The organism is Novosphingobium sp. (genome assembly GCF_036820275.1).
In the GTDB taxonomy this organism is placed as follows: Bacteria; Pseudomonadota; Alphaproteobacteria; order Sphingomonadales; family Sphingomonadaceae; genus Novosphingobium.
Genome location: NZ_DAISLT010000001.1, coordinates 214,197 through 271,867 on the forward strand (window position 1 = coordinate 214,197; position 57,671 = coordinate 271,867).

A 57,671-nucleotide genomic window follows, 5' to 3' on the forward strand; every position below is an offset into this window, starting at 1 on the left:
GCCGCCCGCATCTTGCGCGCGCTGGGGCTATGCGAAGCCCCGAAGTTGGAGTGCGAGAGCAGTGCCGCACGGGGACGCAGCCCGAACTGCTTGATCTGCCTCGCACCGAGCTGCGCCATTTCGGCAATCTGCTCAGGCGTCGGATCGGGTACCATGTGCGTATCGGTGATGAACAGCGCACCGGCATCGAGGATGAGGCCCGAAAGCGCATAGACGCGGCTGATATCCGGCGCGCGGTCGATCACGCGCAGAACGTGTTCGATCTGGCCCCAGTATTCCGAGCGACCACCCACCAGTGCCGCCTCGGCGCGGCCGGTGCGCAGCATCAATGCCGCCGTGACAGTCGGACGGCGATAGACGTGACGCAGGATTTCGTCCGCCGGGACGCCCTTGCGCGAGGCGATCGAGCGGTAGGCCTCGACCAGATCGGCCATGACCTCGTGATCGGTTTCCGGATCGATCACTTCGACGTCGCGGCCCAGTTCGAAGCTGAGGCCCAGGTCCGGCAGTTTCGGCTCCAGAATGCGGCGGCGCGCGATGATCGTCGGGCGTGCAATCCCTTCGTCGAGCACGTCCTGGATCGCACGCAGCACGCGCTCGTCTTCGCCTTCGCCATAGACGATCTTACGTCCGGAACCGCGCGCGGCTTCAAAAACGGGAAGCATGAGCTGGCCGGAGCGGGTGTTCTGGCGGGTCAGCTTGCGCTTGTATTCGTCGAGGTCGATGGTCTTGCGGGCGACGCCGCTTTCCATCGCCGCGCGGGCGACGGCCGTGGCGATCTCGCCGATCAGACGCGGATCGAACGGCGTCGGGATGATGTATTCCGGCCCGAACACCAGCTTTCGGCCGCCATAGGCCTGCGCCACGCTGTCATGCGCAGGCAGCCGCGCGAGCGCCGCGATGGCTTCGGCCGCAGCCGCCTTCATTTCCTCGTTGATAGCCGTCGCGCCCACGTCCAGCGCACCGCGGAAGATGTAGGGGAAGCACAGGACGTTGTTGACCTGATTCGGATAGTCCGAACGGCCGGTGGCGATGATCGCATCGGGGCGAACGTCGCGGGCCAGCTCCGGGCGGATTTCCGGCTCGGGATTGGCGAGCGCGAAGATCAGCGGATTGGGCGCCATCAGCGGCAGCCACTCCTGCTTGAGCACGCCCGGCGCGGAAAGGCCGAGGAACAGGTTGGCGCCGGGCAGCACTTCGGGAAGCGAGCGCGCGTCGGTCTGGCGGGCGTAGCGGGCCATGTTGGGCAGCATGCCCTCGCGGCCCGAATGGATCACACCGTCCTTGTCGGTAAGTGTGACGTTCTCGACCGGAAGGCCCATCGATACCAGCAAATCGACGCAGGCCAGTGCCGCGGCGCCTGCGCCCGAGGTGACGAGCCTGGCTTCCGCCAGGGTCTTGCCCTGAAGCACCAGCGCGTTGCGCACGGCGGCAGCAACGACGATGGCGGTGCCGTGCTGGTCGTCATGGAACACCGGAATGTTCATGCGCTTCTTCAGCTCGGCCTCGATATGGAAGCACTCGGGCGCCTTGATGTCTTCCAGGTTGATGCCGCCGAACGTCGGTTCGAGCAGGGCGACGGCTTCGATGAACTTCTCGGGATCGGTGGTGTCCACCTCGATGTCGAACACGTCGATATCGGCAAACTTCTTGAAGAGGACGGCCTTGCCTTCCATCACCGGCTTCGAGGCCAGCGCGCCGATCGCGCCGAGGCCGAGCACGGCGGTACCATTGGAGATGACCGCCACGAGATTGCCGCGCGCGGTATAATCCATCGCCTTGTCGGGGTCTGCCGCGATCTCCTCGCAGGGTGCGGCGACCCCGGGCGAATAGGCCAGCGCGAGATCGCGCTGGTTTACCATGCGCTTGGTCGGCTCGATGCGGAGCTTACCCGGCTGCGGATGGAGGTGATAATCGAGGGCGGCGCGGCGTAGATTGTCGTCCATGGCGCCCTCCATAGGCAAAGGATTCGCGCTTGCCTATGCCTTCCTGACCAGCATCTTTTCCTCTGGTTGCAGAAGCATCTTTTTACAATCGGACGGGTGCCTGCGGCCTTCTCTGCATTTCCCACCGGCCTTCCCGAGCTTTTGCCGATTTTATCCACAGTCGATTTTCAATCCTTCGAAAGCCTTTCTGTACCTTCGAAAAATGCCGAAAACGCCCGTGATCCGGGGCGCAAGGGCCGTCCCCTCGCTTTACCAGCTCCCAATTCTGACTGTCATCAGAATGACTTGTTCACTTCGGTGCAAGGCCCGGCCGTCCAATCGGTGGCTGCCCGGTGAGGGCCGGGGAAGAAAGTACTGGAGTTAGAATATGCGTATTGCACTTGTTTCGCTCGCCGCTGTTGCCGCCGTCGCTGCCGCCTCGCCCGCTTTTGCCAACGAGACCCGCGTCGAAGCCCGCACCGGCGTGATCTGGGACGGTAGCGACAGCGATGCCGTGGCCGGTGCCGCCATCGGCTACGACTACGACCTCAATGACAAGTTCTTCGTGGGCGTCGAAGGTTCGGCCGACAAGGTGCTGACCGACAATACCCGCGTCTCGTGGGGCGTCGGCGGCCGCGCCGGTGTGAAGCTCACCCCCGCCACCAAGCTCTATGCCGCCTCCACCTGGCAGTCGAAGTTCACCAAGTACGGCAACAGCGCCGTCGGCGTGGGCGGCGGCGTCCAGCAGGACCTCGGCAACAAGTTCTACGGCAAGGTCGAGTACAAGCACCTGATCGTCGGCGACAACACGCCGGACGCGGACCTCGGTCTGGTCGGCGTCGGCATGAAGTTCTGATCTGACGGCTTCGCTCCGGCTGTCTTCACGGCCAGCCACCGGGAAAGCCGGAGAAAAGACACGGAAAAAGGGCGGCTCGCGAGGGCCGCCCTTATCTGTTTCACGCCGATGCCGGGAAATTTCCCGCAGCCCATTTCGCTAGTGTTCGTTTTTCGATATCGCTCGCCTTCTCGGGTGGGATCGAGATCACCAATCGGGAACAAGAACAATGACCGAATTTGCGTTGGGACTGGCGATCCTCGCCGCCGCGAGCCTGCCTGCCGTGACGGAAAACGAGGAACTGGAAGCACTGACCGGCCGCGCGGCGGTGGAGAAGCTGGCTGGCAATACGCTGGAAGAAGACGATTCCGCCGTGTCCGGCACCCATATCATCTTCCTCAAGTCCAACGGCATTGCCCGGATGCGCGAACACGGAAAGCAGGGCAAGAGCCAGCCGGTCATGAAGCAACGCTGGACGATCAGCCCCGACGGCCTGCTCTGCGTATCCGAGGGCCGGGACCCGCGGGACCGCGAAACCGATTGCGCCAGCATCTCCATCAGCGGAGACCGCGTGGAAATGAGCGTGCCGGATCTCGACGAGCCGCTCACCGCCCGATTACTGCCGGGCAATCCCTACAAGCTCTGATTTTCCGAAACCTTCAGGCGGCGCGCAAGTCGAAGGCGCGCCGCGAGGCTTCCACTTCGCCAAGGTTCTCCAGCGTCCAGCGGTAGAGCGCCTTGAACGGCGCATGGAGCGAATGGCCCAGCGCGGTGATTTCGTATTCGACGCCGACCGGCGAGGTGGGGATCACCCGCCGGTGCAACAGGCCGTTGCGCTCCAACTTGCGCAGGCACTGGGTCAGCGCCTTCTGCGTGACACCTTCGAGATGACGCTTGATCGCATTGAAGCGCATCGGCCCGGGAACCAGCACGGTCAGCACCATCATCGACCACTTGTCCGCGATCTGGTCGAACAGCTGGCGACTGGGGCAATCGATGGTGAAATGCTGGCATTCGGGCAACGCGGTTTCCTCCAGTATACCTAGGCGATCAAAGGTGCCTCATTGACGCTAGGTTTCCAGTTTATACCTAGAGGCGACCTGTTTCAACGGAGACCTGCCTGCATGTCGGCATCTGATGCCGAAGTCCTGTTCCGCCCCTTCACCATCGGCTCGCTCCAGCTGCCGAACCGGATCGTGATGGCGCCGATGACGCGCGGCTTCGCCCCCGAAGGCATTCCCGGCGCCCCGCAGGCCGCCTATTACCAGCGCCGCGCCGAAGGCGGCGTCGGCCTGATCCTGTCGGAAGGCACCGTGATCGACCGCCCGGCCTCGCGCAACATGGGCGGCATTCCGCTGTTCCATGGCGACGAGGCTCTGGCCGGCTGGAAGACCGTGATCGGCGCGGTTCATGCCGCAGGCGGCAAGATGGGGCCGCAAATCTGGCACACCGGTTCGACGGTCGGCCCCGACGGCTGGGATCCGGGCGTTCCGGTTGAAAGCCCTTCCGGCCTGCTCGCGCCGGGCACGCCGCGCGGCCAGGCGATGAGCGAGGAAGACATTGCCGACGCCGTCTCCGCCTTCGCGCGCGCCGCCGCCGATGCCAAGCGCCTCGGCTTCGACACGGTCGAGATCCACGGCGCCCACGGCTATCTGATCGACCAGTTCTTCTGGTCCGGCACCAACGAACGCGCCGACCGCTACGGCGGCGCCACGATCCGCGAGCGCTCGCGGTTTGCCGGCGAAGTCGTCTCCGCCGTGCGCGAGGCGGTCGGCAGCGATTATCCGATCATCCTGCGCCTCAGCCAGTGGAAGCAGCAGGACTACCTCGCCCGTCTGGCCGAAACGCCCGACCTGATGGCGGACTGGCTGCAACCGCTCGTCGATGCCGGCGTGGACGTGCTCCACTGCTCGCAGCGCCGCTTCTGGGAGCCGGAATTCGCTGAGATCGACGGCGAGAAGGGCCTCAACTTCGCGGGCTGGGCCAAGAAGCTGACCGGCGCGGCGACGATCAGCGTCGGCTCGGTTGGCCTCTCCGGCGAGTTCCTCGCGGCCTTCGGCGGCGAAAGCTCGACCTCCACCAAGCTGGACGATCTGGTCGAACGCATGGAGCGCGACGAATTCGACCTGATCGCGGTCGGCCGCGCGCTGATTGCCGATCCGGACTGGGTCTCGAAGGTTCGCGACGGTGACGCCGCGAAGCTCAAGGGGTTCAACGCTTCCGCTCTCGGCGAACTCGTCTGACACATGATCGCGGAGCGCCGACCCGGCGCTCCGCGATATCTTTTCACGCCTTGGCCCATTCCCCCAGGGTCACGTAGTCGATCTTGCCCGTGCCCAGCACCGGCAGGGCCTCCACCCGGCGAATGTCACGCGGCACCATGAGTTCGGTCACGCCATTGGCCCGCGCCCACTCCTGAAGCGCTTTCGCATCGGGCGCTTCGGCGGACGTAAACAGCACGAGTTGCTCACCCTTCTTCGGATCGGGCCGCGTGACGACGGCATGTTCCGCGACCGGCCAGACCGCCGCCGCGTAGCCCTCCACCGCCGGAAGCGAGACCATCTCGCCGCCGATCTTGGCGAAGCGCTTGGCACGCCCGCGAATGGTGACGAACCCTGCCTCGTCGATGGTGACGATATCGCCGGTGTCGTGCCAGCCCTCCTGCGGTGGCTGCAACAGGCCCGGAGCGCTGGCCAGAAGATAGCCCGCCATCACGTTCGGCCCGCGAATGGAGAGGCGGCCGCCCTCGGCGATGCCCGGCACTTCTTCCAGCCTCGCCTCGATCCTCGGAAGCAGGCGGCCGACCGTCCCGGCCTTGAAGTGCATCGGCGTATTGACCGCGATCACCGGGGCCGCTTCGGTCGCGCCGTAGCCTTCCAGGATGCGCAGACCGAATTTCTCCGCATAGACCTTGCGCGTCTCGTCGCGGACCTTCTCCGCGCCCGCGAAGATGTAGCGCAGCGAATAGAAGTCGTAGCCGTGCGCCATGCGAGCATAGCCGGAGAGGAACGTGTCGGTGCCGAACATTATCGTGGCATTGGCGTCATAGGCCAGCGCGGGCACGATCCGATAATGCAGCGGGCTGGGATAGAGCACCGTGCGGATGCCGTTGAGCAACGGCAGCAGGGTCCCGCCGGTCAGGCCGAAGCTGTGGAACACGGGCAGCGCGTTCAGCACCACATCGCTGGGGTTGAAGTCGATCCGGGCGGCCAGCTGCGCGCAGTTCGACAGCAGGTTGCGATGGGTGAGGACCACGCCCTTGGGCGTCCCTTCCGAGCCGCTGGTGAACAGGATCACGGCCGGGGCATCGGGCGAAATCGCGAGCTTGCGGTGACGGCGGGCGATGCCGCCCTTCCCCAGCGCCGCCCGGAGCTTGGCGCCGCCGCTGATCGTCCGGCCCACATCTTCCAGCCGGATCACCACGATTCCGTCCGCCTCCAGAGCCGCGACGACATCGTGGAGCTTGGCCTGCTCGACAAAAGCCTCGGCGGTGACGACGGTGCGGATTTGCGCCGTCGCGCAGGCCGAGCGCAGATTGGCGAGCCCGGCCGTGAAGTTCAGCATCGCGGGAACGCGGCCATAGGCTTGCAGCGCGAAGAAGGCGACGACCACGCCGTTCACGTTCGGCAGCAGCACACCGACATTCTCGCCCTGCGCCGTGCGCGCCGCGAGCTTGCCGCCCAATAGCTGCGAGGCGATCAGCAGCCGGTCGTAGCTCAGCGGTTCGCGCTTGACGTCCTCCACCACCCTGGCCTTGCCGCCGTGCAGGGCGCGGGCATCGCAGAGCGCCTTGAACAGGGTTTCCCGGGTGTCGGTGGTGTCGAAGATCATGCCGCTCATCTCATCGTAGAGACGGCGGCCCGCCACGGCGCGGCGCTCGCGCGCGCTCATCTCACCCTCGATGGAGAACCGGCGCTGCGGCAGGACGGTCAGCGTGATCTTCGGGAACCAGCGCCGATGGACTTTGCCCTTGAGATAGGAAAACGGCGTGCGCTGCGGTCCGTCGAGGCGGACCGGCACGATCGGCGCGTCGGCCTTGTCGGCAACCATGCCGGGGCCGTCGAAGACCTTCATGAGCGCGCCGGTGACGGTGATGCGTCCTTCGGGGAAGATCACCAAGGTGCGGCCCTCGCGCACGGCCTTGACCATGGCTTTCGCGGCCATCGGGTTGGTCGGGTCGACCGGGAAAGCCTCGAACAGCTTGAGGAACGGCTTCACCCACCAGGCCTGCGCGATCTGGGTGTTGATCGCGAAAGTCGGCTTGCCGGGCAGGAACGCGCCCAGCAGTACGCCGTCGAGCAGGCTGAGGTGATTGACCACCACGACCGCGCGCTCTCCGGGCTGCGGCATGTTCTCGCTGCCCTTCACCTCCACGCGGTAGAGCGCCTTGAGCACGCCCCGGATCACGCTCTTGAACAGGGTCTCGGGCAGGAGCCAGATGCTGACGAGCGCCACGAACAGCGAGGCGAAGCCCAGCGCGCCGATCAGGCCCGGCACATCGACGCCCAGCGAAAGCAGCCCGGTGATCGCCAGCACGACCAGTACCGTCACCGCCGCATTGACGATGTTGTTCGCCGCGATGATCCGCGAGCGCTCCTCGGGCAGGCTGTACATCTGCAGGATCGCGTAGAGCGGCACGATGAACATGCCCCCGGAGAAGGCGATCACCGCCAGATCGGCAAGGATGCGGAACGTGCCCGGCGTCGCCAGGAACTGCTGGAACGAGGCGCCCGCCGTGCGCACGGAAAAGCCGCTGGTCGAAAGCCAGAGGTCGATCAGGCCGAGCGCCAGACCCAGCGCCGAGATCGGCACATAGCGGGCGGACACTTCGCCCCTGAGCAGCTTGTTCACGGCCAGCGAGCCGAGCGCGATCGTCAACGAGAAGATCACCAGGAACACCGTCGCCACTTCCTGCCGCGCGGCGAGCGTACCGCTGACCAGCGGCGCGAATTCGGAGACGAGCACCGCGCCTGCCGCGAAGAACCAGCTGATGCCGAGGATCGAGAGCCAGACCCCGCGCCCGTGGCGTGCGGTCCTGAGGATGTGCATCGTACCGCGCCAGAGGTTCCAGTCGATCGGGTGCTCACCGCGAAGCGGCGGCGCGGCGGGAATGGCGAGTGCGGCGAGATAGCCGAGCACGGCAATGCCCATCGCCGCAAGCCCCGCCTCCCAGGCCGGGATCACCCCCGCCAGAAGCTGGCCGCCGAGGATCGCGAGGAAGGTTCCGGCCTCGATCAGTCCGGTTCCGCCCATGATTTCGTGGCGGCCGAGGTGCTGCGGCAGGATCGAATACTTGACCGGCCCGAACAGGGTGGAATGCAGCCCCATCAGGAACAGCGCGGTCATCAGTGCCGGGATCGACTGGAACCAGAACCCGGCCAGTCCGATCGACATGATCGCGACTTCCGCCAGCTTGATCCAGCGCACCAGCCGCGCCTTGTCGATCCGGTCGGCGAGTTGTCCGGCGAGTGCCGAGAACAGGAAATAGGGAGCGATAAACAGGCCGGTGGCGATAGCCGCCAGCATCTCGGCCTTTTCCGGCTCGCTTGCGAAAATGCTGAAGTTCGCCAGGAACAGCATCGCGAACTTCAGCAGGTTGTCATTGAACGCCCCCAGGAACTGGACGACGAACATCGGCGCGAAGCGGCGCTTGGCCAGCAATGAAAGGTCAGGTGCGGACATGACTGAAATCCCCCATTGAACCAGCCATATGCAGCGGGTTCTTCACGCCAGTTATCGATAAATACCGCGGCTCAGCCGCCGCAGCGCACAGCGTATTCGGCAACCGAAGGATCTTCGTTATCGCCAACCGTCGTTACTGCAAGGGCCGCTTCGGGGCGCTTGTAGTCGTAGGAGCAGAATGCGAAGCCCGTGCCTGAGCAACTCGCCACTTCCGTGACACCCATCGCGGCGAGATCGGCCTCACGCTCATCCTCGCGCCCGGCGGCATCGCCGTTGCCGACCGCGTCCCATCCCGACTTGGCGAGGAGCTTGCGGGCCTTGGTGATCGGCATGCCGTAGATGTTCGGAATGGGCGTGCCGCCGCCGCAGGCGAGTTCCTTCGCGGCGAGCTTCTGGATCGCCAGCCCCTTTCCGTCCACCACGCGAATATCCGCCACCGGCGCAGGCACGGCATCCCCGTCCCAGATGCGGAGCGAGTCCTCCTCGAACGGCAGGACATTGGCTATGGTCAGCTTGCCTGACGCGGGTGCATAGGCAATGGCTACGAGCGTCTCACCGTCGAAGATCGCGACATTGCCCTTGCCGATGTAGCACGACCCGCTCGTGGAAGGCTCGAAGGAACCGGCAAAGCTGACGGCGCGGTACTTGCCGATCCGCCCTTCCCCGGTCACGCCCCAACCGGCCTTCGCCACCAGGCGCGCGGCCGGCGACTGCGGCGCCTTGACGAAACCGTTGCACTCGGATTGGGTGGACGCACTAGCCGGCGCCTTGGGCAACTTGGCAACCGCATTGAACGAGACGCCGGCGACTTTGGACGTGAAGGCATCGCCCTCTTCCTCCGCCACTTCCCCGGTGGCAGTCGCTTCGGCGGCCTCGCTGGCCTCCGCCTTTTTCGCGTCGTCCTTGGAAGAGGAACAGGCCGACACCAGCGTCAGGGTGGCCAGCGCAACGGGCAATATCAGTTGCTTAATCGTGTCATTCTCCTTGGCGGACAATTGGGGCGGACCATCGGCCTCGCGAATCACCATGGTCGGAAATTGCCACGATAATGATCGGTGTTCAATATTATTTCGAACACTGCTCAATTACAAAGCCGGTCATGTTAGCCCGCCCTGGATCCCCACATCATTCAGGTGCAAGCGCGGCAAGTTCCCGCCGATATTCCTCGACCACACTCTCGGGCGCGGCGGAACCATAATCCTTTAGAAACGCCCTCAAGGCTGCGCGATATTCCGCTCTGAAATCAGGATTATCCGGACTCGCCCTGAGTTGGTTCCTGGCCTTCTCGACCGGTACCCGCGCCTCCTGCATCAGCAGTCGCTGCCCGAACGCGGATTCATCGCGCATGACCGCGATGTTCCGTTCGAAACCGGGAATGTACTTGATGACGAAACGCTCGCCGGTGGGCGGCACCTCGATTGCGTTGCGCGGCGGATAGAGGCTGATCGACATCGTATCGAAGCCCGTCTTGACGTCCCGCCCGTCGGCCGTCGTCATCACCGCGTCGTAGCGCCAGATGTTCTGGTCGTTGAGCTGAGAACTCGTTTCCTCGGCATTCGTGACCATTGCCGTGCCGTAAGTGCCAAAAGCGTTCAAGAAGAGCGCGTTGACCGACGAAGCCGCGAAGACGTTCACCATGCCGCCGACAAAACCGAGAATGCCCATGCCGTACCAGACCGGATTTCCCGTCATACGCGAAAGCAGGAAACCGATCCCCAGAAACAGCAGCACGATCAGCGGCATCGAGAGCAGCGAATGCTGGCTGAGGAAATAGAAAATCGAGGAAAGAGCGGCCACCAAGACTATGAAAACCCTTTCGCGATATGGTCTCGTTCGGGCACGAACATAAGCAGGTTTTCCCAGAAAGATCAAAGCACAGGGCGAATGCGCCGGATCGTGCGAGATTTTCGGCGCATCGAACTGTACTCTTCGTAACGAGGTCTGCCCATTATGCGAAATCTTGGATAGGAGGCTGTTATCGCTGGCGTTTCTTCCAAGACGCAGCCCGCCGCCTCCCCTGCGGCTGTCCGACTTTGCCGGACCGGACCTCAACATCGACGTACAGGTTGCCCAAGATGAAAACTGACTATGGCCTCCCCGACCCCGCGGGCGTGCTTCCCGACCGCCCGATTGCGATCAAACGGCACGGCTTCGCCGATCGCTTCCGAATGCTGTTCTTCGGCGTGACGTTGGGACTGGTCTCGATCGGCACGATGATCGTTGTCTGGCCGGGCCTCTATGCCGATTACCGTATCCTGCGCGACCCGGTCGAAGTGCCCGAAGCCTCGCTTGTCAGCAGCGAGTGCAAGACGAAGAAAATGAGCGTCAACTGCGAGGCGGGCATCGCCTATCCGCGCGACGGACAGACGCAGATCCGTTCGGTCGAATTCTCGTTCATGAGCCTCACCTCCGGAGACTACGAGACCACCATCGTCGCCGAAAAAGGCAATCCGGACAACATCACGCTGTCGCTCGCCATCGACGAGTTCTGGAACCGCTTTATCGGTTCGGCAGTGATCGTGTTCGGACTGGGCGCGGTCGCAATCCTCATGGTTCGCCGCTTCTTCCACCTTTCCGCCACACTGAAGGCACTCAAGGAACCCGCGCGCATTCAGGCGGTCTGGGCGCGCATTACCCTGAAGAGCACGAAGTGGGGCAAGACCCGGATTACCTATTACCCGATCGTCGGCCTCAGGAAGGGCATGGGCATCGTCAGCCTGTTCCCGAAGGACGAGACGCCGTGGATGCACTATGACCCGACGCAGAACGAGACGTTCGCGCTGGCCGTGCGCCATCCCGGCGCACTGCTTCCGGTCATGCTCGACGAGGAATTCGACCGCCTCGACCTGAGCCCGCAGGAAGTGGCCGAAGCCCGCGCCGCCAGGGACCGCCTCGCGCAGCAGATCCCCGGCTGAACAACCGGCGCAGGCCCGCGGCTTCAGGTCGCCGCCTGCGCCCCCACTTGCGCCGCTGCCAGGCTTTCCCGCACACGGGCGAGCGCCAGTTCCACCGGCTCGCGCTCGCCCATGAGCGCGAAACTGCCATTGATGTCGAACATGCAGTGACCATGGACCGTCGCCACCAGCGAGCGCGCCAGTCGCGGGGCCTGCGTGCGGCTATCGGCGGGCAGGACTTTCGCCACTTCCTCCACGACAAGATCGGTAAGCTGACCGCGCAAGGCGTCATGCTCTTCCGGCAGCCGGATGTCCGGCGGCAGATGATGGTCGTAGATCGCGATCCACGCATTGCGATTGGCGCGGGCGAAACCGAAGTAACCCTCCACCAAAGAGCGAATGCGGTCGTCTCCGGCACTGCCGAGAGCCTGGCGCATGTAGTCGGCCCACAACACGAACGTACGCGTGTTGATGGCAATGATAAGCTGGTCGTAGTTGCCCATCACGTTGTAGAGCGTACCGATCGAATACCCGATACGCTTGGCCACTTCGCGCGCGGAAAACCGCGAAAATCCGACGTCGGCCATGTGCTTGTGACCTTCGACGATGAGCATCTGCTCCAGCTCTTTGCGGCTGTGATCGGATCGTCTTCCCATATGCCGCCAATCCTAACGATCCCTGTTAAAAATGTACAGCGTCCAATTTTATATTGAACATCGATTAATTGTGGGATAGCCCTTTGGGGGTATCAGCAGGTAGAGGAATGCTCATGTCCGGTTCCCCCCACGAGACGTATCGCACGGTTCGCCGGTCGATCGCGGCCGGTGTTCTGGCGCTGTCGGCCACAATCGCCCCGCCGGCCATGGCAGCCCGGCCGGATGCGGCCGTTGCCGCACTCAGCCGCCTGTCTGCACCCCAGCTCGACACCGGCTCCGCACCGGGCAGCGCTTTCCTGAAGCAATTCTTCCCCCAGGGCTGCAGCGCACCGAGCGGTCCGCCCTCCCCGCAGTTCGAGGCTTTCTGCGCCTGGTCCTCGTCGGCCGAAGAGGCGGACTTCGACCTGCTCGTCGGCATGCAGGACCGCAAGGTCGTGAGCGTCGTGACCGAACCTTACGCGCTAGACAGCAAGGTGTGGGAATGCCGCCCGCTTTACGAAAAGAGCGATGAAGTGCCCTCGGACCTCCAGGTCTGCAGCGTACGCAGCGCCAGCACGGCGAACCGTGCGAACTGGGCGAAGTCGTGGAAGACCTTCCTGAGCGCGATCAACTGAGGGACATGGCAATGGCAAAGTGGATCCTGAGCGCCGCGTCTGCGGCATCGGTCTTCGCGATCGCGGCCCCGGCCATGGCGCAGGCGGGGAAAGAGCCGCCTCGACCGGACTACGACGAGTTGATGACTGCCATGTGCGAAACGCCCACCGAGGACCGTTCCTGCGTGCTCGAAGGCAAGCGCCTGACCTATTGGCTGAGCTTCGACAGCGCCGTCGGCGGCCGCAGGCTCTACACTGCCGTCGCCACCGCCCAGAACGAAGCCGAACCCGGCGAAGCGCAGGATTTCGGCCCCGGCATGAAGCTCTCGCTCGCACAGGTCACCTATGCGCTCGAAGGCGGGGACTGGAAGCTGCTCGCCCGCCAGATCGATTTCGGCGGCGTCTATTCCAGCGGCGCGGCCGGAAATCCCCCAATGGATGACGACGGCGTACCGCTGTTCCGGCAAGCCGTCGGCGACGGCGTGCTGATCGGCTATCCTACGCTGGCCATGGCGAACGAGGGCATCAGCGTCCATGCTTACAGTCTGTTCCGTTCCGCGCCGGACAAGTCCGGCCGCTGGATCTACGCGGGCGATATCGTGACCGGCTCCGACAACGGCGCGGGATGCGATCCCCAGGACCAACCGCGAAGCTGCTATTCCAGCATCGGCACGCTCAGCCTCACCGGACGCACCAAGGGCGGCTGGCCGGAAGTGAAAGTCGATCCGACCGGCAGCCTTTACGACCTCAAGAGCGGTAAGGTCCGCGGCGCGACGGCGGTGGATGCGAGCGTCTGGAACTTCGATCCTGCCCAATCGGCTTATGTCGATCCCAAGCGCCACTAAGGAGTGATGACGATGAAACACACGGTTTCCGCTCTGCTCATAGCCCCCTCGCTTGCCGCTGCCGCACCGGCGCTGGCTGCCTGTCCGGCAACGACGTTCGATGGCTTCCTGGCCGCCTTCTCCGAAAGCGCGGCGGTCCAGCGCCAGTACACGGCGAACCCACTGACCACCCATACGATCGATCCCGCCGCCGAGCCTGAACCCCGAATGGTCACGAACCGGCTCCCCCTGAACGCTGTCCGCATGCCGATCATGCCGGGCAAGGCCGAGCGCAAACGAGACGGTCTGCTCACTAAGACAGCCCCTCAGCAGGACGGCACGATGGGTGTAAAGCTCGCCAAAGCGGATACGGGCTATCAGCTTCTCTATCGGTTCCGCCGGGAGGGCACCTGCTGGCAGCTTATCGAATACACCGACGAATCCCTGTAAATCCAGCGGAGACCAGCATGATGAAACGCCTCCTCCCGGCCGCATGGCTGCTCGGCGCCGCACTGGCAGCGAGCGCTACCTCGGCGCCCGCTCTGGCCGCCCCTAAAACGGCGGCCAGCACGAAAACGGCTTCGTTCCAGACGTTCTTCACCCAATTCCGGCAAGCCGTTCTTGCCAATGACCGCAACCGCGTGGCGGATATGACAGTCCTGCCGTTCAAGGACTTCAGCGGCGGCGAAGTGGATCGCAGCGCTGCCACGAAGGCGCAGTTCCTCGCCCACTACGACCGGATATTCACGCCCGCCGTGATCGCCGGAATCCGGGCTGGGAAAGTCCGCGCCTTCAAGCCCGGCAGCGACGATGGCGAGGCGCCCGGCCCGATCTCGAAGGGCGAATATCTCCTCGATATTCCCGAGTATGCCGATCAGCTGATCTTCGCCCCCACGCAGTCCGGCTATCGCCTGAACCGCATTCCGTTCTATTCCTGACCGCAACCCGCGAGAGGACTTGCGATGGCCACCGAACATCCCGAAACCGTGCTGCCGCAAGACGAAACCGGCGAGTGGCCGCTGCGCGCCTGGGGGCTAGCCCTGCTCGGCGGCCTCACCGGCCTCGCGATCTACTGGATCGTCCGCCCCGACCACTATCGTCCCGATGGCGACGCTATGGCAGTCCGCCTGGCGCTCGGCACTTTTCTCGGCATCGGCGCGCTCGTCTTCGGCTTTCTTGTCGAGCGCACCCGCATCCACTGGAGCGCAGCCTGCGCGGCGATCGGCGGGGCCATCGTCGCCCTGACGATCTACTGGAACGGCCCTTTCGGCTTAAGGCATAGCGAGGAGCCGTGGCGGATCGTCTGCGCTGTACTCGCCATCGCCATCGCGGCACCGCTGTTCCAGGCCTGGCGCGACGCCCATCCGGCTGATGGCGAAAGACCGGCCGGAAAGTTCGCCATTCCCTACCCGGAAGCCCATAGCCACGCATGGACCAACGTCGTGCTCTGGTGCGCGGCCTGGGTCTTCGTCGGCGTGGTCTGGGCCATGGTCCTGCTGCTTTCCGAGCTGTTCCGCCTGATCGGCATCAACCTGCTCAAGCACCTGCTTGAACAGGATTGGGCGGCGCTCACCCTCACCGGCGCGGCGCTCGGCGCGGGCATCGGCCTGCTGCGCGACCGCGACGGCATCCTGCGTCTGCTCCAGCGCGTGGTGACGACGATCCTTTCGGTACTCGCGCCGGTGCTGGCGCTCGGCCTTGTCGTTTTCCTCGCCGCGATTCCCTTTACCGGCCTCACGCCCCTGTGGGACGCGACCCGTTCGACCAGCCCGATCCTGCTCGGCTGCGTGATCGGCGCGCTCTCGCTCGCCAATGCCGTGATTGGCGACCACGCCTCGCACGAGGCGCGCAGCCGGTTGCTGCGCGCCAGCGTCGCCGCGCTCGGCATCGCGATGCTGCCGCTCGGCGTGATCGCCGCAATCTCGACCGGCCTGCGCATCCAGCAATACGGTCTGACGCCGGACCGGCTCTGGGCCGTGGTCTTCACCGCGATCGCCTGCGCCTACGGCCTTGCCTACCTCGTCGTGCTGGCAAACCGGAGACTTGGTTCCGCCCCGCACCTGCGCATCGCCAACTTGCGCCTCGCGGGAGGCCTGTGCCTCGTCGCATTGCTGCTCTCGACGCCGCTGATCAACTTCGGCGCCCTGTCCACCCGCGACCAGCTCGCCCGGCTTGAAAGCGGCAGAACCCCGCTCGACAAGTTCGACTGGCGCGCGCTGCGCTTCGACTTCGGCCGCAGCGGGGAAGCAGCCACGCGCCGCCTCGCCGCAGCGGGTCGGACGCCGGAAATCCGCGCCGCTGCGAAAAAAGCCCGCGATGCGGAAAGCCGCTGGTCGCTCGATCCCGTCACGCTCGAACCCAAACGCCCGCCGTTCCCGTCCGAGCGCCTGCTCGTCCTGCCGCGCGGCACCCGGCTTCCCAAGGACCTTTACGATCAACTGAACGGCTATGCCGCCTGCGGCTACAGCGGGGCCTGCACAGTGCTCTACACCCCCGGCAGCGATGAGGCCGTGATCGTCACCGCCAGCGAAAGCAACCTCTGGAGGCGCGAAAGCGGCAAGTGGGGCAGCGTACCGGCGCGGTCCTTCCTATCCGGCAAGGACAAGCAAGACCGTCTGGAAGCCGCGCTTAAGGCCGGTAAAGTCGAAACGCGGAACGTGACCCGCCGCCAGGTCTTCGTCGATGGGCAGCCGGTCGGGCAGGACTTCGAATAGCCCGGACAAAGCGAAAGTCGCTCCGCCGTCATGCGGCGGAGCGACTTTCGTAATTCAGCCGTCTATGTAGTCTTCCCTGAATTTTTCCAACTGGTCGTTGCGCCAACGGTAGTGCTTGATTTTGCAATCCAGGCTGTCCAGCACGAAAATCGATCCAGAGCCAAAGGTGTTTTCTTTTACGAAGCAGTCATCTATCGCAAATTCTTCCCAATGCTTCTGAGCTTCGTCAAGATAGCGAGCCGCTGCCGCGTAATCGGTCGCATCCGGGCCTTTGCCCTTCAACACACCCTGGATCTGGGCGACCAGCCGCTCTTGGGCAGCCTTCAATCCGTAGAGATACTCGCCCATGCAGTTGGCCTTGGCCAAGCTTGAACCATCCCCTCCGCTGCACAGACCTTCATAGGCGTCGTCCTCCGTATTCTGCGCAAGGACGCTCTGAGGTGCGAGCGAAGTCAGCATGGCCAGAGCGAACAGAACGGGTAGCTTCACGTTTTTCATCGGAAGTTCCTTGTCTCGGAAATGGGGAAGTCTTGGAAACGGGAAAATTTCATTTCGCGCGGCGGAGCAGGACGATCCCGCCGATAATGAAGGCGGCCGCGATCAGCGTCATCGGGATTCCGAAGATCAGCACGAAGAAGAACAGCGCCGTGCCCTCGTCGCGGCCGAGACCGCCCGAGGATTCGATCAGAGCCGAACCCAGGCCGCCGAGGAACTGCGCGAGAACGGCCGCTCCCACGAAGATGCAGCCCCAGCCATTACGCCGCGAGGGTATGACGCGTCGTACAAGAAACCATGCGACGGCAATGGCAAGAGCAAGCGCGGGAACGAAAGCCAGCGGCATCGCCGCCGCAGTGAGGCCGGGAACGGCCATGAGGATCATCGCGAACAGCGGCTGTCCGAGCCAAGCCGCGATCAACCCGACCACGCCCGGCATGATCCATTCCGAAGCGGAAGACTTCATCGCTCCAGCCCGCAGGCAGGTGAAGAAACAACAAGTCCGAACTTCGACGATGCCATGGCACGGCCTCACTGCAAGGAATGTCCCTGCGATGAGGCCTATATCATAATTTACCGACGTTCAATATTTAATTGACCATCGATCAATTACCTCTGTTGCAGCCAGTTCCGCAGCAGGAAGTTGACCTGTTCAGGATGCTCGAGCGCTGCCATATGTCCGCACGAGCCGATCTCGTGATAGCTGGAGCCGGCAATGCGTTCGTGGATTTCGCGAGCATGATCAGGCGGCGTGATGCGATCGCCATCACCTACGACGATCATCGTCGGCACGCGGATCGCTTCGAGACCGCCGAGAGAATCGGGCCGCGTCATGATCGCCTGCTGCTGGCGGATAAAGGCATCGCCGCCCACGCGCGAGGCCATGCCGCGCATCTCATCGGCCACGAAGCCTTCGGTATGGTCGGCATGGACCAACTGCCCCAGCAGCTTGTGGGTGATCCCGACGAACTTGCCGCGCCGCAGCGATTCGATCCCGATCTTGCGCTGCAAGGTGCGCTCCGGGGTATCGCTGCGCGCGCTGGAATTGATGAGGGCGAGGCGCGAGACGCGCTCGGGCGCGCGGCGCATGATTTCCAGCGCGACATAGCCGCCCATCGACAGCCCTGCGAGCGAGAACCGGCGCGGCGCGGCGGCCAGGGTGCGCTCGGCCATCGCGCCGATGGTGTCGTCCAGCGTGAGATCGGCGACCATCGGCGCGGCGACATCGGCCAGCGCATGGATCTGGCGACGCCAGAGCGCCTGGTCGCAGAGCAGGCCCGGCAGGAACACGACCGGCTCCAACGCCATCCCCGCCACCGTCCCGGTCACAGGCGCACGCTCGGTGCCCCAGTTCCGGTCCGCCACATTGCCAATGCTCTCGATCGCCAAACTTGCCATTTCAAATCTCCTGAGGGCCAGATGGACTTGCGCTCTTCATCTGTCCAATTCATGATGATGGCGATCTCGATACATTTTAGGTATGACGTGGAACTTCGACACATCCGCTACTTTCTCGCCGTTGCCGACGAACGGCACTTCACGCGCGCAGCGCAGCGCCTTGGCATCGGGCAGCCGCCGCTCAGCCATCAGATCAAGGATCTTGAACGCGAGGTCGGCACGCCGCTGTTCCACCGCATCCCCCAAGGCGCGGAACTCACCGAGGCCGGGCGTGCCTTCGAGGCACGGGTGCGGCAGATCCCGGAGATCGTGGCCGATGCCGTCAGCGCGGCCCAGCGAGCGGCGGCGGGCGAAACCGGCCGTATCCGCGTCGGCTTCACCGGCTCCGCCGCGTTCAATCCCCGCGTGCCCCAGGCGATCCGTGTCTATCGCCGTCGCTTCCCGGACGTCGAACTGAGCCTTGCCGAGCACAATTCCAACGGCCTTGTCGAAGGACTGAAGAACGGCACGCTCGATGCGGCCTTCCTCCGCCCCGATGCCGTGGACAAACAAGGCCTGCGCCTGTTCCATCTTGCCGACGAACCGCTGATCGCCGCGCTCGCATCCGCCCGCATGCCCCACGGCGACCCGATCCGGCTGGAACAGCTCGCGCAGGACCCCTTCATCCTGACCCCGCGCGCGCTGGGCCCCACGCTGTTCGATGCCACGCTGGAAGCCTGCCGGCAGGCCGGTTTCGAACCCGTTCTCGGCCAGTCGGCTCCGCAAGTCGCCTCGGTCCTCGCGCTCGTCGCGGCGGAACTGGGCGTGGCGCTGGTTCCGGAATCGATGCGCGACGCCTCGTTCAAGGGGGTTACCTATCACGACCTCGAAGGCGATCCCCCGAAAGTCGCCCTCGCCCTCGCCGTCCGCAGCGACGAGCTTGCCGCCACGGTCGCCGCCTTCACGGCGGAGGCGCGCTTCCCCTCTGAACCCGAGCACGATTGAGCGGTTGCGTAACGGGGCAGCGCCGTTTACCCGGCGCTAACCATCCTCCAGTAGTCATACGCAATGTCCCGCAGCCCTTTCAGACGCGTCCGCCTGTCGCTGCGGGAAGCCGTTCTGACCGCCACTTCCTACTTCGTCTGCGCGGCCATCGCGCTGCAACTGACCCGCTTCGACGGCGGCATCGCCATCGTCTGGCTGGCCGGTCCCGTCCTGTTCGCACGCCTGAGCACGACGCCACGCTGGCGCTGGGGCGCGATCATCCTGGCCTGCATACCGACGGGTCTGTGCGCATCGGTTCTCTTCGGGTTTCACGGCTTGGTCGCGATCCCGCTGCCGCTGCTCTGCATTGCCGAGGCCTGGCTCGCCGCCTGGCTGATCCGCCGTCTCTATCCGCGCTTCGGGCGCTTCCAGTCCTTGCCGGAAGTGGGCTCGTTCCTTCTCGTGGCGGGGGTGATCGTCCCGGCGCTCACGGCATTCGGAGGCGCCCTGTGCGCGCATATTGCCCGCGACCTGCCCTTTTGGCCCGCATGGCGCGACTGGTATGCGGGCCACGCACTCGGCCTCGTCACCTTCGCACCGCCCCTGCTGCTCACGCTGCGGGGAGGAGCCCGCCAGTGGATCGCCTCCGACAAGTCGCGCATGGGAGAGGCGGCGCTGCTGCTGGGCCTTGTGGCCCTCGCCTCGCTGGCCACGTTCGGACAGGACAGAATTCCGCTGGTGATCCTGCCGTTCATTCCGACCATCGCGGCAACCCTGCGGCTCGGGCGTTTCGGTGCCGTGTCCGCGGTTGTCGTCCTGGTGACGATCGGCCTGTCCTTCTCGCTGGCGGGCCATGGTCCGACCACGCTGCTGCGCTTGCCGATGGGCCAGAAGTTGCAGGTTCTCCAGATCTACTTCGCCACGATCGTGCTTACCGTCCTGCCGCTGGCCGCGGAGTTGCGCTCGCGCCGTCGCCTGGTTGACCGGCTCCACGCCGCCGAAGCATTGCACCGGCTGGTGCTGGACCGGATGAGTGACATCGTCGTCAGGGTCAACGCCGAGGGTGTGGTGCGCTATGCCTCACCATCGGCCACACGGGTTTCCGGTTACGATCCCGGCGAACTGCTCGGGCAATCGATGTTCAGCCTGATTTTGCCGGAAGATCACGCCGCGCTGCTCGAAGCCCGGCAGAAGGCGCTGTCCCACCCCGAAGCTCCCGCGATCGTCGAGTATCGCGTGCGCCGCAAGGACGGGATCGTCGTCTGGGTCGAAAGTCACATGCGCGGGATCATCGACGAGCAGGGCAGAACGAACGGAACCGTGAGCATCATCCGCGAAATCACCCAGCGGAGACAGCTGGTCGAGGACCTGACGGCGCAGGCCATGACCGACCACCTGACGGGCGCCTGCAACCGCCGCGCGTTCGACGAAGCCCTGCTGGCGCTTCTCGCCGAGCAGCCCTCCCCGTCCGCGAATGCAGCGGAAGCGGGATGCCTGGCCGTCTTCGACCTCGACCATTTCAAGCACATCAACGACCGCTACGGCCACGCCGCAGGCGACGAGGTGCTGGTGCGCTTCGTCTCGATCCTGCGCGGCGCGGTTCGTGACGGCGATGTCGTCGCGCGTCTCGGCGGCGAGGAATTCGCGGTGCTGCTGAAGGGACTGACGATCGACCAGGCGCACCTCGTCTGCGAGCGCATCCGCACCCGCTTCGAGGAAGCCGACATTCAGGATTCGCTGGGCAACAGCGTCCAGGCCACTGTCAGCATCGGCATCGGGCCGCTTCTGACCGGCGGGGAAAGCCGGAAAATCCTGTCGCGCGCCGACGATGCGCTCTATCGCGCCAAGCGGGACGGCCGCAACCGCACGAGCCTGCCGTTCCCCGACACTTCCACGGAAAAGCGCAGCGCCTGATCGCTCCGTCCCGACATTTCCCGCGCGTTCTTGTCGAAACCCTCCCGAAACTCTTGCGTTTCCACGCTCCGCGCGTCACAATGCTGCAATGCAAAATCACGCGAATTCCACACCGGCCTGAAAACGAGCATGATCGATACCCGACTGTCCCTGATGGAAGCGATCTCGTTTCGTCGCACCGTCCATGCCCGCTATAACGGCGGCATCGTCAAGCTCGCCCCGCACCTTATGTTCGAGCGGCACGGCGATCTCTTCGTCAGCGCGCTGAACATGAGCAAAGCTTGGCGCTCGCCCGAGGAACAGCGCCTCGGCCAGTTCAAGCTCGCCGGGCTGGAAGTGACCGAACTGCTGGAGGAAGTCTTCGAGCCGCTCGCCACTTACGAAGCCGCCGCGCCGCGCAGCGACGACACCCTGCTCCTGGCGATCTGACCGGCACGGTTCGACCATCAGGGCCACGCGCTTTCGGTTTACACATGACGGATCTCTTTGCCGGTTCCGCGCCTCCGCAACGGATGCCGCTGGCCGCCTTGCTCCGTCCCGCCTCGCTGGACGAGGTGATCGGACAGGCCCATGTCGTCGGTGAAGGATCGATCCTGCGCCGACGCGTGAGGGCGGGCTCGCTCGGCAGCGTGATCCTCTACGGACCGCCCGGCATCGGCAAGACCTCGATCGCGCGGGCGGTGGGCGCCATGCTGGGCAAGACCTTCCGTCCGCTCAATGCAACGCGGGCCGGGGTCGCCGAAATCCGCAAGCTGGCGGACGAGGCACGCGTGCATCCGCTGCTGATCTTCGTCGACGAAGTGCAGCGCTTTTCCGCTACCCAGACCGACGATCTCCTGTCGATCTGCGAGGACGGCGTTGCCGACTTCATCGGCGCGACGACCGGCAATCCCTACCACGTCCTCACCCCGGCGCTGGTCTCGCGCTCGACCATTCTCAAGCTGGAACCGCTCGACATCGCCGACATGGAGAAAGTCGTGCGCCGAGGGATCGAGCATCTCCAGGCAAGCGGCATCACCCTCGGGATGACGCCCGAGCAGGTCCGCATGATCGCGGGCCGGTCCGGCGGCGATGCCCGCCGCGCGCTGACGACGCTGGAAAGCCTGGCGCTCGGCCACGAGGACGCCGCGTTCGAGGTGACCGACGCGATGCTGGAAGAGGCCTATGCCGCCGCGCCGGTCAATCACGACAGGTCCGGCGATGCCCATTACGACGTGGTTTCCGCCTTCGTGAAATCGATGCGCGGCTCCGATCCGGACGCCACGCTCTATTGGCTCGCGCGCCTGATCCACGGCGGCGAGGACCCGCGCTACATCGCCCGCCGGATCATGATCCATGCCTCCGAGGACGTCGGCCTCGCCGATAACACCGCCTTGCAGACAGCCGTGGCGGCGCTCCATGCAGTCGAGAAGATCGGCTATCCGGAGGCCCAGATCGTGCTCGCCCATGCCGCCCTTCACGTTGCGCGCGCGCCAAAGTCGGCCTCTTCCTCCCGCGGTATCTCGGCGGCACTCCAGTTCGTCGCGGCGCAGCCGCCGGCGCAAGTGCCGCTTCACTTGCGCGATGCCCATTACAAGGGCGCCGCGCAGCTCGGCCATGTCGGCTATCAATGGCCGCATGACGATCCGCGCGGCTGGGTCGACCAGGTCTATTCACCGATGCCCAAAGGCGCACTCTACCGCAGCGAAGCACGCGAGGCAGGCACGTTCGAGCGCCGCGCCGATGAGCACTGGCGCCGCGTGACTGGCACCGACCAGCCCCGCCGCGACGACAGTTGAGGCGGCGCTTCTCCCGGTCTCTCAGGCCACTTTGAACAAGGCGGTCCGGGCCGTGAGGCGATCGACCTCCTGCGTGAGACTGCGCGCGGCAGCCGAGGCCTGCTCGACCATGGCCGCGTTCTGCTGGGTCGCCAGGTTCATCGCACCGATGGCCGCGGTCACTTCGCTGACCGAACTGGACGAGGCCCGGTTGCCCTTCGCCATGCCGCCCAGCAGGAGGTGAACCTGCCCGACATCCCCGGCGATGTTCTCGAATGCCCCGTCGACGCGCTCCACGGCGCCCAGCGCGGAAACGATCTCGGCCTGGGTCACCGTCAGCTGCTCGCGGGCAGTGCGGGCCTCCGCCTCGGAGCGCATGGCCAGCGCCGAAACGAGATCGGCAACGACCGCGAAGCCGCGCCCTTCCTCTCCCGCCCGGCCGGCCTCGATAGCTGCGTTCATCGCCAATACGCGGGTCTGGAAGGCAATCTTGTCGAGACCTTCGATGACGCCGTCGATATTGGTCGCACTGTCGGACACCCGCCGCATCGCATCGACGGCCTCGGCCGCGATATCCCGCCCGTCGTTGACCGTCGCGATCGCCAGGTCCGCCCGGCCGACGGTCTCGATCGCGTCATTCGCGCCCGACCGCAAGTTGCCGTCGATCTCCAGCAGCGCCGCGGAACTCTGTTCGAGGCTCGCCGCGCTGGCCTCCGTGCGTCGCGCGAGATCCTCTGAGGCCTGGGCGATCTCGAAGGCGCCGCCGCGAATGGTTGCCGTGCTCGATCCGGCCGACGCGATCAGCCCCCGCAAGCCCGCCAGCGCGGAATTGTAGTTGCCGCGAAGCCCCTCATAGCTTTCGGGAAAGCGATCGACGATCTCCGCGGTGAGATCGCCGGAAGACAGCTGCGCGAGACCGCCTCCCAGCGCGGCAACCACCCCGCGCTGCTCCGTGTCGGCGGCTTCGCGTGCCGCCGCGGCATCGCGGAAAACCAGCAGCGCCCGCGCCATCTCTCCGATCTCGTCCGGGCGATCGAGGTTTTCGATCTCGATATCGTGATGATCCTCCGCAAGCCGCAACATCGTCCGGGTCGCGCCTTCCAGCGGGCGGAACAGGCGCATGGCTTCCCGCCTGCAAAGCGCCGCGGCGATCGCGGTGACGAGCAAGGCAACGATCAGCACCTGCCAGCTCACGCGATTGACCTGCGCATTGAAATCGCTCGCCGGGAAACCGACGAAAAGAATGCCGATCACTTTGCCGTCGGAATTGCGGATCGGATCGTAGCCTGCGAAATAGTCGGTGCCGAGGATATTGATCTGTCCCCGCCAGGACTTGCCCTCGACCAGAATGGCATCCCGCACCGGCCCGGCCTCAAAACGCGAACCGAGCGCGCGCGAACCGTCGTCGAGCATGACGTTGGTGGCCACCGGCAGATCTTCCATGAAGATCGTCGCCATGCCTCCGACCAGTTCCTTGATGCGATCCGCCGTCGCATTGTTGCCGCTGAGCACGGTATCCCCGGCGCGAAGCTGCCCTTCGTGCAGATTGAAGTTCAAGCCATTCGCCTGAAGCACCGACCATGCCACGCGCATGTTCGTATCGAGCCTTTCGGTTCCCTGCTCGCGCGCGCTTTCGACCATGAGCACGCGCGTGCCCGCAAACAGGATGGCCGAAAGCAGCATCAGGGCGGCTACGGTCATGAGTGTGACCCTGGCGGAAAGGGGCTGTCGGTTCAGGTATGCACGCAAGCGGATCATCTGGTTTTCTCTATTGGGGGGCAAAGCTGCGACCCGCCCCTATCGATTTGATCAAAATGGATAAAATCCAACGATAATACTCTTATGACACTCGGCGTCATTTTCCTGTCCGTGCGCCGGTCAATCGCGCGCGGAAGAACATGAAAATTTTGTAACCTCGCCTCCACGCCCGCTCCATGGCGGCAGGGCTAGAACGGTCGTGCGGCCCGGAAGCCGAATGTGACATTCGCACCCTCGTCATTGCCTCCGGTTTTCGGGCCGCACCTTCCGAAAGACCAATGAAACTCCGGGCGGCGTTCCCCCACGCCGCCCGGAACTTTTCGTGAGGCACGCCGTGGCTGCACCGATTTTCTTCGACCCCACCGGAAACCGGCGCGTCCGGGTTCGCCGCCTGTCGTTCATCGCCCTGCTGACGGCGATCGCGGCCTGCGTCATCTTCGCGACCACCGTAGCCAGCGTGCCCGCGCCGCCGCCGCTGCCGATCGCTTACGAGCACGCCTCGCCGCTGCCGTTCCGCGCACAGATCGGCCACCTGACGCGCCGTGCGCGCAAGTTCCTGTTCGGCAAGCCCGCCATTCCCGCCGCCACGCCCGGCGCCAGGCCGATCACCGTCGGCTTCTACACGCCCTGGAGCGACGACAGCGCCACCTCGCTGGAACGCCACATCGACCGGCTCGACTGGGTCGCCCCCGCCACTCTCTCGGTCGACAAGAGCGGCGCACTCAAGATCGACGACGACGCGCGGCTCGACCATCTGCTCGCCACCGCCCTCCATCGCCCGCTTGTCGTGCCGGTGCTCCAGAACACCATCGACGGCGACTGGCAGGGCGATGCCACGGCGGCGCAGCTTGCCAATCCGGCCCGCCGCCATGCGCTGGAAGCGCAAGTGGCCGCCTACCTCGACAAGACCGGCTATGCTGGCGTCATGGTCGACTTCGAGACCATGCCCAGCGGCAGCCTGCCGAACCTGCGCCTGTTCCTGAGCGAACTGCGCGCCCAGCTCGCGCCCAAGCATCGCATCGTCTCGGTCACCATGCCGATCGACAATCCGGAGTGGTCGACCCGCGCCTTCGCGAGCGTGGCGGACCGCCTGGTGCTGATGGCCTACGACGAGCACTGGCAGGGCGGCACCCCCGGTCCGATCGCCTCCAGCCCGTGGTTCGCGCAGAAGCTGTCCCACGCGCTGGCCGGGCTGCCGCAGGGCAAGGCGATCGTCGCGCTCGGCGAGTACGCCTACAACTGGCACGACGGCAAGGCTGACAGCATGACCGTTGAGGAAGCCTGGCTCGACGCCCATGACAGCGGCGCCGAGCCGCAATACGATGCCATGAGCGGCAATGCCGGCTATTCCTACGACGATGACGGCCATCGCCACGACGTCTGGATGCTCGACGCCGCCGCCACCTGGAACCAGATGCAGGTCCTCTCGCGCCTCGGCGTGGGCGACATCGCGCTCTGGCGCCTCGGCTCGGAGGAGCCCGGCTTCTGGAACACGGTCAAGGCATGGCGCACCGGAGCCCGTCCAAACCTGACGCACCTGACGCAGGCCGCCAATGTCGACGTGGAAGGCCAGGGCGAGATCCTCGACGTGACCGCCACGCCGCAGGACGGCAGCCGCGCGGTCTCGTTCGACAAGACCACCGGGATGGTCTCCGCAGAGAGCTATACCCGGCTGCCCACGCCCTATGTCGTGCACCGCACCGGCGCCCTGCCCAAGAAGCTCGCGCTGACCTTCGACGACGGCCCTGACCCGACCTGGACCCCGCGCATCCTCTCGATCCTGGAACAGTACCACGTTCCGGGCACGTTCTTCATGATCGGCGAGAATGCCCTTACCAACCGCGACCTCGTCAAGCGCATCGCCGACGATGGCGACGAGATCGGCAACCACAGCTACACCCACCCGAACATGGCCGAGGAAGCCGCGACCGGCATCGGCCTGGAAATGAACGCCACCCAGCGCCTGATCGAGGCCACCACCGGCCGTTCGATCCGCCTGTTTCGCGCGCCCTATTTCGGAGACGCCGAGCCGACCACGGCCGACGAACTCGTCCCCGCTGCCATCGCCCGTGCGCACGGCTATACCGTGGTCGGCCTCCACGTCGATCCGGACGACTGGCAGCGCCCCGGCGTCCAGCACATCATCGACAGCACGATCCAGCAGGTGGAATCGGCCAGTCCCGACCGCTCCGAAAACGTGATCCTGCTCCACGACGGCGGTGGCGACCGTTCGCAGACCGTGGCCGCGCTCCCCGTCATCATCGAGCGGTTGAAGCAGGACGGCTATACGTTCGTCCCCGTCTCGACCCTCGCAGGCCTCTCGCACGATGCGGTGATGCCCAAGGTAGACGGCGTGGACCTCGCCGCCGTGCGCGCGGACATCGCCCTGTTCGGGGCGCTCGCGGCGATCCTCGTCGGCCTGAACTGGACGTTCTTCTTCGCAATCTCGCTGGGCGTATTGCGCTCGGTCGGCCTCGCCTCGCTGGCCAGCCTGCTGCGCCGCCCGCAGCCGATGGAAGCCCCGGCAGACACCTGCGACCCGCTCGTGACCGTCATCATTCCCGCCTACAACGAGGAGCGCGTGATCGAAGCCTCGGTGCGGCGGGTGCTCGAAAGCGACTATCGTCAGCTCCAGATCATCGTCGCCGACGACGGTTCGAAGGATCGCACCAGCGCCATCGTTGCCGAGGCCTTCGCCAATAATGCCCATGTCGAACTGCTGACGCTCGTGAACGGCGGCAAGGCCGCCGCGCTCAACCGCGCACTCAAGCAGGCCCGCGGCAGCGTGATCGTGGCGCTCGATGCCGATACCCATTTCGAGGTCGAGACAATCTCCCGCCTCGTGCGCTGGTTCGCCGACCCCGCCATCGGCGCGGTGGCGGGCAATGCCAAGGTCGGCAACCGCGTGAACCTCGTCACCCGCTGGCAGGGCGTGGAATATGTCACCGCGCAGAACCTCGAACGCCGCGCACTGACCCGGCTCGACGCGATCATGGTCGTGCCCGGCGCGGTCGGCGCCTGGCGCCGCGAGGCGCTCGACGAGGTCGGCGGCTATCCGGAAGACACGCTGGCGGAGGACCAGGACCTCACCATCGCCATCCAGCGCAAGGGCTGGAAGATCGCCTACGACGAAGACGCCGTGGCCTGGACCGAAGCGCCGGAGAGCTTCAAGGCCCTGTCGAAGCAGCGCTTCCGCTGGTCCTTCGGCACGCTCCAGTGCCTGTGGAAGCACCGCGGCACTCTGGTGAAGGGGCGCCCTTCCGGCCTTGCCTTCATCGGCATGCCCCAGGCCTGGCTGTTCCAGATCGTCTTCGCGGTGATCTCGCCCGCCATCGATCTGGCCCTGGTGATCTCGATCGGCGGCACCGCCTTGCGCGTGTCGCAGCACGGCTGGGCGCAGACCCAGACCGACGTGCTGCGCATGGGCGCCTACTGGCTGGCCTTCACGCTGGTGGACCTTGCCTGCGGCTGGATCGCCTATCGCCTCGACACCCGCCGCGAGCGCTTCCGCCCGTTCCTGCTGCTGGCCCAGCGCTTCGTCTATCGCCAGCTCATGTACAGCGTGGTGATCCGCGCGGTGGGGGCCGCCTTCGCCGGCAAGGGCATCGGCTGGGGCAAGCTGGAGCGGACCGGGCGGGTCAACGCGGCGCCTGCAAACCAGACCGCCACCGCACCCGAACGCGATCTGGAAACGGCCTGAAGGATCAGAACCGGCCTGAAACTTCAGAATCGGGATGACGGGATGGTCAGCCTGATCTCCAGGCCGCCGCCCGTCGCTTCGTCCAGCGCGATTGCGCCGCCGTGCAGCTTCGCAACCGCCTCGACGAGGGCCAGCCCCAGCCCGGAACCGGCCACCCCGCGGCTGGGGTCTAACCGTCCGAACCGCTGCATCGCAGCCTCGCGCCGCTCGGGCGGAATGCCCGGACCATCGTCGCGCACGCCGAGCACGACCTGCTCGCCCTGCCTCCGGGCGAAGAGCGCGATCATGCTGCCGCCCTCTGCATACTTCACCGCGTTGTCGACCAGATTGCCGAGCGCCTGGCTCATCAGTTCCCGGTGAAGCGAAACCGAAAGGCCCCACGGCGCCTCTGCCCGCAGCTCGAAACCGGCATCCTCGGCATAAGGTTCGTACAAGGTCGCAAGATCGCCGAGAAAGTCTTCCAGCAAGGTCTCCTCGAAGCGCTCGCGCCCGATCCCGGCCTCGGCGCGGCCAATCTGGAGCGCCGTCGTGAGAATGCGGGTCAACGTATCAGCCTCGGTGAGCGCGCGTTGCATCGCTGCCTCGGCGGCGGGGTCGGTCACCTCCGAAGCGGCCTGCTCCAGCGCCGAGCGCAGCCGCGTCACGGGTGAGCGCAGATCGTGCGCCAGCCCCTCGGCCACGACCCGCAGTTCCCCCACCAGGGTCTCGATCCGCGCCAGCATCGCGTTGATTTCACCGGCAAGTTCATCGAAGGCGTCGCCCGAACCGTCGAGCGGCACGCGCGCCTCGAAAGCCCCGCTCCCCACCCGGTGCGCGGTCTGCGCCATGTCGTGGACCCGCTGGCCGACCAGCCGCGAGGTCAGTACCGCCACGAGCGTCGCCAGCGGCAGCGCCAGGAACAGCGCCGCCAGCAAGGCCTGCTCGAAACTGCGCTGGAGCTTGAGATCGCGGCCGATCTCGATCCCCGCAAGCAGGATCGAGCCGTCGGCAAGGCGCGTTTCGGAGAGCGCCATCGTCTGCGGCTGGGTGCTGTCGCTGCGATAGAGCATCGTTTCGAACAAGCTTCCGGCCTCCGGATCGGGCGGCGGCAGAGCCGAAAGGTTGCCCGCGATCGCCCGCCCGTCGCGGTCCGCCAGCAGCAGGACGGGGGCGCGGCGTCCCTCGTTGCCCAGGCGGCGTTCGATATTGAGTTTCAGCGCCGCCGCGCCGCCCTCCTGATAGGTATCGAGCAAGTCGTCGCGCAGTTCTTCGACCAGGGCATGCTGTTCGTCCCGCACGCTCTGCTGGCCGGCGATCCAGACGAAAGTCAGTACGCCGCCGGTCGCCACGAGTTGAAACAGCAGCACCGGAACGAAGAGACGGAACGTGGTCGAACGCAGAAATGCCCTGGCGCGCCTCCCTGCCCCCGGTGTCGCCGGCCCGATCTTCTCCGCCTCTGTCGTCAAGCGACGATCCCGAGACGATAGCCCGCGCCGCGCACGGTGTGCAGCAGCGGCGCCGCACCACCCTCGTCGAGCTTGCGGCGCAACCGGCTGACATGGACGTCGATGACATTGGTGCCGGGGTCGAAGTGATAGTCCCACACCGCTTCGAGCAGCATCGTGCGCGTCACCACTTCGTCGATATGGCGCAGGAAGTACTCGAGCAGGCGGAACTCGCGCGGCTGGAGATCGATCACGCGGCTGCCGCGCCGGACCTTGCGGGCGAGCAGGTCCATTTCCAGATCACCGCAGACGAGCCGCGTTTCCACCGCCGCCTGTCCGCCGCTGCGCTTCACCAGCAGGCGCACGCGGGCCAGCAGTTCGGCGAAGGCGAAAGGCTTGGTGAGGTAATCGTCCGCGCCGGAGGTCAGCCCGGTCACGCGGTCGTCGGTCGATCCCAGTGCCGAAAGCACGATCACCGGCGTCTCGATCCCCCCGGCGCGCAAGGCACCGAGCACCGACATCCCGTCCATCTGCGGGATCATGCGGTCGAGCACGATGGCATCGTACGTGCCGTCGCTCGCCAGAAACAGCGCATCGCGCCCGTTCGCCGCGCGATCGACCACGAAGCCTTCCTCAGTCATGCCCTTGGCGATGTAGGTGGCGGTGGCGTCGTCATCCTCGACGACCAACAACTTGTGCCCCATGTCTTCGCCCGGCCCCTTCACGTCGTATTACGGAGCCATCAGCTCCGGTTCACGGGCGAGATCGATCGTGCGAACCGCGCCCTGATGCATCACTGTCAGGTGGATAGGCCTTTGTCCGCGCACAGACAACTCCTCTGCCAGGGCCTGAAGCGTCGGCGGCTCGTGGCCGTCCGCGCTTTCGATCCAGTCGCCCACGGCAAGCCCCGCCTTCTCGGCATGCCCACGCGAGCGGACGCTGGTGACGACGAGGCCAGGTTGCGGCCCCGGCACGGGATCGGCGGTAAAGTCCAGCACCTGCCGCCAGGCCTCGCCGGACGGGGTGCCCTGGGGGCGGGGCAGGGTATGGCCGATCAGGTTGAAATGCCGCTGCGCCCAGATATCGCCCCATGTCAGCGCCCCGGTCACCGCCAGCAATGCACCGAGCATCGGCAACAGTCCCAGCAGGCGGCTCTTGCGCTCGTTCATGTCGGTCATCGCCAAGCTGCTGCTCCCTCGGGTGGGAGCCGGCGGGCACGGGACGGGTCCGAACAGGCAGGAAGGAAGAAGGGCGAAACGAACATGGACCGGCAATATCCTCGGCGCCGGCATAAGACCGGCCGCAAGCTACACCCATGTCCGGCACTATCGCACCGCCCAGCGCGCAAGTCACATTAAGGAAAGTCCATGTTCGCTCCACCCCGCGGCAAGGTGGCGCGGCGCAAAGCGGCATGATGACAAAGATGCCCCTCCGCAGACCCCGGCGCCGGACCGCCATCGTGATCGCGACGATCCTCGCCATCGCGGCGCTGCTGGTCGGTGTGTTCGGGTGGCTGGGCGCCTGGAACGCCAGTCCCTTCGTGGACATGCCCGCGCGAGAAAACGGAAACCACCACTACGCCGCCGTACTGTTGTCCGGCGATATGGGGCTGCGCGCCGGGCTCGGCGGTGAACTGGCCAGTCGCCTTGCCGATCATGGCATCGCCACGGTCGGCGTCAACTCGCTCAACTACTTCAAGGTGCGTCGCACGCCAGAGGATGTCTCGACAATGCTGGCGGAAGCCATCCGCCGCGCCATGGCGCTTGGCCATACCGATCGCGTCATCGTGCTGGGGCAGTCGTTCGGTTCGGACATGGTCCATGTCGGACTGGAACACCTTCCCGCCGACTTGCGCCGCCATGTCTCGATGGTCGTTCTCACCGTTCCCACCCGCACCGTGTTCCTGCGCGTCTCGCCGCTCGAATGGCTGGACGAGACGCCGCCCGATGCCCCCGCGCTGGCCAGCGCCAGCAAGTTGGGCTGGGTTCCGGTCGTCTGCATCCACGGTCAGGACGAACCGGAAAGCCTCTGCCCGCTGCTCCACTTGCCCCGCCTGACGCAGATCGTCCTGCCCGGCGACCACTACCTCAACAAGGATGCCGACCGCCTGTTCGGCGCCATTCGCGGCGTTCTTGCCGCCCACACCCTTGCCGGTCCGGAGACCGCACGATGAAAACCATCCGCCATGCCGCCCGCCTTGCCCTGATCCTCCCGCTGCTGATCGGCGCCCTGACCGCGACTGCCCCCGCGCAGCCCGCCCATGCCGCCGATCCCTTCGGCCACTGGCTCAATCCGCGCGGTGATGTGGAAGTGGCGGTGGCGCCGTGCGGGGCGATGCTCTGCGGCACCGTGACCTGGGTCGGCGGCCAGGCCGTGGCGGACGCCTCCGATGCCGGGGTCGGCCACCTCGTCGGCACCCAGCTTTTGCGAGACTATCACCGCGAGGGCGATGGCGGCTGGCAGGGGCAGGTCTTCGTCCCCGACATGGGCGAGACCTTCTTCTCGCGCATCCACCAGCTCGACCCCGGCCATCTCAAGATCAGCGGCTGTATCCTGCATGGGCTGATCTGCAAGTCGCAGACCTGGACGCGGCGGCCGTGAACGCGATCACCGCCCCTTCCGTAAAAGGACTTGCAAGACGCCTTGCGCACCTGAAGCCCCTGGCCCGCAGGCTGGCGGTTCCGGCGCAACTGACGGTCGCGGCGCTGGTTCTGGTGCTGGCGGCGCTGTGCCTGCACCGGCTGGCGATGTCGCTGAACATCCATGCGCTGATGCGAACCGCGCGCGCGATTCCGGGCTGGCGCCTCGCCGTCGCCTTCGGCCTGACGACGGCCAGCTACCTGCTGCTGACGATCTATGACGTCATGGCCCTGCGCACGATCGGACGGCCGCAACCCTACCGCACCGCCGCGCTCGCTTCCTTCACAAGCTACACGCTCAGCCACAATCTCGGCTTCGGCATCCTGACCGGCGCCGCGGCGCGCCTGCGCATCTACGGCGCCAAGGGAATGGGCGCGGGCGAAGTCGCCCGGGTCACCGCCATCGCCGGGATCACCTTCTGGACCGGCGTCTTCGCCTCCGTCGCGCTGGCCCTGCTGGTCCATCATCGCCCGCTTGTCATAGCGCAGCACGTCCTTCCCCTCGGCGTCCAGCACACGGCAGGCGCCGTGCTGCTGGCGCTGCTGGGTGGCGGCGCCTTGCTGGCCAAACGCTGGCACTTGCCCGGACCGGACGCGATCGCACGCATGACATTCGTGGCGCTGGCCGATATCGCCGCGGCCTGCGGCACGCTCTACGTACTGCTGCCCCATGCCGGGATCGCGCTCTATCCGCCGCTGCTGCTCGCCTATGTCCTGGCCATCGTCGTCGCGCTGGTAAGCCACGTTCCCGGCGGCCTCGGCGTGTTCGAGGCGACGGTCATCGCGCTCTGCCCGCAGATCCCGGCGGGAGAACTCGTGGCCGCCCTGCTCGTCTACCGCATCGTCTACTACCTCCTGCCACTGGCCCTCGCGCTCGTCCTGCTGCTGCGCCACGAGCATGCCCGCTGGCGGCGCCCGGCCGTGCTCGCACTGAAGGCGGGCGAGAGCATGATGGTCAGCCTCGCCCCGCGCGCCATCGCCCTGCTGGTCTTCCTCGGCGGTGCGATCCTGCTGCTGTCGGGCGCGACCCCCGCCCTGCCGGAACGCATGGCCGACATTCGCGGCATCGTGCCGCTGCCTTTCGTCGAAGCCTCGCAGATCGCCGCCAGCCTGGTCGGCACGCTGCTGCTGCTGCTGGCCCCCGCGCTCTACCGCCGCCTCGACGCTGCCTTCCTGCTGACCCGCGCCCTGCTGCTGGCGGGCGCCGCGTTCTCGCTTGCCAAGGGCCTCGACTGGGAGGAAGCGCTGACCCTGCTCGCCGTCGCAGGCGTGTTGCAGATAGCGCGCAAGGGGTTCTGGCGCCGCACCGCGCTCACTGCCGACGTGATGAGCACCAACTGGATTCTGGCCATGGTCGCCACGATCGCGCTGGTCATCGTGATCGGCTATTTCGCCCAGACCTTCCCCGCCTATCGCAGCAGTCTCTGGTGGAAATTCGCCTGGTCGGGCGACGCCTCGCGCTACTTGCGCACGAGCTTCGCCGTCGCCGTGCTGATGAGCGCCTCCACCCTGCTCGCCTTCCTGCGCCCCTCCCGCAGCGCCGTGCTGCCCGACGAAGGCCCGCTCGACGTGGACGCCGCCCTTCACCATGCCACCCGCTCGGAATCGATGCTCGCGCTCACCGGCGACAAGCTGTTCCTGGCCGGTCCCGAGGGCCGCTCGATGCTGATGTACCAGGTCCAGGGCCATTCCTGGATCGTCATGGGCGATCCCGTGGGCGATCCCGCCGACTGGCCCGAATTGCTCTGGCGCCTGCGCGAGCGGGCCGACGCCAACCAGGGCCGCGTGCTGCTCTATCAGGTCACGCCCGATGTTCTGCCGATCGCCATCGACATGGGCCTGCAACTGATGAAGTACGGCGAGGAAGCGCGCGTGGATCTCTCCCGCTTCGGTCTCGAAGGCTCCGCCGCCCGTCCCTTGCGCCACGCCATGCGCCGCGCCGAGCGCGAAGGCGCCGAATTCGCCATCGTCCCCGCCGCCCGTGTGCCGTCCCTCATGGGCGAGTTGCGCGCCGTCTCGGACGAATGGCTGCACGCGAAAGGCCAGCGCGAGAAGGCCTTCAGCGTCGGCCGCTTCGACGAAACCTACATCGCCCGCTGCGACATCGCCGTGATCCGCTGCGAGGGCCGGATCGTCGCCTTCGCCAATCTCTGGAAGACGGCGGGCCGGGAGGAACTCTCGGTGGACCTCATGCGCCACCGCGCCGATGTGCCCTACGGCTGCATGGACTTCCTGTTCACCCGCCTGATGCTCTGGGGCCGACAGGAGGGCTACGCTTGGTTCAACCTCGGCCTGGCGCCGCTTTCCGGCATCGAGGCCCGTCGCCTCGCCCCCACCTGGGCTCGCGCGGCGGGGATGCTGTTCCGCCACGGAGAAGCCTTCTACGGCTTCGAGGGCCTGCGGAACTACAAGGAGAAGTTCGCCCCGGTGTGGGAGCCGCGCTACATCGCCTGCAACGGCGGCATGGCGACCGGCCGCGCCCTGCTGGACCTCCAGTCGCTGATCTCCGACGGCAAAGGCAGCGCGGCCCGCCAGCGCCATCAACAGCGTAACCGGCAGCACCGGCGCGAAATTCCCTGAGGAAGCCGTCCCCGAAAACATCCAGACAAAGCCGAAGCGTGGCTGTCCATGCCGTCCGCCCGGCGCTATCGTCCTGCCGAGACGACCAGAATCCGGAAAGCCCCCGTCCTCGATGACCGTCATTGCCGCCCGCCTCTATCGCCAGGGTCAGCCCGCCGAGCCGGTTTCGCTCGAAAGCTGCCCCCCGATTCCCGACCATGCGAAGGGAGAAGCCGAGGACTTCGTGTGGATCGGCCTGCACGAGCCGACCGAAGCGGAACTGCGCGCCGTGCAGAAGACCTACGGCCTCCACCCTCTCGCGGTGGAGGATGCGCTCAAGGCCCATCAGCTGCCAAAAGTCGACATCTACGGCGACCAGCTCTTCGTGGTGGCCCGCACCGCCCATCTCGAAGGCGACGAGATCGTCTATGGCGAAACCTCGGTCTTCGTCGGCAAGCACCATGTCATCTCGGTCCGCCACGGCTCCGCTCGCGCGCATACCGAATTGCGCGCCCAGCTGGAGGCTGCGCCGACGCTGCTGTCGAATGGTGTCGACTATGTGCTCCACGCCATTCTGGACTTCATCGTCGACGGCTACCTGCCGATCGTCGAGACCATCGAGGAAAACGTGCTGGAGATCGAGAAGCACGCGCTCGACGCGTTTCTCGACCGCGAGGACGTGATGCGCCTGTTCGGCCTGCGCCGCGAACTGATCCGCTTCCAGCGCGTTCTCGGCCCGATGGCGGAAGTGAGCAGCAAGCTCGTCCATCTGGACGTGCCCTATCTCGATGCGGCGGTGCGGCCCTATTTCAAGGACGTCTACGACCACGTCCGCCGCGTCGATTCCATGGTCGCCAGCCTGCGCGAGGTCCTGACCACGGTGTTCGAGGTCAGCCACCTGCTGGAATCGCAGCGCCAGGGCACGATCACCCGCCAACTGGCGGCCTGGGCGGCGATCCTCGCCGTCCCGACCGCCATCGCGGGCATCTACGGCATGAACTTCACGAACATGCCCGAACTGCACATGCGCTACGGCTATTTCGGCGTACTGGGGGTAATCGTCCTGCTCTGCTCCACCTTGTATGTCTGGTTCCGGCATACAAGGTGGTTATAGGCGCTCACCCTTAGAGCTGCATCCTGACCTGAAGGCCCAGCGCGAGTGCATTGGGCGTCGAGCGGAAGCCGAAGGCGCCGGGGTCGATGATGTACTGTACGTCGGGACGGATCACCAGCCAGCGGTTGGCCTGGAAACCGTAGCTCAGTTCCAGCGCGGTTTCGCCCGCGGGAAGCGAAGCGTAGCTGCCCGGGACCGGCGCGGTGTCGACATGGAAACGGCGCAGGCGCGGATCGACGACGGCATGGGTGAAGCCGAGGCCGATCGTATCGGCGTCGCGGCCCTTGAACGTGCCGATCTTGATGACGCCGCCCGCATACCAGCGACTGATCTGGCCCGAGACCTGCGGATTGGCGGTGAACTGGCCGAACAGGGAAACGCCCCGGCTGCTGTCACCTTCCCGGTAGATCATCTGATCGGCAAGGATGTAGAAGCCGCCGCGCCCCCGGACCGTGCCGCCACCGCCCTGCTTGGGCACGCGCGCGGTGTCGTAGTAGACGCCGACCTTGTAATGGCCGGGCAATACGCGGCTGCCGGGACGAGTGCCGGGATCGTATTCCACCTCGAAGGGCAGCAGCACGCCGATAGTCCCACCTGCGAAGGGGTTCCAGGCATTCTTCTCGTCGTTAAGACGTGGATTCACCTGGTATACGCCGGTGCGCAGCACCACGTCCGGACGCAGCTTGTAGCGCACCGCCACGCCCCAGCGGGCATTGGGATAGTTGTACCAGCCGCTGTCTCCCGACATCGAGAGCGGATGGGCGCAGAACGCCGCGTTCACGAAGTTGCAGCCGATCGGCTGTCCGCCCAGGTCGTTGCCCATGGCGAAGTAGCCGACGCGGAAATTGAGCTTGCCGCCCATCAGGTTTTGCTCGACGCTAGCCTCGGTCAGGCGCGCATAATAGCCGCCAGCGGCCTCCTGGATCGGCAGGCGATTGCCCACGAAGTCTGAGGAAATGCCAACGCCGCGCCGGTCGTTGAAGGTCACATGGACGATCCCGCCCTGCCATCCGGTGAGCTTTTCCATGTCGAAGTCCGCGCCGAGGCGAAGCTGATGGACATAAGTGGTCCCGCGGCGCTGTCCGCCGTCGACGGCGGAGAAGCTTTCCGAAACGTAGTCGCCGCGGATCGTCACCCCGTCCTGCTTGAGATCGCTGCGCAGCCCGCCCCAATTGCCGGTGAGCGTCTCGCGCGCGGCGGGCTTTTCGTTGCTCGCGGCAGGTGCCGGAGCAATGACGGAAGTTTGCACCGAGGTCGGAGCCGAAGCTTGCGCGGTAGTCTCTTCGCCGGCGTCCTCTTCCGCATAAGCCGTCGAGGCTGCGAAAGGGGTGGCGATCAGCAGGCCGCAGCCGGTCATCCGGGCGGCGATACGAACAAGGGGTCGTGTCATGATGTGAATGTGCAGGGCCAAAGCCCCCTCCTCTCCGCAATCGATTGAGACGCGGGATTTCCTTTATAGAATGGAATGCGTGGGGGCGGTGCCGATGCACCGCCCCCACTGGCCGTTACGGCAGGGTATAAGCGATCACGTAGTCCCCGCGGTCGGGCGACTGGCGCGCGCCGCCTGCGGTGATCACCACATACTGCTTGCCGGTCTTCGGCGACTTGTAGCTCATCGGGCCGCCCTGGCTGCCAACAGGCAGGCGGGCTTTCCAGACTTCCTTGCCGTTCGCCGAGTTGAAGGCGCGCAAGTAGTAGTCCTGGGTTCCGGCGATGAAGACGAGACCGCCCTGCGTGGCGAGCGTACCGCCCAGCGTCGGCATGCCGATCGGGATCGGCAGGCCCATCTTGATGCCCATCGGACCGGTGTCGCGCACGGTGCCGACCGGGACCTGCCACTTGATCTTGCGGGTCTTCATGTCGATCGCCGAGAGCGTACCGAACGGCGGAGCCTGGCAGGGAATGCCCAGAGCCGAGAGGAAGCGGTCCTTCACCACCGAATAGGGCGTGCCCTTCAGCGGAACGCTGCCCATGCCGGTGTTGACAGCTTCACCGGCGGCCCCGGCCTTGCCTGCCTGTTCCTTGGTCTGCGGGAACATCTGGACCCAGAGGCCGAGGCGCATGTCGTTGGCGAAGATCGTGCCGCTGGTCGGGTCGATCGAGAGACCACCCCAGTTCATGCCGCCCAGCGAACCGGGGAAGCTCAGCGACTTGTCGGTGCCGGGCGCGGTATAGAGCCCTTCGTAGCGCATGCCCTTGAAGGCGATGCGGCACATGAGCTGGTCGAACGGCGTGGCGCCCCACATGTCCGCCTCGGTCAGCGAGCCGACGCCGATCTGCGGCATGCCGACCGACTTCGGCTGGGTCAGCGAATAGGGCTCGTTCGGGATGTTCGCGGCCTTGACCTTCACGTTCGCCACTTCGGTCAGCGGCTTGCCGGTCGCACGGTCGAGCACGTAGAGCTGCCCGGCCTTGGTCCCGAACACGAGCGCGGGCACCGTGCGGCCGTCCTTGGCCGCGAAGTCGAGGAAGCTCGGCTGCATCGGCAGGTCGAAGTCCCAGAGGTCGTTATGAACGGTCTGGAAGTGCCACTTTTCCTTGCCGGTCGTGGCGTCGAGCGCGAGCATCGAGGCGCCGTACTGGTGGTCGAGCGAAGTCCGGGGAACGCCGTAGAGATCCACCGAGGAACTGCCCACCGGCATGAACACGGTGTTGGAAGCCGGGTCGTAGGACATGGCCGCCCAGACGTTGGGGGTGGAGCGGGTATAGGTCTGGCCCGGCGCGGGCATGCCGGTGATCGCCGGATTGCCCGGATCGAAGGCCCAGCGCAGCTTACCAGTGACCACGTCGAAGCCGCGCATGACGCCGCCCGGCATGTCCACCTGGACGTTGTCCGCCACGCGTCCGCCGACGACCACGGTGGTTCCGGCGAGGGTCGGCGCCGAAGTCAGCTGGTACTGCGGGTCGGGAGCATTGCCGAGACCGGCCTTGAGGTCCACGCGGCCGCCGTTGCCGAAGTCCGGGCAGAACTTGCCGGTGTCGGCATCGAGCGCGATCAGTTCGGCATTGATGGTGTTCATCAGAATGCGGCGTTGGCACGGCGCACCCTCGGGCACGGTGACGGCCGTGATCGGGGTCGAACCGGGCATGTTCGGCTGCTGGAGCGGTGCCTTGGCGTCAAAGTACGCAAGGCCGCGGCAGCGATTCCAGACCGAGGCCCGCGCATCGATCCGCGCCTTCCACTTCTCGCGGCCGGTGTCGGCATCGAGCGCGATGACGTTGTTGTGCGGGGTGCAGACGTAAACGGTGTCGCCGACCTGAAGCGGCGTGTCCTGGTCCTCGGCGCCGTTGCCGTCGCTGATGGCAACGTCGCCAGTGCGATAGGTCCAGGCGACCTTGAGCTTGTTCACGTTGTCGCGGGTGATCTGGTCCAGCGCCACGAAGCGGCTGCCGCCGCTCGTGTTGCCGTAGGCTTCCCAGTTCTTCTGCTCGTGGGCAGGGTCGACCGGGAGCAGCGCACCTTCCTGGCCGGAGAAGGCCACGGTCGCGTGCGGCACGAACATGCCCGCAAAACCGGCGGCCGAAGCTACGCCGACGACGGCGGCGACACCGACGGCCGGTTTCCACGCGGGCACCCGGCCCACCGCGCGCAGCAGCAGCGGATAGGAAAGCGCCACGACCGTCGCGCCGACGCCCATTGCCAGAAGGCGGGAAATCAGCGGCCAGAACGAGAAGCCCACTTCCCACAGTGCCCAGAAGACCGTCAGCAGGAACGTGATACCGAACAGCAGCGCGCCCGCCGGACGACGGCGGGCGATCAGGAAGCCGGATGCAAGCAGCGCGAGCCCGGCCAGCACGAAGTAGAAACTACCTCCGAGACTGACGAGCTTGGCGCCCGCGATCGTAAAGAAGAGACCTGCGCCAAGGATCACCACTCCCAGCAGGAGCAGCCATGCCCTGGTCAGCAGACCACTATCGTTCGTCGTGCCCCGCATGCGGCACCTCCTTGCTTGCTTTCGTACGAAACGGATTCGGTTCCCTGCGGTACGGAAACGGCAAAAGGCGCGGCCATGCCAGCTTCTAGGATGCGAAGCAGGAAATGCGCGCAATCAATGCTTTGCCGGTATTTGTGACCGCACGGATTGGAAGCGTCGCGCATAGCGTTCTCACCACACCATCGACCAATTTGAATTACGCAACGGCGATCGTTTATTGCTTTGTTATTTCTATGATATTCCAAAACATGGAGGCATGGAAGACTATCTTTTAGTTATGGGATCCCGACATCGGTGATCGCACGAAACCCTCCATCCCCATTCTCGACCAATTAAGTTGACAATATGGTCGCGCCATGCAAGCCGCTGCTTTGTGTCAGGTTCATGGGCACAGGGCGCCACCCGCCCCTTGCATGAAGGCCCGCAAGAGACGAAATTGAGACCCAACCGGGTGATCCCGGACGAGGCCCCAACCGGCAAACGATGCGCCTAACGAAAGAGGGCGCGTCTTCCCGCTCCCGGGGCAGATGTGAAGGTAAGCGAATGTCGAATAACCCGCGCGCCGAACGGTCGTGGCTTCCCAGTTTCGGAACCCAGGTCATGCTCGGCATGGTCTTCGGTCTGTTGGCCGGACTCGCCGTCCGGCAGATAGGACCGGACAGCGCACTCGCAAGCAGCGCCACCGAGACCTTCCACACGATCGCGCAGATCTTCGTCCAGCTTCTGCGCACGCTGGTGCCGCCGCTGGTCTTCACCGCGATCATTGCCTCGGTCGCGGCGCTGCGCGGGCTGGACAATGCTGTGAAGCTGGTAGGGCAGACCCTGCTCTGGTTCGCGATCACCGCCCTGATCGCCGTGTTGATCGGCATCACGCTCGGCCTGACCATCCAGCCCGGCCTCCACGCCAGCGTCGACGCCGGCGCCGCGCAAGTCCCCAAGGCCGTGGGTGGATGGCTGGACTTCCTCAAGGGCTTGGTGCCCGCCAACTACCTGGGCATCACCGCATCGACCACGCTGGAAGCCGACGGCCCCGCCACCTCGGTCTCCTTCAATGTCCTGCAGATCATCATCGCCGCCGTCGCGGTCGGTGCCGCCGCCGTGAAGGTCGGCGAAAAGGCGGAAGCCTTCCTGACCTTCATGACTTCGGCCAACCTCGTGCTGCGCCAGTTGCTGCGCTGGCTGATCGCGTTGACCCCGCTCGGCTCGGCGGCCCTGATCGCCAATGCCGTGGTCAGCTACGGCTGGGACGCCCTTTCCGCGCTCGGCGCCTTCGCGGGCGCGGTCTACATCGGCCTCGCGATCGTGCTGCTGGGCGTCTACCCGATCCTGCTGCTGCTGCACCGGATCAATCCGCTGCGCTTCTTCTCGGTCGCCTGGCCGGCGATCCAGATCGGCTTCCTTTCGCGGTCCTCGGTGGGCACGATGCCCGTCACCGAAGAAGTGACCGAGCGCCTCGGGGTGCCCCGTTCCTACGCCGCCTTCGCGGTGCCGCTCGGCTCGACCACCAAGATGGATGGCTGCGCGGCGATCTATCCGGCGATCTCGGCGATCTTCGTCGCCCAGTTCTACGGCGTACCGCTGCAGTTTTCCGACTATGCGCTGATCGTCTTCGTCTCGGTGATCGGCTCGGCCGCAACGGCAGGCCTGACCGGCGCGGTGGTGATGCTGACGCTCACCCTGTCGACCCTTCGCCTGCCGCTGGAAGGCGTCGGCCTGCTGCTGGCCATCGACCCGATCCTCGACATGGGCCGCACCGCCGTGAACGTCGCCGGACAGGCCCTGGTGCCCACGATCGTCTCCGAGCGCCTCGGTATTCGCGGACCGATGCAGCTCGAAGCCGCGAACGAACCGGCGCCCGCCGCACACTGACCGGCGGAAGCGCGAAAAAAGGGGAGCGATGGCTTCAGCCACCGCCCCCCTTTTTCATTCAGCGCGCTTCCTCGGCATAGAAGCGCTGCATGTCGAGGCGCATCTGGTGCAGCGCCTCGGGGTTGAGATAGACCATGTGCCCCGCCGGATAATAGCGGAACTGAAGGTTCTGCCGCAGGCCCGGCTCCAGCATCATGTGCTTGAGATCGCGCTCGGTCGAGAAGAACGGCGTCGCCATGTCGTAGTAGCCGTTGAGCGACAGCACGCGCAGATGCGGATTGGTACGCATCGCAGCGCCGAGGTCCGCCGTGACATCGGCCACGTTCTGCGAGCGGCCCGCCGGAGGACGGTGGCTCCAGTCCCAGTCGAAATCACCGCCCTCGCGCGCACTCAGGCGGTAGTCGAGATCGGTCTTGTAGCCGAGCTGCGTGGTGAGCTGGTCGAGGAAGCTGCCGACATAGAGCCCGCTGATCGCGGTATCCGAGGGATCGTATTCGGGGCTTTCGCCGGCCGCATCGGCATCGACGCCCTTGTAGCGACCGTCGAACCGTCCGACCGTCTCGCGCCCGCCGCGCAGCAGTTCCTTGCGGAAGCGGCCGAGATCGATACGCAGGTTCGCCTGCTTGACATAGTCCACCGAGAGTCCGGTGAAGCGGCTGAGCTTCTGCGCCACCGCGTCTTCCTCGGCAGGCGTGATGTCCTGCCCCTTCGCGAGCGCGGCGGCATATTCGCCGTTGGCGAACTGGCGGGCCTGTTCGACGAATTCATCGACGGTCGCGGGACGGTCGGCGACGCGGCCATGATACCAGGCGACCGCAGCATAGGTCGGCAGATAGCCGAGATGGATGGTATCGAAACCGGACTGGCGGATGCCGTAGTTCATGATCGAGGACAGCAGCACCACGCCGTTCAGCGCCATGCCGCGATCCTCAAGCTGGTAGGCCAGGGCGCCCGAGCGGGTCGTGCCGTAGCTTTCGCCGAAGATGTACTTGGGATCGCCCCAGCGCGCGTTCTTGGTGACATAGCGCATGATCGCCTTGGCGAAGGCATCGACGTCCTGATCGACGCCGTAGAAGTCCGCAGGCTTGGCATCGCCCAGCGGGCGGGAATACCCGGCGCCCACCGCGTCGAGGAACACCATGTCGGTGCTGCCGATCAGGCTGTCCGGGTTGGGGCCGACATCGTAGGGCGCCGGTCGTACCGCCTCGGGATTGCCGGTGCGGACGTGCTCGGGCGCAAAGCTGCCCATGCGCAGCCAGAGGCTCGCCGAGCCGGGACCGCCGTTATAGAAGAACGTCACCGGGCGGTGCTTCCCCGGCGCCGTATAGGCGGTGTAGAACAGGCTGGCGGTCGGCTTGCCCTGCGCGTCGCGGATCGTCAGCGTTCCGGCGGTGGCGGTATAGGCGATGGACTTGCCGTCCACCTTGGCCGTGCCCTTGCTGGTCTTCGTGACTTCCTCCACCGGCGCGCTCGCCCAGTTCGCGGCGACGGCCTCGGCCGTCTTTTCGGTATGCTGCCTGGCTGCGTCGGGCGCATCGCCCTTCTGCGCGAAGGCAGGCTGGGACAGGACGAGCAGGGAAGCAAAAGCAAGAGAAGCAGGAAGCCGCATTGAATTTCCTCTGGTTTTGGTGCGAACCGGAGGGTTTCTTATCGGATTATGACAGCCCTACAAGGTGTCCGATCGAAGCGCGCCCGAAGCCGCAGGGAACCGGACGCTGCACCGTGGTTTGTTTCCTTCACTTAACGCGAAAGGAAAAACCATGCGTTCGGGTCTACTTTGGCTGATCGGCGTTCCGATTCCCATCATCCTGCTGCTGGCTTACTGCACCGGCCACTTCTGAGCAGGCGACAGCAAATCTGTCTGTGCCTGGGGAAGCGATTGGTGATAGACGCAAGGGCATGTCGTCGCCCCCGCCTCTCTCCCTCGATCTGCGCAGCTACGGACCTGACAGCACGTCGGACAGCCACGGCTTCGCGCAGATTGTCCTGCCTCTTGAGGGCGCGCTGACGATGGAAATCGGCGGGCGGGGAAGCGTGATCGGGCGCGGTGAACTGGCTTTCGTTGAAACCGACATGCGGCACGATCAGGTCAGCGTGCGCGCCAATCGCTCCTTCATTCTCGATCTCGATCCGGCAAACCTCTCCCCCCGCCTGCGCGAGGAACTCGGCCGACGTCCTTACGGTGCGCTATCGCCGGCCGCCAACAAGCTGGTCGACTTCATGGCGCTGATGGTAACGCAGCAGGGCGCTTCCGGAGAAGCCGCGCAGGCCGTGGTCGACCGCTGGGCACCGCTGCTGTTCGATACGCTCGCGAATGGACCGCCCAAGGCACGCCTGCGCCTCGCCGCCCTGCTCGACAGGCTTGAGGCCGCACCAGGTCATGACTGGACGGCCGCCGCCATGGCCCGACATGCAGGCGTCGGCGTCAGCCGCCTGCATGCGCTGTTCCGCGAGGAACTGGACACCACGCCGCGCGCCTGGCTGTCCGAACTACGCCTCAAGCGCGTCCGCGAAGCGCTGGTATCGGGGCACCTCTCCATCGCCGAACTGGCGTATCGCTTCGGCTATTCCGACCAGAGCGCCTTGACGCGCGCCCTGCGCAGGGCCACGGGCTTGCCCCCAGCGGCCTATCGCCGTCAGATGCAGGAAGCCGCCGGGGGCGAACCGGAACCGGAGCCTGTGTCAAAAACGGCGTAGACGCGGTCAAGACCCCGGCGGAATTCCGGTGCACTGCGGCGTCTTTGTGGACGGAGCTTGCAGTGTCGGATGCGCGCAATACGATTGTCGGCGTAGGTTTCGGAGCCGCCGCGGGTGCGGTTTGGGGACTCGTCTTCCTCGCTCCCGAACTCGCGGGCGATTTCGGTCCGCTCCATCTCGCTGCGGGACGTTATCTCGCTTACGGCCTGATCGCCGCCGTCCTTTTGATGCCTCGCTGGCGGACGCTGATCCGCCATGTCGGGCGCACCGAATGGATCGCCCTGGCCTGGCTGAGCCTGCTGGGCAACACGCTCTACTACATCCTGCTGTCCAGCGCGGTGCAATTGGCGGGCGTCACCGTGACCTCGCTCGTGATCGGCTTCATCCCGGTCTTGGTGACCGCCGTCGGCAGCCGCGATGCGAGTGCGCCGTCGCTGGCCCGACTTGCGCCCTCGCTTCTGCTCGGCTTCGGCGCCGTGACCTGTATCGGCTGGCAGACACTCGGCAACGTGCGTGCGCAAGCGGGGATCATGCCGCTGATCGGCCTGCTCTGCGCTGTAGGTGCACTGATCTCCTGGGCCGCTTTCGCGATCATCAACAGCCGCTGGCTGGTTCGCCTGCGCGACGTTTCCGCGCACGAATGGAGCCTGCTGCTGGGCATCGTCACCGGATTTCAGGCGGTGCTGCTGGTTCCTTTCGCACTGCTGCTCGAACCCGCAGGGCATGATGCCGCTGCCTGGTATCGCTTCCTTGCAGTCTCGGGAGCGGTCGCCCTCTTTGCCTCGGTCGTCGGCAATGCCTTCTGGAACACCATGAGCCGTTTGCTGCCGCTCACCATGGTCGGCCAGATGATCCTGTTCGAGACCGCCTTCGCCCTGCTCTACGGCTTCCTCTGGGAAGCGCGGCTGCCGACAGTCCCCGAACTGCTGGCGATCGCCTGCATGGGCGCCAGTGTCGTCACCTGCCTGACCGCGCATAGCCCGAAACGCGCCGCATCTGCCTGATCGCTCACAAGTTTCCGACCGCGATCGATATCCGCTTCGAAGCCCCGAAGAACCGGGAAGAACGCCGCCGACGACGATGAAAATCAGTAAAGTTCACTGTTGAACACAAACTCGACCCATCGCCGCAGAGCCACGGCTCAGCCATAAGCTCCCCCTTTTCAAGCAAAACATGTCTATGGGGCGCCCTCCCCCGCTTGATGCCTCATGCGGCATCGCATCCATCCACGGCCGTTCGACGGCCGCGCCTCCCGCTCGGCGATAGTGGTGCCTTCCTGTGCGCCTGCCCGGGCGTGCACGGAGATAGACATGCACAATCCCGTTGCGCAACACGCGCAATTCGGCTGGTTCAAATCCCGCCGGGAACTGGCCATCGACGACATTACAGTAGTCGATCGCTCTCAACTGAACCGCGCAGTCGGTGCAGCGGCACTCGGCAACGCGATGGAATGGTTCGACTTCGGCGTATACGGCTATATTGCCGTAACCCTGGGGCATGTCTTCTTCCCGTCGGGTAATCCGACAGTACAGCTCATCGCCACACTGGCGACTTTCGCGGCGGCCTTCGTCGTGCGCCCGCTCGGCGGACTGGTATTCGGCCCGCTGGGAGACCGCTACGGACGGCACAAGATCCTGGCACTGACGATGGTGATGATGGCCGTCGGCACTTTCGCCATCGGCCTCATTCCCTCCTACGAGCGCATCGGCATGGCCGCACCGCTGTTGCTGCTGGTTGCCCGCCTGGTCCAGGGCTTCTCGACCGGCGGCGAATACGGCGGCGCCGCCACGTTCATCGCCGAATACTCGACCGACCAGAAGCGCGGAATCATGGGCAGCTGGCTCGAATTCGGCACGCTCGGCGGCTACATCGCCGGTGCGGGAACCGTTACCGCCCTGCAAATGTGGCTCAGCGATGCAGACATGCTGGCCTGGGGCTGGCGCGTACCGTTCCTGATTGCCGGTCCGCTGGGACTGCTGGGCCTCTACATGCGCCTCAAGCTGGAGGAAACGCCCGCGTTCCAGGCCTACAACGAACAGGTGGACGAGCGTGAAGCGGATCGTCCCAGCCTGTCCGACCTGTTCCGCCTGCATTGGCCGCAGTTGTTGAAGTGCATGGGACTGGTGCTCGTCTTCAACGTGACCGACTATATGCTGCTCACCTACATGCCCAACTACCTGACGGTGACGATGGGTTATGCCGAGAGCAAGGGTCTGCTGCTGATCATCCTGGTCATGCTGGTGATGATGCCGCTCAACATCGTCGGCGGCCTGTTCAGCGACCGTCTGGGCCGCCGGCCGATGATTATCGGCGCCTGCGTCGCACTGATGGTCCTGGCAATTCCGAGCATGATGCTGATCGGCTCCGGCAACGATGGGCTCATCTTCCTCGGCCTGATGACGCTGGGCATGGCGCTCGTGTGCTTCACCAGCTCGATGCCCTCCACGCTGCCCGCGCTGTTCTATACGCCGGTGCGCTACAGCGCCCTGTCGATCGCCTTCAACGTCTCGGTATCGCTGTTCGGCGGCACCACCCCGCTGGTAACCGCATGGCTCGTCAGCCGCACCGGCGACCCGCTGGTCCCCGCCTATTACCTGATGGGCGCGGCCGCGATCGGCATCCTGACGATGCTGACCGTGCGCGAGACCGCCGGCCTGCCCCTGCGCGGCTCGCCCCCGGCCGTCGAAAGCAAGGCCGAGGCCATCGCCCTGCTCCGCAGCGACCAGGACATCACGGTCGACGATGCCATCCCGGCCATGGCTCCCGTCCAGACCGAGAGTCCTGCCGAAGTCTCGCAGCCGCGCATGGCGCTCACCTGAGCGCCGCCCTATCCGGCCGGTTGTCCCAAGCGGCAACCGGCCGGTCGCTTTTGCGCCGCAGTGCAACAAAAAGGTCTCTAGCGGCGTTCCGGGGGCGTCGCTTATTTCACGGACCGTGTTCTCGCTCTCATGACCATTCATCGCCGCGCCGTTCTGTCCGGCATCCTGGGAGGGGCCGCCGCCTTCGGCCTGCCGCGCATCACTTTCGCCGCCAGTGAAGTCCAGCGCGTGGACGACCTGATCGCCCGCATGACGATCGAGGAAAAGGCCGGGCAGATGACCTGCCTCGCCGATGCCTTCCGCCCCTTCAACCCGCCCAATCCGCAAGCCGGGATCCAGGACGAGAAGCGCCTTTCCGAGGAAATCCGCAAGGGCCGCGTCGGCTGCCTGTTCAACGGCATCGGCGTAGCCGGCGCGCGGCGCGCGCAGGAACTGGCGGTCCGGGAAAGCCGCCTCGGTATTCCGCTGCTCTTCGCAGGCGATGTGATCCACGGGCTCAAGACGATCTTTCCGGTGCCGCTGGCGGAAGCCAGTTCCTTCGACCCCGAACTCGCCCGAAGCACCGCCCGCGCCATGGCGGTGGAAGCGACCGCCGCCGGTCTTCACCTCACCTTTGCGCCGATGGCCGATGTCGCCCGCGACCAGCGCTGGGGCCGTGTGGTCGAAGGCTCCGGAGAGGACGTGACGCTCACGGCGCTGCTCTCGGCCGCCCGCGTGCGCGGTTTCCAGGGGCGGGACTTGCGCCGCTCGGACTCGCTGCTTGCCTGCCCCAAGCATTTCGCCGCCTATGGCGCGGTGGCGGGCGGGCTGGAATACGGCAGCGTCGATATCAGCGACGAGACCTTGCGCGAAACCCACCTGCCGCCTTTCGCCGCGTCCTTCGCAGCCGGCGCCCTGACGACGATGGCCGCCTTCAGCGAGATCAACGGCGTGCCCGCCACCGCCGACCGCGCCCTGCTCACCGACACCCTGCGCGGCGAGATGGAATTCCGGGGCTTCGTGTTTTCCGACTACACCGCCGACGAGGAACTGATCGCCCACGGCTATGCCGAGGACGAACGCGACGCCGCCCGCCTCGCCGTGCTGGCCGGGGTCGATATGTCGATGCAGAGCGGGCTTTACATCCGCTACCTGCCGGAACTGGTGAAATCCGGTGCCGTCCCGCTGGGTACGGTCGATGTCGCGGTCCGGCGCATCCTCTACGTCAAGCTCGCCATGGGCCTGTTCGACAACCCCTGGCGCTCGCTGGACGAGGAAACCGAACGCACCCGCATCGCCACGCCCGCCCATCGGGCACTGGCGCGCGAAGCCGCGGGCCGCTCCATCGTGCTGCTGAAGAACAGCGGCGTGCTTCCGGTCGATCCCTCGCAAGGGCAGAAGATCGCATTGATCGGCCCCTTCGGCGAAGACCGGGAGAACGTCTACGGCCCCTGGGCCTTCTACGGCGATCCCGGCAAGGGCGTGGACCTTGCAAGCGGCCTGCGTGCCGCCCTGCCCGATGCCACGAAGCTGGCCGTCGAACCCGGATGCGACATCGACGGCCCGATCGACGGCGGCATTGCCAGGGCGGTCGAAGCCGCCAAATCGTCTGACATCGTGCTGCTGGCGATCGGGGAATCCCAGACCATGTCCGGCGAAGCGCAATCGCGCACGACGATCGAGATCCCCGCCGCTCAGCAGGCCCTCGCGGACGCCGTTGCGGCAACCGGAAAGCCCGTCGTCGTACTCCTGCGCCATGGCCGCGCACTCGCTCTGCACGGCGGTGTCGCTGACGCGCAGGCAATCCTCGCGACCTGGTTCCTCGGATCGGAAAGCGGCCATGCCGTGGCCGATGTGCTGTTCGGCAAGGTCAATCCATCGGGGAAGCTGCCCGTCAGCTTCCCCTGGGAATCGGGCCAGGAACCGTTCTTCTACGATCGCAAGTCCACCGGCCGCCCGGTCATCGACAACCGTACCGAGTATCGCGCCCGCTACACCACGACCGACAACAGCGCCCGCTTCCCGTTCGGCCATGGACTGAGCTACACCGAATTCGTGCTCGACAATCTCAAGCTGTCGGACAGCGTCATGCGCTGGGACGAGACGGTGGACGTCTCGGTCAGGATCACCAACAAGGGCAGTCGCGGCGGCAGCGAAGTTGCACAACTCTACATCCGCGACCGCGTGGCCAGTCGTACCCGGCCCATCCGCGAGTTTAAGGCCATGCAGCGCGTGACCCTGTCTCCGGGAGAAAGCAAGACGATCCGGTTCCCCCTCGCCCGCAAGGATCTGGAGTTCATCGGTCAGGGCAGCAAACGGATCGCGGAACCCGGCATGTTCGACATATGGGTGGGGCAGTCCTCGTCCGGAGGACTGCACACGCAGATCGAACTCTACGCTGCTGCACTGCCGCAAAACTGATCCTGCACTGCCGCAAAGAAAGTCGGTGAGGGTGCAATTTGAGGATGTTCTCGATTTTTCAGGGAACCTCCTTCCGATTTTCCCTTTACTTACGACTATATTGCCACGATGTAGTAAGGACACTCGACTTTGGAACGTCTGAAGGAAGATGCGATGCCCGATAGTGAACAGAACGACCTCGCCCGACTGACGGTCGATCTCCTCAGCGCCTACTTCACCAACAACAGCGTACCGAGCAGTGAACTGTCCGGCCTGATCGAACAGACCCGATTGGCGCTTGCAGGCGAAGCGGCATCGTCTTCGAGCAACGAAGCGGTTCACACGCCCGCGGTCTCGGTCGAGGAAAGCGTCGCTTCGCGCGACCATATTCTCAGCCTGATCGACGGCAAGCCCTACAAGAGCCTGAAGCGCCATCTGGCCAACAACGGCCTGACCCCGGCGGAGTATCGCACCCGCTACGGCCTGCCGGGCGACTACCCGATGGTCGCTCCCACCTATTCCGAACACCGCCGCGCCGTGGCGCAGCGGATGGGACTTGGCGGCCGCCCGAACAAGGCCAAGGAACCCGTCGCGAAATCGGGGACGGAAAAGTTCGCCCAGACCAAGGAAGCGGCCCCCAAGGCAAAGCCCGCTCCCGAAAAGAAGGAGGCCGTGAAGACGGCCGCCACGGCGAAGCCGCGCAAGCGGTTTGCTCGCGATCCCAAGGTCGCTGAACAGGCCGCAGCCAATTCGTCGGGCGACGCGGTAGTCAAGGCTCCTGACGCGACCGCTCCCGCGACGGCACCCAAGACCGTGCCGGCAGCGGCCGCCAAAGCAAAGCCGAAGACCGCAAGCAAGAACAAGAAGGCGCCAGCCACCGCAAAGAGTGCAAGCCCTTCGCCATCCGCAGCGGCGCCGGCAACCACCTCCAGCGACGCGGCGCCCACGCCTGCAACCGCAAAGAAGCCCAAGGCCGCCAGGAAGCCTTCGTCCACGGCAGGTGCCAAGACCCCCGGCGCAAGCGCGCGCCGTGCACCTTCCAAGCGCGAAACGACCGGCACTTCCGAATAATTGCAACGTATCCGGCATGGCGGCCAGATCCGCCATGCCGGACGTTTCTCAATTTCACTTCAGAACTTCACGCCTAACCGCGCGTAATAGAAACCGCCACTCAGGCCGAACGGTGCAAAATTACCGTAGAGACCGGAGCCGTCAGCGGCGATGGCACCGTTCCTTTCGGGATAGACATCGAAGAGGTTGTTCGCCCCCACGGCGATGTCCAGGGCCTCGCTAAGTTGATAGCCGATTTCGGCATCGGTCACCCACTTCGCACCGAATGTACGGTCGGAAGCCGCTAGGTTGCTCGACTCCGTATACTTCCCATAGCGCGTCACGCGTACAAGCGCGCGGAGTTTGTCCAGCGACCAGTTGTTGGACAGTACGACCTTGCTGCGCGGCAATGCAGCCACCAGATCGCGTTGGGCCTGACGACCGAACAAGGTGACGTTGAGATTGCTCAGCTCATCCGGGTTATCGATCACATGAAGAATCTTGGTGCGGTTGTAACTGTAGGCCGCATTGAGGCGGAATGTACCCAGCGAGGCCGTATCGAGCGTATACTCGCCGACCACGTCCACGCCCCGCGTGCGGGTGTCGATCGCATTGGTGAAGAACTGGGCGCTATCCACGTCGTCGATACCGTTGGCAACGAGGATATCCTTGATCGCCGCACCGCCGTTGGAGGCCGTGCCGAGAAATTCGGTCTTCACGATACGGTCGTCGATGCGGATCTGATAGGCGTCGATCGTCAGGCGGAAAGGACCAGTCTCGTAAGTCACGCCCGCCGTGAAATTGAGCGACTTCTCCGGCTTCAGCGGCTTCGCACCCAAGGCAATGGCCGCTTCGCTGTTGACCGGCAGGAATTTCGAGACCGTCGAGACGCGCTCGTCACCGATCACGGTTACGGTGTTCTGGGTGGTCGAAAATGCCGTCTGCGCCAGCGAGGGTGCGCGGAACCCGGTGTTGACGCCTCCGCGCAATGCAAGACCCTTGGTCAATTCCACGCGGGTCGAAGCCTTGGCGCTGAAGGTATTTCCCGCACTGTCCGAATAATGCTCGAAACGACCGGCAAGGCCAAGAAACCAACCCGGCGTGAGGTCGGTCGAAAGATCGACATAGGCCGCCACGTTGTTGCGGCTTATGCTGGATGCGTCGGCGGGCGAAGTCCCGGTAAACGAGACAAGTCCCGGCGAAGGCGAACGGCCGCCGTAAAGCTGGCCGAAAGGCGTACCGTCTGCCGGGATCACGTAGCCGCCGTCGCGGTAGGAGTCCGGTTCTCCCGCGATGTTCCGGAAACGCTCCCAGCGATGTTCCACGCCGAGCGACAGACTGACCGGCCGGGCAAGGCCGATATCCACGTCGCGGCTGAGATCGAGGTTGTTGACCCAGAGGTCCTGCTTCTGCCGCCCCATGAAGAAGCTGCTCTTGCTATCCGGCCCCAGCGAGGGATTGAGCGTGTTCTCTGCTCCGAGCTTGACGTTATCGCGCCCGAAGCTGGTGGAGAGATCGAGCGACCATCCGGCAAACTCACTGCGAAGGCCGAGCGCGGCCTGCCAGTCCCACTCCCAGATCCGGCGATAGGCCTGGAAGCCTGCGGGATAGAGCTGCGGCAGCACCGAAGCGCCGGAGGTATTGGCCAGCCCGCCGTAGCCCGTCGCCGAGGCGAAGTAAGCCCCGCGCGCATCGTTGATGTTGCGGTAGCTCAAGGTCGAGAACGAATAGAGCGTGGTATCGTCGCCCACCGGCAATTCGGCGTTGTAGCTGGTATTGACGATCTTGTCGCGATTGGAGCGCCCGTAGCCGCCCGCGATCAGGTGGTTCGCATCCGCCTCGCGCGGATCGGGCTGACCGTTCACCAGCGGATAGACGTAGGGCACCGGCTCGGCTGTGGAATCGGCACGGTCGTGATACTTCGCTTCGATCGAAAAGCGCGCAAACCCGCCGTCGCCCAGCGGCGTGCCGTAAGATCCAGCGACCTGCGCCAACGCCCCGCCCTTCTCGTAGAGTTGCCCTCCCGTCACCGAGAATTCTCCGCCGCGCGGCGCGCTGTCGAGGATGATGTTGATGACGCCGGAGATCGCATCCGAGCCGTACTGCGCCGCCGCACCGTCGCGCAGCACTTCGATCCGGCCTACCGCGCTGGTGGGGATGAGATCGATGTCGACCGGGGTCGAGCCCCCGGAAATGCGAGAGAGATTGTTGATGAGCGAGGTCGTATGGCGGCGCTTGCCGTTGACGAGCACCAGTACGTAATCGCCGGAAAGCCCCCGGATCGAGATCGGCCGGACACTGGCCGAAGTGCCGCCGCCGCCCAGTGCGGGCATGCTCAGCGAGGGGATGATGTTGCCGAGGATTTCCTTCAGACCGGTGCGACCGGTGTTCTTCAGCTCCTGCGGGCTGATGACGTCGATCGGTACCGGACTGTCGGCAACCGAGCGCTGGATGCGCCCGCGCGCACCGGTAACGACGATCGCGGAACCTTCCGCATCTGCCGCTGCAGTTTCGGCGGTAGAGGAACCCTCCGCTGCCCAAGCAGGGCTCACCGCGAGGAAGGAAACACCGGCAAGAAAACTGGATACGACGAACTTTTTCACATTAGCCCCCGAAATCAGAAACACGAGAGCTTCGTGCCATCTCAACTGAATTAGTTGAAATTGAATTCCCTTATCACATACCAAGTTTTTCTTGATTCAGACATTCAATACAAATGCATCGCCAAGCGACCTTACCGATTTCACTTCGCCAAACTTGCGGAAGGTATCCAGAACCACCTGCTGATCGGTGACGACTTTATTATCAATCGCCACACGAAGACGTGTATTCTTCTCTGCCGTTGCGCGTGCGATATTCGGCGGCAGGCCGGTTTCCTTGGCCAGAACCGCGCCATAGTCATCGACATGGCCATTGGCCCATTCGAGCGCCTTGGCCTCGCGCCGCAGGAAATCGCTCAATTGTGCGCGCTTGCTCGCGATGGCGCTTTCCGGGGCCACTTCAAAACCGTAACCCTGTACGAAATCGCATCCATCCACGACGATCCGATCGCCCTCGGCCTGCGCCGCCGCGATATAGGGCATCCATGTAGACCAGGCATCCACTGCCCCGCTCTGGAGCGCCGCGCGGGAATCACTGGGAGACAGAAACACGATCTTCACGTCCTGCGGCCCGAGACCGGAGGCGATCATCGAGCGGAGCACGAGGTAATGGCCGACGCTGCCGCGCGTCGTGGCGATACGCTTGCCTTTCAGCCCCTTGCCGTCACGAACCGGCGACGTTGCCGGCACGAGGATGGACAGCGCGCCGTCCAGCCGCGCCTGCGTGCGCTGGGCACCCACGGCCTTGATCGGACTGCCCGCCTGATAGGCGAACTGAAACGGCGCATCGCCGACAAGCCCCAGATCGACCGCACTGCTGCCGAGCGCTTCCAGCAGGTTCTGCGCCGCCGGAAATTCCGACCACTCGACCTGGTACGGCGCACCATCCAGCGCACCGGATGCCAGCATCAGCGACTTGGTGCCGCCCTTCTGGCTGCCTACGCGCAGCACTTGCGCATTCGCACCGCCGCCCCGGCCGCAAGCGGCCAGGGCGACAGTCGTTGCCAGTCCAACCAGCAGGTTCCGTCTGTCCAGCATTGATCAGAGGTCCGTCCAGAGCGGTTCGTCGGCGATCAGGATACGATGGAGTTCGCGCGGGAAATCGCCGTAATTGCGCACCGCGAAATGCACGGTGGCGCGGTTGTCCCAGAACGCCACCGTCCCCGGTCGCCACGAGAAGCGCGCCTGCAGATCGGGGCGCTTGTACTGGCGCAGCACTTCCTCCAGCAATTCGCGGCTTTCCGATAGTTCCAGCCCGAGAATTTGCGGCTGCTGCGAGAAATTGACCCAGAGAATCTTCTCGCCGGTCTCCCGGTGGGTGCGCACGATCCGGTGCGCGACGATCGGATAGTCGTGGCCGGAAAGTTCCAGCGCGGGCACGAAGTTATGGGTGACGTGCTTGCCTTCGAGCCGTCCCTTCAGTTCGTCCGAAAGCGTCTCGTAAGCGAGATGGGCATCGACCCAGATCGTATCGCCGCCCACTTCGGGCAGGTTCACGTCGCGCAACACCGCCCCCCAGGTCGGCACGAGGCGCCAGCTTGTATCGGTGTGATAGGCCTCTCCGGGACGCAGCTTGTAGCCCAGCTTCTTCTCGTATTCCCGGTCTTCCCGCGCGGCGATGGCGTGAACTTCCTTGTTCGCCGCGTCGTGGCGCGTGGTCGGATGGGTATAGAGCGGGCCGAAGTTCGCAGCGAAAGCCGCCTGTTGGGCGTCGTCGATCGACTGGTCGCGGAAGAACAGGACCTTCCATTTGAGCAGGGCGGCGCGGACCGCCTGACGCAGTTCGTCGGTAAGCGGCTTCGAAAGGTCGATGCCCTCGACTTCGGCACCGATGGTCGGCTGGACCGGGCGGATGACGAGACCGGCATTCGAAACGTCGAAAGTTGAAGCGGTACTGGCCATGACTTTCTCCTTTTTGCAGCCCTGCACATGCAGGTTCGGGGGGGCTTCGCGGGGCAGATCGGTCTGCTCCCGCGTGGGTCAGGCTATGGCGAGAGCTAAGCCCGAACCAACGCGGATGGCTGATAGGAAGGTGAGTATTTCCAATGCTCGTTCGGCTATCTCAGCTGGCCAGCGCAACTTTGTTCGTACCCTCGCGGGCGGCCACCTTGGCGCGCACCAGCGGGATCAGATCGCGGCCATAGTCGATGGCGTCGGCCAGCGGCTCGAAGCCGCGGATCAGGAAGTGATCGATACCGATGTCGTAATATTCGAGCAGGGCATCGGCGACCTGTTCAGGCGTGCCGACAAGTCCGGTGCTGTTGCCCGCCGCCCCGGTAAGCGCCGCCACGCCGGTCCAGAGACGGGCATCGCGGCGCTGGGTCTGCGCGGTTTCCAGCAGACGCAGCGATCCGGCGTTGGGCGGGCGATGACCGCTCGTCGGCAGGCCTGCGGCCTCACGCTGGGCGCGCACCTTTTCGGTGATCTCGTCCGCCTTCTTCCACGCCGCTTCCTCGGTATCGGCGATGACCGGGCGCAAGGAGAGCGAGAAGCCGGGATTGCGCCCATGTTGCGCGGCGGCGTGGCGCACCGAGCGCACGGCCTCTCCCACTTGCTCCAGCGTCTCTCCCCAAAGCGCATAGACATCGGCATGACGGCCCGCGACCTCGATCGCCTCGGGCGAGGAGCCGCCGAAGAAGACCGGCAGGTTGTCCGGCTTCACCGCGCTGAAGCCCCCGCGCACTTCGTAGAAGCGACCGGAGTGATCGAAGGGACGGCTTTCGTTCCATTCGCGCTTGAGCACGTCCAGATATTCGTCACTTCGCAGATAGCGTTCGGCCTTGAGGGTATGGATGTCGCCGTCGCGCGCCATTTCCTCGTCGGCGCCGCCGGTGATGATGTGCACCGCAACGCGTCCGCCGGAAAGCTGGTCCAGCGTGGCCAACTGGCGCGCGGCAAGCGTAGGTTGGGTAAAGCCGGGGCGGTGCGCGACAAGGAAGCCCAGCCGCGTGGTGATCGCGGCGGCATGGGCGGCGACGATCTGGCTTTCCGGCGAACTGGAGCCGAACGGAATGAGCACCCGGTCGAACCCGCCTTCTTCCTGCGCGCGGGCGGCGGCGTCTACATAATCGCGGTCGAGCACGCGCGAACGCGGACCTGCGTGGATTTCGGATGTGTCGTTGAAGCCGATATAGCCGATGAACTTGACGGACATGATGCAGTTCTTCCTTGATGAAGTAAGGATCAGATGACGAAGAAGCCGTGGGTGCCGTCGCGCTCCAATTGGGCGACGAGACCATATTCCCAGTCGAGGTAGGCCTGCATGGCGGCCTCGCGGTTGTCGGTGCCCTCGTAGGGGCGCTTGTAGCGGCCGTGAGGACCGCGCGGGGGCGGTGCGCCGTCCTCACCGGTCTCAAGCGGGCCGTCGAACGCGTCCGCCAGCACCAGAACGTCCCAACCGAGCTGGGCGAGCCAGGAAGCGGTCATGTCGGCCCGCGAGCCGAGATCGTCGGCCAGCACGATGCGGGCGCCGCGCACGGGGGCGAAATGGTCGGTTTCCTGCACAAGCTGACCGCCCGGCGCATTGCGGAAGCCCGCCGGGTGCCCGGCCGCGAAATCGGCGGGCTGGCGCACGTCGAAGCGGTAGAGCGTGCGGTCGCTCTCGGCGAGCAGCACCTTGAGGTCGGCACTGTCGATCCGGCGGACGCCGGCGCGATAGGCCACGTCGCGCGCCCGTTCACGGGCCAGGTCGAGTTCGCCGCCCTCGCCCTTGTCGACGCTCTCTTGCCGTCCGGTCTCCAGCGCCTGCCCGGCCAGGGTCCAGCCGATCGTGCCGTTCCGCAGGGCGAAAATCCTGTTGGGCAGCCCTGCATTGATGAGCGACTGGGTGCCGATGATGCTGCGGGTGCGGCCTGCGCAGTTGACGATGATCGTCGTGTCGGAATCGGGTGCGGCGACCGGCGCGCGCAACACCAGCTCCGCGCCCGGCACGCTGCGGCCGCCGGGGATGCTCATCGTCGCATATTCGTCGAACCGGCGGGCATCGAGAATGGCGATGTCGGCCTTTTCCTCGATCAGTGCGAGCACGTCGGTCGCGGGAAGCGAGGGGGTGTGACGGCGGTGCTCGACCAGTTCGCCGAAGGCCTTGGAGTAGCTGTTCACGTCCTCGAACAACTCGTATCCTGCGGCCTTCCAGCCGGAAAGACCGCCCTCTAGCACATCCACCTGCGTATAACCGAGCGCACGGAACTGATGCAGCGCCGGTTCGGCCAGGCCTTCACCGTTGTCGTAGACGATGATCGGCGTATCCTTGCGCGGAATCCGCCAGGGCACTTCGAGGGCGATGCGTTGCAATGGAATCTGCGCCGCGAACAGCGGATGACCCAGCGCGAATTGGGCTTCATCCCGCACGTCGATCAACGCGATTTCCTGCCGAGCCAGCAAACTGCTGCGGATTTGCGACGGCGTAACGCTCATGCCCGGATCACTCCATTCCAGAGGTTGGGCAAGACCTCGTTCGCATAGCCCGAGATGAAGGG

General features: G+C 65.3%; 46 protein-coding genes (1 of these 46 only partly in view). 24 read left to right on the forward strand and 22 right to left on the reverse strand.

Features of this window, described 5'->3' with window-relative positions; translation table 11 throughout:
- Positions 1–1,946: phosphate acyltransferase (locus V7066_RS00830; RefSeq protein WP_334181352.1), on the reverse strand; the 1,946-nt coding region annotated here is incomplete at its 3' end.
- A gap of 367 nt (positions 1,947–2,313) precedes the next feature.
- Between V7066_RS00830 and V7066_RS00835 the strand changes: the two genes are divergently transcribed.
- A complete protein-coding gene (locus tag V7066_RS00835; RefSeq protein ID WP_334181353.1) occupies positions 2,314–2,781 on the forward strand; it encodes an outer membrane protein in 468 nt (155 codons plus the stop codon).
- A 208-nt stretch (positions 2,782–2,989) separates the two neighbouring features.
- Positions 2,990–3,406: a hypothetical protein gene (locus V7066_RS00840; protein WP_334181354.1), complete on the forward strand. Its 417-nt coding sequence runs from the start codon at positions 2,990–2,992 to the stop codon at positions 3,404–3,406.
- 13 nt (positions 3,407–3,419) lie between these two features.
- Here V7066_RS00840 and V7066_RS00845 read toward each other — a convergent pair whose 3' ends face one another.
- Complete coding sequence (locus V7066_RS00845) at positions 3,420–3,782, reverse strand: winged helix-turn-helix transcriptional regulator (RefSeq protein WP_334181355.1); 363 nt, start codon at positions 3,780–3,782, stop codon at positions 3,420–3,422.
- A 102-nt stretch (positions 3,783–3,884) separates the two neighbouring features.
- Between V7066_RS00845 and V7066_RS00850 the strand changes: the two genes are divergently transcribed.
- A complete protein-coding gene (locus V7066_RS00850) occupies positions 3,885–5,003 on the forward strand; it encodes an NADH:flavin oxidoreductase (protein ID WP_334181356.1) in 1,119 nt (372 codons plus the stop codon).
- 43 nt (positions 5,004–5,046) lie between these two features.
- Here V7066_RS00850 and V7066_RS00855 read toward each other — a convergent pair whose 3' ends face one another.
- From V7066_RS00855 to V7066_RS00865, 3 genes are all read right to left on the reverse strand, one after another.
- Positions 5,047–8,442, reverse strand: coding sequence for an acyl-[ACP]--phospholipid O-acyltransferase (locus V7066_RS00855; protein WP_334181357.1), 3,396 nt, complete (start codon positions 8,440–8,442; stop codon positions 5,047–5,049).
- Between the two features lie 71 nt (positions 8,443–8,513).
- Positions 8,514–9,398 (reverse strand): hypothetical protein, encoded by an 885-nt coding sequence (locus V7066_RS00860; protein WP_334181358.1) that lies wholly within the window; start codon positions 9,396–9,398, stop codon positions 8,514–8,516.
- 169 nt (positions 9,399–9,567) lie between these two features.
- Positions 9,568–10,185 carry a hypothetical protein gene (locus V7066_RS00865; RefSeq protein WP_334181359.1) on the reverse strand — a complete coding sequence of 206 codons (618 nt, stop codon included), beginning with the start codon at positions 10,183–10,185 and terminating at the stop codon, positions 9,568–9,570.
- A 332-nt stretch (positions 10,186–10,517) separates the two neighbouring features.
- Here V7066_RS00865 and V7066_RS00870 point away from each other — a divergent pair, with 332 nt between their 5' ends.
- Positions 10,518–11,357 (forward strand): hypothetical protein, encoded by an 840-nt coding sequence (locus tag V7066_RS00870; RefSeq protein WP_334181360.1) that lies wholly within the window; start codon positions 10,518–10,520, stop codon positions 11,355–11,357.
- Between the two features lie 23 nt (positions 11,358–11,380).
- On the opposite strand, the gene V7066_RS00875 is transcribed toward V7066_RS00870, so the two are convergent.
- The gene (locus V7066_RS00875) at positions 11,381–11,992 is read right to left on the reverse strand and encodes a TetR/AcrR family transcriptional regulator (RefSeq protein ID WP_334181361.1); all 612 of its coding nucleotides are present in this window, start codon (positions 11,990–11,992) and stop codon (positions 11,381–11,383) included.
- A gap of 113 nt (positions 11,993–12,105) precedes the next feature.
- On the opposite strand from V7066_RS00875, the gene V7066_RS00880 reads away from it, so the two are divergent.
- Genes V7066_RS00880 through V7066_RS00900 form a run of 5 tightly spaced genes read left to right on the forward strand, consistent with a single transcriptional unit; the run spans position 12,106 to position 16,123 of the window.
- Complete coding sequence (locus tag V7066_RS00880) at positions 12,106–12,606, forward strand: hypothetical protein (protein ID WP_334181362.1); 501 nt, start codon at positions 12,106–12,108, stop codon at positions 12,604–12,606.
- 11 nt (positions 12,607–12,617) lie between these two features.
- On the forward strand, positions 12,618–13,430 hold the full coding sequence (locus V7066_RS00885; RefSeq protein ID WP_334181363.1) for a hypothetical protein: 813 nt from the start codon (positions 12,618–12,620) through the stop codon (positions 13,428–13,430).
- Positions 13,431–13,442: 12 nt separating this feature from the next.
- On the forward strand, positions 13,443–13,859 hold the full coding sequence (locus V7066_RS00890; RefSeq protein ID WP_334181364.1) for a hypothetical protein: 417 nt from the start codon (positions 13,443–13,445) through the stop codon (positions 13,857–13,859).
- Between the two features lie 17 nt (positions 13,860–13,876).
- Positions 13,877–14,347 carry a hypothetical protein gene (locus V7066_RS00895; RefSeq protein WP_334181365.1) on the forward strand — a complete coding sequence of 157 codons (471 nt, stop codon included), beginning with the start codon at positions 13,877–13,879 and terminating at the stop codon, positions 14,345–14,347.
- A 24-nt stretch (positions 14,348–14,371) separates the two neighbouring features.
- Positions 14,372–16,123 carry a DUF4153 domain-containing protein gene (locus tag V7066_RS00900; protein WP_334181366.1) on the forward strand — a complete coding sequence of 584 codons (1,752 nt, stop codon included), beginning with the start codon at positions 14,372–14,374 and terminating at the stop codon, positions 16,121–16,123.
- Between the two features lie 54 nt (positions 16,124–16,177).
- Here the strand turns inward: V7066_RS00900 and V7066_RS00905 are convergent, their stop codons facing one another.
- From V7066_RS00905 to V7066_RS00915, 3 genes are all read right to left on the reverse strand, one after another.
- Positions 16,178–16,621 carry a lysozyme inhibitor LprI family protein gene (locus V7066_RS00905; RefSeq protein WP_334181367.1) on the reverse strand — a complete coding sequence of 148 codons (444 nt, stop codon included), beginning with the start codon at positions 16,619–16,621 and terminating at the stop codon, positions 16,178–16,180.
- 49 nt (positions 16,622–16,670) lie between these two features.
- The gene (locus V7066_RS00910; RefSeq protein ID WP_334181368.1) at positions 16,671–17,084 is read right to left on the reverse strand and encodes a hypothetical protein; all 414 of its coding nucleotides are present in this window, start codon (positions 17,082–17,084) and stop codon (positions 16,671–16,673) included.
- Positions 17,085–17,227: 143 nt separating this feature from the next.
- Positions 17,228–18,016: an alpha/beta fold hydrolase gene (locus V7066_RS00915; RefSeq protein ID WP_334181369.1), complete on the reverse strand. Its 789-nt coding sequence runs from the start codon at positions 18,014–18,016 to the stop codon at positions 17,228–17,230.
- 87 nt (positions 18,017–18,103) lie between these two features.
- On the opposite strand from V7066_RS00915, the gene V7066_RS00920 reads away from it, so the two are divergent.
- The 4 genes from V7066_RS00920 (at position 18,104) to V7066_RS00935 (ending at position 22,671) form a co-directional block, all read left to right on the forward strand.
- Positions 18,104–19,000, forward strand: coding sequence for a LysR family transcriptional regulator (locus V7066_RS00920; protein ID WP_334181370.1), 897 nt, complete (start codon positions 18,104–18,106; stop codon positions 18,998–19,000).
- A gap of 63 nt (positions 19,001–19,063) precedes the next feature.
- Positions 19,064–20,893, forward strand: coding sequence for a sensor domain-containing diguanylate cyclase (locus V7066_RS00925; protein WP_334181371.1), 1,830 nt, complete (start codon positions 19,064–19,066; stop codon positions 20,891–20,893).
- A gap of 129 nt (positions 20,894–21,022) precedes the next feature.
- Positions 21,023–21,322 carry a hypothetical protein gene (locus V7066_RS00930; protein ID WP_334181372.1) on the forward strand — a complete coding sequence of 100 codons (300 nt, stop codon included), beginning with the start codon at positions 21,023–21,025 and terminating at the stop codon, positions 21,320–21,322.
- Positions 21,323–21,366: 44 nt separating this feature from the next.
- Positions 21,367–22,671 (forward strand): replication-associated recombination protein A, encoded by a 1,305-nt coding sequence (locus V7066_RS00935; protein ID WP_334181373.1) that lies wholly within the window; start codon positions 21,367–21,369, stop codon positions 22,669–22,671.
- Positions 22,672–22,692: 21 nt separating this feature from the next.
- Here the strand turns inward: V7066_RS00935 and V7066_RS00940 are convergent, their stop codons facing one another.
- On the reverse strand, positions 22,693–24,351 hold the full coding sequence (locus V7066_RS00940) for a methyl-accepting chemotaxis protein (RefSeq protein ID WP_334181374.1): 1,659 nt from the start codon (positions 24,349–24,351) through the stop codon (positions 22,693–22,695).
- A gap of 391 nt (positions 24,352–24,742) precedes the next feature.
- Here V7066_RS00940 and V7066_RS00945 point away from each other — a divergent pair, with 391 nt between their 5' ends.
- Positions 24,743–28,108 carry a glycosyltransferase gene (locus tag V7066_RS00945; RefSeq protein WP_334181375.1) on the forward strand — a complete coding sequence of 1,122 codons (3,366 nt, stop codon included), beginning with the start codon at positions 24,743–24,745 and terminating at the stop codon, positions 28,106–28,108.
- 23 nt (positions 28,109–28,131) lie between these two features.
- On the opposite strand, the gene V7066_RS00950 is transcribed toward V7066_RS00945, so the two are convergent.
- The 3 genes from V7066_RS00950 to V7066_RS00960 are packed head-to-tail and all read right to left on the reverse strand — an operon-like array spanning position 28,132 to position 30,710.
- Positions 28,132–29,553, reverse strand: a complete 1,422-nt coding sequence (locus tag V7066_RS00950) for a sensor histidine kinase (protein ID WP_334181376.1) — start codon at positions 29,551–29,553, stop codon at positions 28,132–28,134.
- Entirely contained in the window at positions 29,550–30,236 is a 687-nt protein-coding gene (locus V7066_RS00955) for a response regulator transcription factor (RefSeq protein WP_334181377.1), read from the reverse strand. The genes V7066_RS00950 and V7066_RS00955 overlap by 4 nt, the downstream gene beginning before the upstream one ends.
- A gap of 27 nt (positions 30,237–30,263) precedes the next feature.
- Complete coding sequence (locus tag V7066_RS00960; protein WP_334181378.1) at positions 30,264–30,710, reverse strand: PDZ domain-containing protein; 447 nt, start codon at positions 30,708–30,710, stop codon at positions 30,264–30,266.
- 245 nt (positions 30,711–30,955) lie between these two features.
- Here V7066_RS00960 and V7066_RS00965 point away from each other — a divergent pair, with 245 nt between their 5' ends.
- The 4 genes from V7066_RS00965 (at position 30,956) to V7066_RS00980 (ending at position 35,844) form a co-directional block, all read left to right on the forward strand.
- Positions 30,956–31,705, forward strand: coding sequence for an AcvB/VirJ family lysyl-phosphatidylglycerol hydrolase (locus V7066_RS00965; protein ID WP_334181379.1), 750 nt, complete (start codon positions 30,956–30,958; stop codon positions 31,703–31,705).
- Positions 31,702–32,133 carry a DUF2147 domain-containing protein gene (locus V7066_RS00970; protein ID WP_334181380.1) on the forward strand — a complete coding sequence of 144 codons (432 nt, stop codon included), beginning with the start codon at positions 31,702–31,704 and terminating at the stop codon, positions 32,131–32,133. Before V7066_RS00965 ends, V7066_RS00970 begins: the two co-directional genes overlap by 4 nt.
- Entirely contained in the window at positions 32,130–34,751 is a 2,622-nt protein-coding gene (mprF, locus tag V7066_RS00975; RefSeq protein ID WP_334181381.1) for a bifunctional lysylphosphatidylglycerol flippase/synthetase MprF, read from the forward strand. Before V7066_RS00970 ends, mprF begins: the two co-directional genes overlap by 4 nt.
- Positions 34,752–34,863: 112 nt before the next feature.
- Complete coding sequence (locus V7066_RS00980; RefSeq protein ID WP_334181382.1) at positions 34,864–35,844, forward strand: magnesium and cobalt transport protein CorA; 981 nt, start codon at positions 34,864–34,866, stop codon at positions 35,842–35,844.
- 10 nt (positions 35,845–35,854) lie between these two features.
- Here V7066_RS00980 and V7066_RS00985 read toward each other — a convergent pair whose 3' ends face one another.
- Both V7066_RS00985 and V7066_RS00990 read right to left on the reverse strand, forming a co-directional pair.
- Positions 35,855–37,234, reverse strand: a complete 1,380-nt coding sequence (locus V7066_RS00985) for a carbohydrate porin (protein ID WP_334181383.1) — start codon at positions 37,232–37,234, stop codon at positions 35,855–35,857.
- 115 nt (positions 37,235–37,349) lie between these two features.
- Entirely contained in the window at positions 37,350–39,779 is a 2,430-nt protein-coding gene (locus V7066_RS00990; protein WP_334181384.1) for a glucose/quinate/shikimate family membrane-bound PQQ-dependent dehydrogenase, read from the reverse strand.
- 543 nt (positions 39,780–40,322) lie between these two features.
- Here V7066_RS00990 and V7066_RS00995 point away from each other — a divergent pair.
- Positions 40,323–41,648, forward strand: a complete 1,326-nt coding sequence (locus V7066_RS00995) for a dicarboxylate/amino acid:cation symporter (protein ID WP_334181385.1) — start codon at positions 40,323–40,325, stop codon at positions 41,646–41,648.
- A gap of 58 nt (positions 41,649–41,706) precedes the next feature.
- Here V7066_RS00995 and V7066_RS01000 read toward each other — a convergent pair whose 3' ends face one another.
- On the reverse strand, positions 41,707–43,257 hold the full coding sequence (locus tag V7066_RS01000) for a S10 family peptidase (protein ID WP_334181386.1): 1,551 nt from the start codon (positions 43,255–43,257) through the stop codon (positions 41,707–41,709).
- Between the two features lie 290 nt (positions 43,258–43,547).
- On the opposite strand from V7066_RS01000, the gene V7066_RS01005 reads away from it, so the two are divergent.
- From V7066_RS01005 to V7066_RS01025, 5 genes are all read left to right on the forward strand, one after another.
- The gene (locus V7066_RS01005; RefSeq protein WP_334181387.1) at positions 43,548–44,345 is read left to right on the forward strand and encodes an AraC family transcriptional regulator; all 798 of its coding nucleotides are present in this window, start codon (positions 43,548–43,550) and stop codon (positions 44,343–44,345) included.
- A 62-nt stretch (positions 44,346–44,407) separates the two neighbouring features.
- Entirely contained in the window at positions 44,408–45,349 is a 942-nt protein-coding gene (locus V7066_RS01010; protein WP_334181388.1) for a DMT family transporter, read from the forward strand.
- A gap of 306 nt (positions 45,350–45,655) precedes the next feature.
- Positions 45,656–47,164: a glycine betaine/L-proline transporter ProP gene (proP, locus tag V7066_RS01015; protein ID WP_334181389.1), complete on the forward strand. Its 1,509-nt coding sequence runs from the start codon at positions 45,656–45,658 to the stop codon at positions 47,162–47,164.
- 129 nt (positions 47,165–47,293) lie between these two features.
- Positions 47,294–49,564, forward strand: a complete 2,271-nt coding sequence (locus tag V7066_RS01020; RefSeq protein ID WP_334181390.1) for a glycoside hydrolase family 3 N-terminal domain-containing protein — start codon at positions 47,294–47,296, stop codon at positions 49,562–49,564.
- Positions 49,565–49,717: 153 nt separating this feature from the next.
- Positions 49,718–50,614 carry a MucR family transcriptional regulator gene (locus V7066_RS01025; protein ID WP_334181391.1) on the forward strand — a complete coding sequence of 299 codons (897 nt, stop codon included), beginning with the start codon at positions 49,718–49,720 and terminating at the stop codon, positions 50,612–50,614.
- A 59-nt stretch (positions 50,615–50,673) separates the two neighbouring features.
- Here the strand turns inward: V7066_RS01025 and V7066_RS01030 are convergent, their stop codons facing one another.
- The 6 genes from V7066_RS01030 to V7066_RS01055 form a co-directional block, all read right to left on the reverse strand.
- Positions 50,674–53,196, reverse strand: a complete 2,523-nt coding sequence (locus V7066_RS01030; RefSeq protein WP_334181392.1) for a TonB-dependent receptor plug domain-containing protein — start codon at positions 53,194–53,196, stop codon at positions 50,674–50,676.
- Between the two features lie 96 nt (positions 53,197–53,292).
- Entirely contained in the window at positions 53,293–54,231 is a 939-nt protein-coding gene (locus tag V7066_RS01035; protein ID WP_334181393.1) for an ABC transporter substrate-binding protein, read from the reverse strand.
- Between the two features lie 3 nt (positions 54,232–54,234).
- Positions 54,235–55,095 carry a TauD/TfdA dioxygenase family protein gene (locus tag V7066_RS01040; protein ID WP_334181394.1) on the reverse strand — a complete coding sequence of 287 codons (861 nt, stop codon included), beginning with the start codon at positions 55,093–55,095 and terminating at the stop codon, positions 54,235–54,237.
- Positions 55,096–55,255: 160 nt separating this feature from the next.
- Positions 55,256–56,347, reverse strand: a complete 1,092-nt coding sequence (locus V7066_RS01045) for an LLM class flavin-dependent oxidoreductase (RefSeq protein ID WP_334181395.1) — start codon at positions 56,345–56,347, stop codon at positions 55,256–55,258.
- Positions 56,348–56,376: 29 nt separating this feature from the next.
- Complete coding sequence (locus V7066_RS01050) at positions 56,377–57,609, reverse strand: rhodanese-like domain-containing protein (protein ID WP_334181396.1); 1,233 nt, start codon at positions 57,607–57,609, stop codon at positions 56,377–56,379.
- Positions 57,606–57,671, reverse strand: partial view of a cysteine dioxygenase gene (locus tag V7066_RS01055; RefSeq protein WP_334181397.1) — the final stretch only. 555 nt of this gene lie beyond the right edge of the window; only the last 66 of its 621 coding nucleotides appear in the window; its start codon lies beyond the right edge, outside the window — the gene reads right to left on this strand; it ends in the stop codon at positions 57,606–57,608. The genes V7066_RS01050 and V7066_RS01055 overlap by 4 nt, the downstream gene beginning before the upstream one ends.

What these genes read in the sequence shown, in the direction of transcription:
- V7066_RS00835 (WP_334181353.1), top strand. Translation starts at nt 2,314, where the DNA reads ATGCGTATTGCACTTGTTTCGCTCGCCGCTGTTGCCGCCGTCGCTGCC.
- V7066_RS00840 (WP_334181354.1), top strand. Translation starts at nt 2,990, where the DNA reads ATGACCGAATTTGCGTTGGGACTGGCGATCCTCGCCGCCGCGAGCCTG.
- V7066_RS00850 (WP_334181356.1), top strand. Translation starts at nt 3,885, where the DNA reads ATGTCGGCATCTGATGCCGAAGTCCTGTTCCGCCCCTTCACCATCGGC.
- V7066_RS00855 (WP_334181357.1), bottom strand. Translation starts at nt 8,442, where the DNA reads ATGTCCGCACCTGACCTTTCATTGCTGGCCAAGCGCCGCTTCGCGCCG.
- V7066_RS00865 (WP_334181359.1), bottom strand. Translation starts at nt 10,185, where the DNA reads ATGCCGCTGATCGTGCTGCTGTTTCTGGGGATCGGTTTCCTGCTTTCG.
- V7066_RS00870 (WP_334181360.1), top strand. Translation starts at nt 10,518, where the DNA reads ATGAAAACTGACTATGGCCTCCCCGACCCCGCGGGCGTGCTTCCCGAC.
- V7066_RS00875 (WP_334181361.1), bottom strand. Translation starts at nt 11,992, where the DNA reads ATGGGAAGACGATCCGATCACAGCCGCAAAGAGCTGGAGCAGATGCTC.
- V7066_RS00880 (WP_334181362.1), top strand. Translation starts at nt 12,106, where the DNA reads ATGTCCGGTTCCCCCCACGAGACGTATCGCACGGTTCGCCGGTCGATC.
- V7066_RS00885 (WP_334181363.1), top strand. Translation starts at nt 12,618, where the DNA reads ATGGCAAAGTGGATCCTGAGCGCCGCGTCTGCGGCATCGGTCTTCGCG.
- V7066_RS00890 (WP_334181364.1), top strand. Translation starts at nt 13,443, where the DNA reads ATGAAACACACGGTTTCCGCTCTGCTCATAGCCCCCTCGCTTGCCGCT.
- V7066_RS00895 (WP_334181365.1), top strand. Translation starts at nt 13,877, where the DNA reads ATGATGAAACGCCTCCTCCCGGCCGCATGGCTGCTCGGCGCCGCACTG.
- V7066_RS00900 (WP_334181366.1), top strand. Translation starts at nt 14,372, where the DNA reads ATGGCCACCGAACATCCCGAAACCGTGCTGCCGCAAGACGAAACCGGC.
- V7066_RS00905 (WP_334181367.1), bottom strand. Translation starts at nt 16,621, where the DNA reads ATGAAAAACGTGAAGCTACCCGTTCTGTTCGCTCTGGCCATGCTGACT.
- V7066_RS00910 (WP_334181368.1), bottom strand. Translation starts at nt 17,084, where the DNA reads ATGAAGTCTTCCGCTTCGGAATGGATCATGCCGGGCGTGGTCGGGTTG.
- V7066_RS00915 (WP_334181369.1), bottom strand. Translation starts at nt 18,016, where the DNA reads ATGGCAAGTTTGGCGATCGAGAGCATTGGCAATGTGGCGGACCGGAAC.
- V7066_RS00925 (WP_334181371.1), top strand. Translation starts at nt 19,064, where the DNA reads ATGTCCCGCAGCCCTTTCAGACGCGTCCGCCTGTCGCTGCGGGAAGCC.
- V7066_RS00930 (WP_334181372.1), top strand. Translation starts at nt 21,023, where the DNA reads ATGATCGATACCCGACTGTCCCTGATGGAAGCGATCTCGTTTCGTCGC.
- V7066_RS00935 (WP_334181373.1), top strand. Translation starts at nt 21,367, where the DNA reads ATGACGGATCTCTTTGCCGGTTCCGCGCCTCCGCAACGGATGCCGCTG.
- V7066_RS00940 (WP_334181374.1), bottom strand. Translation starts at nt 24,351, where the DNA reads ATGACCGTAGCCGCCCTGATGCTGCTTTCGGCCATCCTGTTTGCGGGC.
- V7066_RS00955 (WP_334181377.1), bottom strand. Translation starts at nt 30,236, where the DNA reads ATGGGGCACAAGTTGTTGGTCGTCGAGGATGACGACGCCACCGCCACC.
- V7066_RS00960 (WP_334181378.1), bottom strand. Translation starts at nt 30,710, where the DNA reads ATGACCGACATGAACGAGCGCAAGAGCCGCCTGCTGGGACTGTTGCCG.
- V7066_RS00965 (WP_334181379.1), top strand. Translation starts at nt 30,956, where the DNA reads ATGCCCCTCCGCAGACCCCGGCGCCGGACCGCCATCGTGATCGCGACG.
- V7066_RS00970 (WP_334181380.1), top strand. Translation starts at nt 31,702, where the DNA reads ATGAAAACCATCCGCCATGCCGCCCGCCTTGCCCTGATCCTCCCGCTG.
- V7066_RS00980 (WP_334181382.1), top strand. Translation starts at nt 34,864, where the DNA reads ATGACCGTCATTGCCGCCCGCCTCTATCGCCAGGGTCAGCCCGCCGAG.
- V7066_RS00985 (WP_334181383.1), bottom strand. Translation starts at nt 37,234, where the DNA reads ATGACACGACCCCTTGTTCGTATCGCCGCCCGGATGACCGGCTGCGGC.
- V7066_RS00990 (WP_334181384.1), bottom strand. Translation starts at nt 39,779, where the DNA reads ATGCGGGGCACGACGAACGATAGTGGTCTGCTGACCAGGGCATGGCTG.
- V7066_RS00995 (WP_334181385.1), top strand. Translation starts at nt 40,323, where the DNA reads ATGTCGAATAACCCGCGCGCCGAACGGTCGTGGCTTCCCAGTTTCGGA.
- V7066_RS01000 (WP_334181386.1), bottom strand. Translation starts at nt 43,257, where the DNA reads ATGCGGCTTCCTGCTTCTCTTGCTTTTGCTTCCCTGCTCGTCCTGTCC.
- V7066_RS01005 (WP_334181387.1), top strand. Translation starts at nt 43,548, where the DNA reads ATGTCGTCGCCCCCGCCTCTCTCCCTCGATCTGCGCAGCTACGGACCT.
- proP (WP_334181389.1), top strand. Translation starts at nt 45,656, where the DNA reads ATGCACAATCCCGTTGCGCAACACGCGCAATTCGGCTGGTTCAAATCC.
- V7066_RS01020 (WP_334181390.1), top strand. Translation starts at nt 47,294, where the DNA reads ATGACCATTCATCGCCGCGCCGTTCTGTCCGGCATCCTGGGAGGGGCC.
- V7066_RS01025 (WP_334181391.1), top strand. Translation starts at nt 49,718, where the DNA reads ATGCCCGATAGTGAACAGAACGACCTCGCCCGACTGACGGTCGATCTC.
- V7066_RS01035 (WP_334181393.1), bottom strand. Translation starts at nt 54,231, where the DNA reads ATGCTGGACAGACGGAACCTGCTGGTTGGACTGGCAACGACTGTCGCC.
- V7066_RS01040 (WP_334181394.1), bottom strand. Translation starts at nt 55,095, where the DNA reads ATGGCCAGTACCGCTTCAACTTTCGACGTTTCGAATGCCGGTCTCGTC.
- V7066_RS01045 (WP_334181395.1), bottom strand. Translation starts at nt 56,347, where the DNA reads ATGTCCGTCAAGTTCATCGGCTATATCGGCTTCAACGACACATCCGAA.
- V7066_RS01050 (WP_334181396.1), bottom strand. Translation starts at nt 57,609, where the DNA reads ATGAGCGTTACGCCGTCGCAAATCCGCAGCAGTTTGCTGGCTCGGCAG.